This is a genomic window from Mesorhizobium sp. M0815 (genome assembly GCF_040319995.1).
In the GTDB taxonomy this organism is placed as follows: Bacteria; Pseudomonadota; Alphaproteobacteria; order Rhizobiales; family Rhizobiaceae; genus Mesorhizobium.
Genome location: NZ_JAMYOU010000031.1, coordinates 1 through 55,856 on the forward strand (window position 1 = coordinate 1; position 55,856 = coordinate 55,856).

Sequence of the window (55,856 nt, forward strand, 5' to 3'; positions counted from 1 at the left end):
TCCCTGCCCCCCCACCCAAAGGGCCGCCCGCCCCCCCCCACGGTTAGCGCAAAAACCCGCCCCGCCCCCACGGCGGGTTGCTTGGCGGGGGTGGCCCCCGCCGGCCACCACGAGCCGATCGTCATCGGCGCCGACACCAACGTGCAGGAGCATACCATCATGCACACCGACGCCGGCTTTCCGCTAACCGTCGGCCAAGGCTGCACGATCGGCCACCGTGCCTTGCTGCATGGCTGCACGATCGGCGACAACAGCCTGATCGGCATGGGCGCCATCGTGCTGAACGGCGCGAAGATCGGTAACAACTCGCTGGTCGGGGCTGGTGCACTGGTCACCGAAGGCAAGCAATTCCCCGACAATTCGCTGATCGTCGGCTCGCCCGCGCGCGTCGTCAGGACGCTCGACGAGACAGCAATCGCGAGGCTACGCGCCTCGGCCGCGCATTATGTCGCCAATGGGAGGCGGTTCAGGGCGGGGCTGAAGAAGGTCTAGCGCCAGGCAGTGAAGGCCGCCTATCGCAAGCCCAGAAATGGTGGAGCCGGCCCGGGGACGGGGCCGGCTCCTAAACCCGGTCGTTGGGGACGGGGAGGGTGGGGACTCGACCGGGTTTTCCGTCGCGTCCTCAGCGGACGCTGGCGACCGCGTCGGAGCGGCCGTCGTTGATCGTTACCCAGGCGCCGGAATTGCGGTCGGACTGGCGCTTCAGGTAGGTGTAACTGGTCATGGTCCAGGACAGCACCTTGGGCTGGAGATTGTCGAGGATGAACTCTCCAAGGCTGGTGCGCACGGTCAGCACCGCATGGCCGTCCCCGTTGCGCTGGCGCACCACCGTCATCAGCAGATCGCCGGCCGGCACGCCCATGCTCATCAGTTCGCGGCGCTTTTCCAGCGCATAGTCCTCGCAGTCGCCGAAGCCTTTGGGAAACGACCAGACTTCTTCCTTGCCCCACATTTCCATGTCGGTGCGCGGCGCGACCCTGCTGTTGACCGAATTGTTGATCTTGACGATCGTTGCCCACAGCTTGCGGGTGAGTTCGACCGGTGCCCGGTTCGGCGTCCTCTGATTGCATTCCTGCGGAATCTGCCGGCACAATTCGTAGTGACCGACCGGCTGCGTGGTGCGGCCGCCGGTATGCATGAACGCCGGCTCCGCCGCGCTTGCAATCCCCCAGCCGAAAAGCTGCATCGCTATTGCCGCCAGCAACAGCTTGCCCCTCGTCTTTTTCATTATTCAGTCTCCCCGTTTGAGGAGACAATGACACGGCTGGATTTATTTGACGCAAAAGCGCGAAGTAGACATTAAGTAAAACGCCCGTAGAATAAACATAAAATTTGATGCAATTGAGTATAGAATTATTTAAGGATTCTAGCCGGGTGCATTCCCATGCTTCGTAGCACCGTTCGAACAGCTAGGATGGCGATCTTCGCGATGGTGCTAAAGCTTCCGCGTCAGCCGCGCGGCGAGCTGAATTCGGTGTCGAGCGTTTCCGGCCGCTGGACGACGGCGAACTCGATGGCGACGCCATCTTCGAAATGGCGCACCACCTGGCCGCGCATGGTGCCCACCGTCACCTGGACGCCGATGGCCGGCTTGACGTCGATCTCGATCGCGGCGCCCGACAGCGACAGATCGATGATGCGGCACTGGTACTGCCGTCCGTCAGCAAGTTGCAGCACGCTCGTCGGGTTGCGCGGTGCCACGCGTTCATGGCGGCGGTCTTCCGGCAGGTCGAGCTCGTGCTTGTTGGCAAGCCAGGTCAGTTGCGCGGCGAGCTTGTCCCGCTTGCGGTCCGACGCGATGACGGTCATCGCAAAGCCATCCTGCAAAGTGCGGGTGATGACGCCTTCGATGCGGCCGATGTGATCGATGTAGGCAATGACCTTTTCACCCGGCAGGCCGGCGCGCTCGGTGCGCAGTGCGACGTTGCCGGGCGACATGTCGACCACCTGGCAGGGATGTTCGGTGCGGTCTTCCAGCATGAAACGTCCGTAAATCTTCACGCGGACGCGCTGAAAGTTACGCCTTTCAGCTTGGGACGGCGCATGGTCGACCGCCGCTGACCTCATGACTGCCATACCCCGTTCGGCATTCCGCGCATGGATGCGGGGAATTTCAGCGGAAAACTACAACAAAGCAGGTTAACAAAGGGGAAAGCCCGGCACTGTTGCTTTAAGCTTTGGCATCATTCTTCGCGTCCGCCGTCGAAGACGACCAGGTGACGGATGCGACGGGCCTGGCCGAGCGCCGAAATCGTCTCGGGCGGGTCGAATTCCGATGGGGCGAGCGAGGGAACTTCGATCGCCGGGCGGTTCTTCAGGAACATCGGCTCCTTGTCGGGATCGACGACACGGATCGAATCGATCAACGCGTCGAGAACCGGGTCGGCGCCCAGCCAGAAGGGCTTTTCAACGGCGCTTATCACGCCGAGGCAACGCGGACTCTCGACACCGCCGTCGAGCGGCAGTGCGAGCAGCTCGAACCTGTTGGAACGGCCGTTGCGGCTGAAACCCTCATAGGTGATGAGCACCACCGATTTCAGGTCGAAGACGCCATCGGTCAGCTTCGAGATCAGCCGCTGGTCCTTCTCGCGCCACAGCGAAGGGAATGAAAACCCCTTGAGTTCACGGCCATAGACTGCGCAAAGCCTGGTGCCGGCCAGCCGGAACACCGCTTCGCCGCGCGTGTCCTTTTCCAGGATGAACGTGTCGGCCAGCAGCGACTTGATGTCGGCCGGTTCGACTTCCGAGCGCTTCGGGGCAGGGCGTCCGTCACGCAATCGGTTCCAATAATGGAACAGCGTGATCGATCCGGTCTGGTTCATGCTAATGCTGCTCCGCGCATTCTGTCTTCTGATGTCCCATCGGTGAACAGAAGGGCGCCCTCCGAAGACCTACATGCGTTGCGGAGCAGGATGCGTGCCAGCATCGTTAATACTTGTTCACGGGTCGGGGCGGTTAAGGTTAACAACTGGTTTACGTTGCGCGCCGGCCAGGCCTGTGGCACACCAAAACCACTCCAGAAGCGGTCGTTTTGCGACGATCGGCAGCACTTCAGTCAAGAGTTCAGGGGGAGCAAGGGGGCTCGACCAGCCGTTCAAGGGAAACCTTGGACGGCTTCTTTTTTGATTCGGAGCTGCTGATTCGCCGTTTGTGATTCGGTTGGCCGTGATCTACATGCTCGCGAAGTCCAATCCAGCGACTGAGTGCAAGCCATATGAGCGACCCAGAAAGCCCACCGGAGATCGAGCAGGGCGAGAGTGGGCCTGCCGCCCGCGAACCGGAGCAACGCCGTGAACCGGTGTTCAACCTGCCGCCCGTGGTGCTGGCGGTGATCGGCATCTGCGTCGCCGTCCATCTGATCCGGGTCTATTGGCTGACCGACGACCAGGACTTCGAACTGCTTGTCCGGGCAGCCTTTGTGCCGATCCGCTATTCCGGCCGCTTCGACCTGGATTTCTTCGCGTTTTCAAGCCCTTTTACCTATGCCTTTCTGCATGGCGGTTTTGCCCATCTTGCCATCAACATGGTGTGGCTCGCGGCCTTCGGCTCACCGCTGGCCAACCGCTTCGGCGCGTTGCGCTTCAGCCTGTTCTTCGCCGCGACCGGACTGGCGGCGGTGGCGCTGTTCTGGGCCATGCATCCGCTTGGCGAAGCGCCGCTGGTCGGCGCCTCCGGCGCGATTTCCGGCATGATGGGTGCGGCGGCGCGCTATGGCTTCCGCATCGACCGCTCGTCGGGCAAGGCCGCCTTCGCCGGCCAGCCTTTGCCGATGGCGGCGGTGCTGCGCTCGCGCGGCGTCGTCACCTTTCTCGCCATGTGGATGGTGATCAACCTGGCGACCGGCCTCTTCGGCCTGGCGCCCGGCATTGACGGCCAGATCGCCTGGGAAGCCCATATTGGCGGCTTTCTTGCCGGCTTCTTCGGCCTGCGGTTCTTCGATCGGCGAGAGCAGGCGCTCCAACAGGCGGACGAGCCGGACACCTGAGACCTCCGCACTTGAAATGAAACCGATCGCGGCGCACCATGTTCATACTAGGGAAAGCCGGCCAAGGCAGGAGCCGGCAGGAAATGCAGAGGAGGACGTCATGACTGTTAAGGCAATTCTCGAGGCAAAAGGCCACGACGTGGTGACGCTCGGGCCGAACGAAAAGCTCAGCGAAGCCATCCGCATGCTTTCCGAACACAGGATCGGCGCGCTGGTCATCACCAACGGCGATCACAAGATCGTCGGCATTCTTTCCGAGCGCGATGTGGTGCGGGTTCTCGCCAAGGAGGGGGCGGCGGCGCTCGACCTTGCCATCCGCTCGGCGATGACGCCCAAGGTGAAGATCTGCAATGAGAACCACACCGTCAACGAGGTCATGGAGATCATGACCAAGGGCCGCTTCCGCCATCTGCCGGTGGAAAAGAACGGGCTGCTCGACGGCATCGTGTCGATCGGCGACGTGGTCAAGCGGCGCATCGAGGATGTCGAGCGCGAGGCCGAGGAAATCAGGGCCTATATCGCCACGGCATAGGTGAGGGCGGCCGGGTTGCCGGCCATTGAATTTTTTCAAGCTGCTATAGCAGTCCATCGCGGCAGGTGCGGGCCTGTGCCGCGTCGGCGCCCGCGGCTTTGCGCTTGTCTCTCTTGGCGGTTTGCACTAGCGAAGTTGCACATCAAAATATGCGTTCTCGCATATCCGCAATTCCACTATGCAGGCCACTATGACCCTCATCGATACCCGCACGCCCGACGCCAAGCGCCTGGTTCCCGGCGCCACCGGCGACTGGGAGATCATCATCGGCCTCGAGGTCCATGCGCAGGTGACCTCGCAGGCAAAGCTGTTTTCCGGCGCCTCGACCATTTTCGGCGCCGCGCCCAATGCCAATGTCAGCCTGGTCGACGCGGCGATGCCCGGCATGCTGCCGGTCATCAACGAGGAATGCGTCAAGCAGGCGATCCGTACCGGGTTGGGCCTGAAGGCTGAGATCAACCACAAATCGGTCTTCGACAGGAAAAACTATTTCTATCCCGATCTGCCGCAGGGCTACCAGATCTCGCAGTTCAAGCAGCCGATCGTCGGCGAGGGCAAGGTGATCGTCTCGGTCGGCCCGCACCGGCAGGGCGAATTCGAGGACATCGAGGTCGGCATCGAGCGTCTGCACCTGGAGCAGGATGCGGGCAAGTCGATGCACGACCAGCATGCGACAATGTCCTATGTCGATCTCAACCGCTCCGGCGTGGCGCTGATGGAGATCGTCTCCAAGCCGGATATGCGCTCCGCCGATGAAGCCAAAGCGTATGTCACCAAGCTGCGCACCATCGTGCGCTATCTCGGCACCTGCGACGGCAATATGGACGAAGGCTCGTTGCGAGCCGACGTCAACGTCTCGGTGCGCCGGCCCGGCGGCGAATTCGGCACGCGCTGCGAGATCAAGAACGTCAACTCGATCCGCTTCATCGGCCAGGCCATCGACTATGAGGCGCGCCGCCAGATTGCCATCCTCGAGGACGGCGGCAGGATCGAGCAGGAAACGCGGCTGTTCGACCCCAACAAGGGTGAGACGCGCTCGATGCGCTCCAAGGAAGAAGCGCATGACTACCGCTATTTCCCGGATCCCGATCTTCTGCCGCTGGAATTCGACCAGGCCTATGTCGACGAGTTGGCAAAGGACCTGCCGGAACTTCCCGACGCCAAGAAGGCTCGGCTGATCGCTTCGCTTGGCCTGTCGACCTACGATGCCTCGATCCTGGTATCGGAAAAGGCGGTCGCCGATTATTTCGAGAAGGTGGCGGCCGGGCGCGACGGCAAGCTCGCCGCCAACTGGGTCATCAACGACCTCCTGGGGGCCTTGAACAAGGCCGGCAAGGATATTGAAAACGCTCCTGTTTCGCCCGACCAGCTTGGTGCCGTCATCGACCTGATCAAGGAAGGCACCATCTCCGGCAAGATCGCCAAGGATCTGTTCGAGATCGTCTGGAACGAGGGCGGCGATCCGCGTCAGCTGGTCGAAAGCCGTGGCATGAAGCAGGTCACCGACACCGGCGCCATCGAAAGGGCGGTCGACGAGGTGATCGCGGCCAACCCGGACAAGGTCGAGCAGGCGCGTGCCAAGCCGACCATGGCCGGCTGGTTCGTCGGCCAGGTGATGAAGGCGACCGGCGGCAAGGCCAATCCGCAGGCGGTCAACGAGCTGGTCAAGGCCAAGCTCGGGATCGAGTAGGATGTTCGTCCGCACCGCCGGCGAGCGCGATCTGGCGGCGGTGCGCGCATTGCTGATCGAGACATGGCATGCCACCTATGACGCCATCTACGGCGCGGCGCGGGTTACCGAAATCACCGATGAATGGCATTCGATCGCCGCGCTCAAAGCACGGCTGACGCGGCCGAACTCGGAGTTCCTGGTCGCCGACGACGGCAAAAGCATCGGCGGCATGGCTTTCGCCGCCGCCACCACGGATGCCAGGATCGTCATGCTGAACCAGCTTTACGTGCATCCGGCCTGGCACAGGCAAGGCATCGGCCAGGCGCTGCTGGACGAGATTGAGGCCAGCTTTCCGGAGGCCCGAACGCTACGCGTCGAGGTCGAGGAAGCAAATGCCCCGGCCATCGCCTTCTACCGCTCGAGAGGGTTCTTGCCCGCCGGCAACACGGCCGATTGCGGCGGCGCCACAGGGTTGCCGGCGCTGGTTTTGGAGAAGGCGATCGGCTAGCTCGTTCGCCTGACGCTCAGTTGCGTTTCACAGGCAGGTTGGAGCAGCCGGCAGCGAGAAACTCGCACGGCAGGCTGCCGCCGCCGCCCGACGTGTGCGGGGGCGTAGCGGCTTCGATTTTTTCGACCTCGTAATATTTCGAGGTGACACCCCATTTTTTGACGCCCTGGCACGTCGAGCGCACGCCAACCTCCGTCGCCTTTGCCGCCGTCTTGTAATAGGTGGTGATCCGGCAGGATTGGCTGACCGGCAGCGCGTTCGCCGGGCTCGTGACCGGCGGCAGGAAGGTCGGGAAGGCAAGCAGCGAGATTGCCGCAATGATCCGGACAGCGGGCATGGTGTGGGGAAGGTGCAGCATCGTTTGTCTCCATCGATGGCGCCGCTCGCTCGTGGCGCAGCGGCGCGTTTGTTCCCGCAGGATCAGGCCATGAAGCAGGCGCTGCCGCATCTGCCGCGCGGGGGATGGCGGCGGCGGTCCGAACCGCCGCCGTCATCCGCGAGTGGCCGCGTCAGGGCGTTTTCGGCTTGATGAGCTTCTTTATCGGAACAGCGACTTTTGGTGGCCGGACCGTACTGGCTCCACCGTCGACGGCCAGCCCGCCGCTGTTGAGATAGCGCACCGTATAGTGCAGCTCGTAGCCCGGAACTCTGATCCATGTAGGCTTGTGATTGAACTGGTCAGGAGGCCTCGAATACCACTTCGGGATCTGCATGATCTTGGAACCGGCACCGAATCCCGCACTCTTGGCCGCTACCGCGAAGGCGCTGTCTCTGGGATCGTTCGGCGGCTGGTCGACATTGCCGATGACGACCAGCGAATCGTATTTTCGCGCGTCGAGCCTGAGTGCGGGAAGGTTCAGCGCAGCCACGTCGCCTTCGCGCATCGTCAGCGCCTTCTGAAGGCCGTCCTCATTGGCGTAGACATTGAGGTTAATGGCCTCGGATTCCGCATAGACCACATTGTTGTGGAAGTCGCGGGCCGCCAGACGCGTGAGGCTGTCGAAGGTCACTTCAACCGTCGGCTTGGCTATGGCGTCCGTCACAATCAGGTTGCGTCGCGGCACCGTCCAGAAGATGAGATCGTCGCCGGTGGCTTGCGTGCCGGCATCGGACCCGTCGATTGCCGAGCATTTCGAATTCGGAACCGGCGTCGTCACCGGCAGGGGTGCCGAAAACGAGCTGCGTACCTGGGCATCGATGTAGTTGCCGATGTTGAAAACATCTTCGAGGATGTTGCCGCCTTCGAAGCTCGCCGGGCCGGGTTGCGAGCGGATGATGACCTGGCTGGAATCGGTCTGCCAGCGGCTGCAGAAGACGTTGACGTCTATGGGAATGCCGATGTGACGGTCGGACGTCAGCGGGATCGAGACCTTGATGGTGAGGATATAGGGAACTTTGACAAACCAGCTGTTCGGCTGGTTCAGCATCTGCGTCGCAAAGCGCGACGGCCGCCATTGCTTCAGCGATTCGATCGATGCGCGCGATGATCGTCCCTGGGCGGCTAGCTGTGCGTTGGTGGCGTCGACCTTGGCCTGCGCCAGGTTGCGGACGGTGTTGGTGATCAGGAACACGCCGAGTTCGGCTTTGCAGGGCCTGTTCGATTGTGTGGGGTTGCATGGGGCAAGTGCCGCACTGGCAACCGGCGGCCCCGAAGGCGGCGGCTGGGCGGCCGCGGTGGCCGCCATCAGACCGAAGAACAGCATCGTGCAGGTTTTCAACATGGTATCCTCGCTCTGTCGTTGGAAACCACCCTCCGGCTAGACAGCAGCATTTGTCCGATGGCGGTTCATCGCCCGCACGGGGGATGAACCGCGAAAACATCGGGCGGGCCTAGCGACGTCGGGCCGCCGTCCTTTCGGATTGGATGGCTACTGCTTCACGACGCCCTTGGTCGTCGCCTTCGGCGCGACGACCTTGGGCTTGGGGGTTTTCGGACCTGGGTCGACTACCAATGCGGCCGTGCAGGAGCATTTGCCCGAACCGCAGTTCAGGTCGCCCTTGCACATTTTGGAATGCCGCATGTCGGTGCAGTCGGCGGTCCCGGAGCAGGAGCAACTGCCTTGCCCGATCGTACCCGACTGACATTTGAAGCTCCATGCCGGATCGGCAGCAAGGCCGGCCACAGCGAGCGATAAGACAAAAAGCGTTGTCGAGATGAGCTTGCGCATGAATACCTCCCGGTTCTATCGAGCGATGGAACCACGGAGCAGCAACGCCTTCATCTCCCGCGCGGGAGATGAATTCGCGTACCGGTGACGACCGTCAATGCTGTCCCTTCAGCACGACGAGATAACCGCGTTCGACGCGAAGCCGGAACGCGATTTGCCCTGCGGTGCCGGGATCCTTGGAAACCTTGTCGATGACATAGCCGCTGGGATGCGAGCCAAGCCATTCTTCCGGTTTGTCGGTGGTTTCGAATGGCTTTTGCAACCGGGCCAGGAAGCCGACTTCGCCTTGATAGTCGAAAGCCACGGCCCAGTCCGCATCCTTTCGCTCGTCGACGAAGTTGGCGAGCGGCGTCAGGTCATAGCGTTTGAACGCGGTTGCCGATGCCACCGCATGGCCGATGCCGAAAATGACAAGCATGACGACGGCCGAGCTTTTCAGCCTGGCGAGCGGGATCTCCGCCATGAAATACCCGAACAGGATGGTCACGAACGGCAACATCGGCACGACATAGTGGGGCTGCTTGCCGGATATCGCGCTGAACGCCAGCAACACGGCAACGAACGAGAACGACAGTAAGCGCAAGGCGCGCAGATCGGGCGACTTCGTCTCGATCAGGCTGCGTATCCGCGTGCGCAGCTTCAATCGCCATACCTCGGGTATAAAAATCCACGGCATGAACATGACCGGCAGCAGCAGCAGATAGAAGTAGAACGGCCGGCCGTGCGAATTGCGCAAATTGCCGGTGACGCGCCCCGCCGATTGGTTCCAGACCAGATCATAGACGAAACTGCCCTTTGTCAGAATGGTCGCCGGCACCAGCCAGATCGCCACCGGAATTAGCGCGGCGAGCACTGCCAGGCCCACTCCAGCGAGGAAGTTCGGTGTCGCCAGTCCCGCCCGCCGGTCGCGCCAGAACGGGTAGAACAGGATGGGCGCGCCGATATGGATGAGCACCACCGGGCCTTTCGTCAGCACGCCCATGCCGATGAACAGCCCGGCCAGAACGGCGTGCCAGCGGTCGCCGCTCCGGGCAAAGGCAATCAACGACAACAGCGCGGCGAGCACAAAGACCGTCAGCAACAGGTCGAACAGGATCAGCGTCGAATAGATGACGAACACGCTGCTTCCGGCGACCAGCCAGGGGACGCGCCGTGCGATGTCGTCGCGGCCGGGAAACAGGGTCCTTGCCAAAGCCGTCGTCAGCCAGATGACGAGTGAGGAGGCGGCGAAGATGACCAGCATCGCCGCCGGCCGGCTGGCGCCGAAAACGGTCCAGACAAGGTCGATAAGCCAAAACAGCAGCGGCGGCTTCTGCAGATAGGGCGCGAAATTCATCGTCGGGACGAAGATCTGTCCGCTCAGATACATTTCCCAGGTGACGCTGAGATATCGCGTTTCGTCGACGGGCAGCAGTGGCCGGAAAGCGACCGCGATGACGATCAGCCCAAGCAGGAAAAGGTAGGGGAGCAGCCGCTCGGTAGATGTCGGTATCAAAGATCGAGATCCGCGCCAGAAACCATTTTCTTTCCAGCCGAGCATAGTGCCGCGTTTCTGGACCGCGAACGACCGCACCATGATTTTGGCCGAATTGCAACGATGCCGGTTTCGTTTTGCAGATTTTGCGGATGATGTTCTTAAAGGCTTGGAAAACTTACCGGCCGAGCCTTTTGGACCACGGCCGGTCCGGGGGATCTGCGCAAATCAACTGGAGCGCAACGGCGGCGACAATTCGCGCATCAAGAGTTCGAGCTCGCGCTGATCGCCGGTACCGGTCTTGTCGAAGATCGTCGCCAGCTGCGACTTGACGGTGCCGTCCGAGACGCCGCCGGCCGCGGCGATTTCCTTTCGCGTCAGGCCGGCGGCAACATGACCGGCGACGCGCCTTTCTGCCGCGGTCAGTCCGAACAGCGCCGCAATGGCGTCCAGCGCCGGGATTGGTGCCGAACCGGCCGCGGCGATGAAGATCGCCGCGGCGGCGCGCTGCGAGATACGCGCCGAGATTTCACGCCGCGCCAGCGGCATCACATGGGCCACCGCCGGAACGGCCGTCTTGGCCAGCGGAATGTTGATGCCGCAAGGTCCGAGCGCGAATTCGTCGCGCGTGCCGAGCTGGACGGCACGGCCGATCGCGGCATTGGCGTTGGAATAGGTGAAGGAAAGCTGTCCGCGCACGCAAGCGACCGAGATGTTTTCGGCGAGCAGCGCTTCGGCTGTCGGGTTGGCGAAGATGATGGTCATGTCTTCGGCGACGATCAGCACGGGATGGTCAAGGCTTTCGATGATGGAACGGAAGATTTCGGCCTTGCGCCGCTCCGCCTCGAACAGGTCGCCGATGGTCACCGCGCGCCGCACATGCGGCGCCAGCAGGCAGACAAGCTCGAGGTCCTCGCTGGAAATCTGGCGCCTGTCCTTGTCGGTAACCACCATCAGCGTGCCGATCCGGGTCGGCCGCTTCATCAACGCCACCCAGAAGAAATCGTCCAGCCGGTTGGGTTGCACCCATTCGCGCACGATGCGGCTTTCGAGCCATCTCTGTCGCGTATCCGGACCTTGCAGGGCGTAGATCGAATCGACAGTGAACGGCACGTCGATCTCCATCTTGGGAACCGCCGCATAGAACGGCACTTGCGAGCCGTAGTCATGCTTCAACGGCTCAAGAACTGCGGGATCGCCGCAAGACACCGAAAACCGCGCGGAACTGCTGATCGTGTCGATGACGGCGAGCATGGCAAGCTGGCCTTCCGCCAGGCTGCAGATGGCCTCGAGTGTCGCTTGCCAGCGGCCGACGTCGGCAATCGAATCGTAGATCGCCTCAACGACCTGCGGCAATGCGCGACCGGCCGTGCCCGCCAGCGATGACATGAGCCCCTCTCATTTGCCGCCCTTGAGGCGACGAAGCATCAATTCCTAGAATAACGCTGCGTAAGGTTGCCAACAACCCATTTCATCTGCTTCGCGCGGACGCGAGGATCGCATGAACGTATAGTTTGCCCGCCAGCCATTTGCTCGTCGGTTGCGGCAAGACCCTTGCCTTCGCAATGCCGTGACGCCATAAGCAGGAACAGGCGCCGCGAGGACTTGCTACAAGGACTTGCCACGAGGATTTGGATGAAAACTTTCCTTCTGCAGTTTTTCACCTGGTGGAACAGCCAGACGCTGGGAACGCGCTTCCACACCTGGCGGCACGGCAAGATGGTCGGGCAGGACGAGGTCGGCAACGTCTACTACGAGGGCGGCGTCGATTCGGAAGGCCGCACCCGCCGCTGGGTCATCTACCGCGACTATTCGGAAGCCTCGGCGATTCCGCCCGGCTGGCATGGCTGGATCCATCACCGTGTCGACGTTGCGCCGCCAACGGAAGACTACAAGCCCCGCGACTGGCAAAAGCCGCATGTGCCGAACCTCACCGGCAGCCCCGCAGCCTATCGCCCGAAGGGCTCGGTGCTGACCAACCAGCATCGTCCGCAGGTGACGGGCGACTACGACGCCTGGACGCCCGGTTCGTGATCGATCGCCGCGACACGCGCGCGGTTCCCACAGGCACCGTCCCCACGGGCGCGGTCCTTTGTCGCCACAATTGCTGTTTAGCTGTTTGCTGATCCGACAGCAGCAACTAGCCTTGGCGTTAAGAGAATCACCCGGGCGCAAACCACCGGACCTTGCATGAGCATGTTCAGCCGAATTTTGACGGGCGGATCAACCGCGGTCGTTCTCGCTTCTATGGTGGCGCTTGCTGCTGCGCAGGAGTTGGCGCCGCCTGCGCCGGACGCGTCGGTGGCACCCGCAGCACCCGCAGCACCCGCAGTATCCGAGCGCATCACCAATCCCGTCGCTGAATTCGCCGGCATCGACAAGATCACCGGCCGGATCATCACCTTCGACGTCTATATCGACGAGACGGTGCAATTCGGCGCTTTGCAGGTGACGCCGCGCATCTGCTATTCGCGGCCGGAAAACGAAGAGCCGAAGACGGATTCGTTCGTCGAGGTCGACGAGATCACGCTCGACCGGAAAATCCGCCGTATCTTCACCGGCTGGATGTTTGCCGAAAGCCCCGGGATCAACGCCGTCGAGCACGCCGTCTATGATATCTGGCTGAAGGGCTGCAAGCAGAAGTCCGACGTGCCGGCACCCGCTGCCCCCAAAACCAACTAGAACCTGTCAGCGCGGCGGATACGGCGTCTTGCGGAACCGCCTTGTTGTCCGAGCGTTGGGGCTTCTCTAGGGAGGAGGTTGCCATGATGATGGCCAACAAAAGCGAGCTTCTCGACATCGAAAAGGGATTCTGGACCGGCGACGCCGACTATTTCAAGGCCAACGCCGACACCGAATGCCTGGTGGCTTTCCTGCAGATGGCGCGGGTGATGAGCAACGCCGATCTGGCCAAAACCGCGACGGAGCCGAAGCGCTGGCGCGAGCTCGACATCGACCTCAAGGGCATCATCGAGCCCGGCAGCGACATCGTCATGCTGACCTACGAGGCGCGTGCGACCCGGCAAAATGGCGAAGCCTATGCAGCACTGGTCAGTACCGGCTATGTCCACCGCGTCAATGGCTGGAAGATGATGTTCCATGCACAGACACCGCTGGTGACGGCGACCAAGGGCTGACCGGCCGGTAGAGCAATTCCAGGAAAAGTGTGAACGGTTTTCCGTGCGGAATTGCGTCAAAACACAAAATAGACCGGTTCGGCGTTTCCGTGAAACGATGAACCGTTCTAGATCACGGAAAAAACACAGCCTCGCCCTTTAGCGCCTCGGCCAGCATCTTCTCGTACTTGCCACGTGGCACGTCGATTGCGCCGAAACGTTTGAGATGCTCGGTCGTGAACTGCGTATCGAGCAGCGCAAAGCCGCGCGCCTTCAGGCGCTCGACCAGATGAACCAGACAGGCCTTCGAGGCGTCGGTCTCCCTGGCAAACATGCTCTCGCCGAAGAACACCCGGCCGAGCGACACCCCGTAGAGCCCGCCGACCAGCCGGTCGTCGTGCCAGGCCTCGACCGAATGGCAATGGCCCATCCGATGCAGCTCGACATAGGCTTCGCGGATTGGTGCGTTGATCCAGGTCGACCGCCGTTCCTCGCGTCTTTCGGCGCAGGCGTCGATCGTCGCCTCGAAATCGAAATCGATGCGGAATTCGAACAGATCCTTGCGGATCGTCTTCCTCAGGCTCTTCGGGATGTGGAAACCGTCGAGCGGAATGATGCCGCGCGTCTCCGGCCGCACCCAGAACACCTCGGGGTCATTGGCATTTTCGGCCATCGGGAAGACGCCGGAGGCATAGGCTTTGAGCAACAGGTCGGTCGGGATGCGATAGCCGGGTGCGTAGGGGCGGGTCATCGCGTCGCCCCTGTGTCACTCGCCTTTGGCCAGATATTTTTCCAGCCAGTGGATGTCGTAGTCGCCATTGGCGATGTCGGCGTTGCCGACGAGGTCGCGAAACAGCGGCAGCGTGGTCTTGATGCCGTCGACCACGAATTCATCGAGCGCGCGTCGCAGCCGCATCATGCACTCGACGCGGTTGCGGCCGTGCACGATCAGCTTGCCGATCAGGCTGTCGTAGTAGGGCGGGATCTTGTAGCCGGAATAGACGCCGGAATCGACGCGGATGCCGAGGCCGCCTGGCGTGTGGAAGTGGGTGATGGTGCCCGGCGAGGGGGTGAAGGTGCGCGGATCCTCGGCATTGATGCGGCATTCGATAGCATGGCCGTGGAAGCGGATATCTTCCTGGCGCACCGAAAGCCCGCCGCCCGAGGCGACGCGGATCTGCTCGTGCACAAGGTCGATGCCGGTAATCGCCTCGGTCACCGGATGTTCGACCTGCAGGCGCGTGTTCATCTCGATGAAATAGAACTCGCCGTTCTCATAAAGGAATTCGATGGTGCCGGCGCCGGAATAGCCGAGATCGGCGATCGCCTTGGCGCAGACGCCGCCAATATGTGCGCGCTCCTCGGCATTGAGCGCCGGCGAGGGCGCTTCTTCCCAGACCTTCTGGTGGCGGCGCTGCAGCGAGCAGTCGCGCTCGCCGAAATGCACGCCGCGCCCGGCGCCGTCGCCGAACACCTGCACTTCGATATGGCGCGGCTTCTGCAGATACTTCTCGATATAGACGGCGTCGTCGCCGAAGGCGGCGCCCGCCTCCGAGCGTGCCGTCTGCAGCGCCACCTCGAGGTCGGCCTCGCTATGCGCCACTTTCATGCCGCGCCCGCCGCCGCCGGCCGACGCCTTGATGATCACGGGGTAGCCGATCCCGGCGGCAATGCGCTTGGCCTCCTTTTCCTCGGTGACCGCGCCGTCGGAGCCGGGTACCACGGGAATGCCGAGGCGCTTTGCGGTGCGCTTGGCCTCGATCTTGTCGCCCATGATGCGGATATGGTCGCCGGTCGGACCGATGAAGGTGATGTTGTGCGCGGCGAGGATGTCGGCGAACTTGGCGTTCTCCGACAAAAAACCGTAGCCGGGATGCACCGCGTCGGCGCCGGTGATCTCGCAGGCGGCGACGATCTGGTGGATGTTGAGATAGCTGTCGCGCGACGGCGGCGGGCCGATGCAGACGCTCTCGTCGGCGAGACGCACATGCATGGCGTCGGCGTCGGCGGTCGAATGCACCACCACCGTCTGGATGCCAAGCTCCTTGCAAGCGCGCAGCACCCTGAGGGCAATTTCGCCGCGATTGGCGATGAGGATTTTCTGGAACATCTTTCGCCTGTTCCCGGCTCTACTCGATCACGACGAGCGGCATGCCGTATTCGACCGGCTGCGCATCTTCGAACAGGATCGCCGTCACCATGCCGGCGCGCGGCGAGGGGATCTGGTTCATCGTCTTCATCGCCTCGATGATCAGCAGCGTCTGGCCTTCCTTGACCTTCTGGCCGATTTCGATGAACGGCTTGGCGTCGGGCGACGGTGCCAGATAGGCGGTGCCGACCATTGGCGAGGCGACGGCGTTCTTCGACACGTCGGGCGTCGCCGGCGCGGCCGCTGCCGCAGGCTGCGTTGCTGCCGGGGCATAGGCCGGCGGCGCTGCGGCGATCGCATGGACGGCCGGCGCCTGCCGTGAGACGCGCACCTTCAGATCGCCCAGCTCGACCTCGATCTCGGTCAGGTTGGTGTCGTTCAGTATGCCCGCCAGATCGCGGATCAGCTGCTGGTCAACACCGTTCTTCTTTATCGACATTTTCGAGCCTTCTGTTTGTTGGCCGGTCATAGGCGTGCAGCCAGCGCCTGCAGCGCCAGCGTGTAGCCGAGCGGCCCGAACCCGCAGATCATGCCGACAGCGACCGGCGCGACCATGGAGACGTGGCGGAATGGTTCCCGCGCGTGGATGTTGGAGAGATGCACCTCAGCGACCGGCAGCGGCGCGACGGCGCGGATGGCATCGTGAATGGCGACCGAGGTGTGGCCGTAGGCGCCTGGATTGATGACGATTGCGGCGGCCTTCTCGGCGGCCTCGTGGATCCAGTCGACGAGGTCGCCCTCATGGTTCGACTGGCGGAAATCGATCTCCAGCCCAAGTGCGGCACCCGCCTGCTTGCAGTCGTCGGCGATCGCCGCAAGCGTCTTGCCGCCATAGATGCCCGGCTCGCGCTTGCCGAGCGCGTTGAGATTGGGGCCGTTCAGGACGAAAACCGTTTTCAAAAAATGCCGACCTTTCCCGGCGCGGCTAAGCCGGCGCGCCGGACCCTCTATAATGGGCATAGACGCTGGCGAAAAGAGCGCAAGTGCGTTCTTTCGCCGTCCACAACAGCCGGAAAACGGCCCGCGCCGGAAACCCGCAGCCTGATCGAAACCCGAACGCTAATCAGAGTGCGGCCTTCGCCGCCTCGATCTTTTCGGCCAGCACTTCCTGGCCGAGCGCGCCGAACACAACCTCGTTGCCGACGACATAGGACGGCGTTCCGGTGATGGCGAGCTTGGTGGCAAGATCATAGGTCTTGGAGAAGGCCTCAGTGATGCTCGGGTCCTTCATCTTTTCGCGCAGCGCAGCCTCGTCGGCGCCGAGCGACAGCGCCACCTTGATTGCCGCCGCCTCGGTGGCGCGCCCCTGGCCGCCGAGCAGCGCGTTGTGGAATTCGCCGTATTTCTCCGGCTTCATCAAGTGGAAGGCCATCGAGACGACGCTCGCCTTCTGCGAATCAGGGCCGAGGATCGGGAATTCCTTGAGCACGAAACGCAGGTCCGGATCGACCTTGGTCAGCGCGCGCATGTCATCGATTGCGCGTTTGCAGTAACCGCAATTGTAATCGTAGAACTCGACGATGGTGACCTTGCCGTTCGGATTGCCGACAACGCCGTCGAAGGCGGAGTTGAAAATCTGGTCCTTGGCGTCTTTGATGACGCCGAGACTGGCGACGCGCTGTTCTTCCTTCTGCTTGGCCTCGAGCGCCTGCTGGGCTTCCAGAAGCACTTCCGGGTTCTTCAGCAGATAGTCGCGGACGATGCCTTCGACTTCGGTGCGGTCGAGCTTGGTTTCCGAGGACGCCGTCTGGACAAGCTGCGCCGTGCCGGCCGTCGCCGTCTGCGGATTTCCGGCGACGAAGCCGAACGCCAGCATGGCGAGGGCGGCTGCCACTCCGGTAGTGCCCAGCAGAATTGCCTTGGTCATGATCCTCGATCCTCTAGCCTGTGTTCGGGTCCGCTCGGTTCGGCTGTGTCGCAGCGTGCGTCCGAAAGGTTCACTTCTTCTTACCTGATGTTGCGTAGTTTATAATGTCCTGCGCGCGAAGCCAGCCCGGCTCGCCCCGCTTCATGCTCTGCTGCGCCCGCATGGCGAAGATCTTCGCATTCTTGTAGTCGCCGGAATAGAAATGCCCTTCGGCGGTCGCAAGCTCGGCCGCCGGGATGTTGCCGAGTTCGCCATAGGCCTGTGCCAGATAGCGGTATCCGGCGGCGTTTTCGCGATCCCGCCCGAGGCCCGTGTTGATCTGCGCCACCGCCTTCTTCAGCGAATCCGGCGTGCCGATAGCCATCAGCGCCTGGCCGTACGAGACCGGCAGCAGCCCGGATCGCGCCGGATCGAGGCTGACCGACCTGGCATAGGCGTCCGCCGCATCCTTCGGCCTGTTCGCCTTCATCAGGATGTCGCCGCGCAATTCCTGGAAATAGGGATTTTTCGGCTGTTCCTTGATCAGTGCGTTGGTCTTGGTGAGCGCCGAGGCCAGATTGCCGAAGAGATAGGTCATCTGCGCGTCGCCATAGCGCGAGGCGAGACTGCCGGGGTTCTTGCGTATCAATCGCGACGCCGCGGCCTGTCCTTGCATATAGGCGGCGATCTTGATGCGCATCATGTCGTGGCGCTGCTGCAGTGTCGGTGGGTCGACCTTGTCGAGGTAAGGGCTCTGCTTCACCAGCACTTCGAGATTGGCGATACGCTCCTGCGGCATCGGATGGCTGATCTTGTAGGGATCGACTTGGGCGCCCGAGAGCGACAATGCATTCTGGAAACGGCTGAACGTCTTCAGCATGCCCATGCCGGACTGGCCGGTAGCATTGAGATAAGCGATTGCCGAGCGGTCGGCGGTCATCTCTTCGGTGCGCTGATAGGCGAGGATACTGCGTTGCGCCATCTCGCCGCCGCCGGCCATCACGCCCATGCCGGCCCCAGCGAGGCCGCGGCTATTGCTGGTGGCGCCGGCCACCATGGCGCCGGCGCCAAGCAGCGTCGCCAGGATTGCCATCGTCTTGGCGCGCTCGAGCTGTTCGCGCAACTTTTGCTGGTGTCCGCCGGCGATATGGCCGGCCTCGTGGGCGATGACCCCGATGATCTCGTTGGGCGTTTCGGCTGTCATCAGCGCGCCGGTGTTGATGAACATGCGGCGGCCAGCAACAAAGGCGTTGAAGCTCTGGTCGTTGACCAGCACGATGTTGATGGCGTCGCCCGATAAGCCGGCCGCTTTGAAGATCGGCCGTGCGTAATCCCGCACCAGCGCCTCGATCTCGGCATCGCGCACCACCGGCACATTCTGCGCAAACGCGTTGACCGAGCCAGCCATGGCTAGCACCGCGGCAAGCGAAAGCGTCGCGAAGGCGCGCGCTGTCCTGGCGATCGTCGATCTGGGTCGGCTTAACATGGCAGGTCCACTGGTAGACGAGCGGGCGAAGGATGAAAAGTCGGCACCTTAAAACTTACCGAACTTGTGATCCCCACATCAATCGGGCATTTGTGCGGCGCGGCCTGCATGGCCGGCACGTGCGGACAAGTGTGGTGGATTGAAAAATGGTTGTTTCGCTTTCGCGCCGCGGCGCCGTCGAGCCGTTCCACGCCATGGACATCCTGGCCGAGGCGAATCGGCTGAAGGCCAAGGGCGTGCCGGTCGTTTCCATGGCAGTCGGCCAGCCGTCCGACCCGGCACCGGCCGGGGTTCGCGAAGCGGCGGCGAGCGCCTTGAAAGCAGGCCGCATCGGCTATACCGACGCGCTGGGCCTCGCCGGCCTGCGCAAGGCAATCGCGGCCCATTATGGCGAGCATTACGGGCTTGACGTGCCGCCCGAGCGGGTAGCCGTTACCACCGGATCGTCGGCTGCCTTCAACCTTGCCTTCCTGGCGATGTTCGATCCGGGCGACCGCGTCGCCATCGCCGCGCCGGGCTATCCGGCCTATCGCAACATCATGGCTGCGCTCGGCATCGACATCGCCGAGATCGAGCTCGGCGGCGCCGCCTATCTTCATGCCGAGCACCTGAAAGCCGCGCACCGCGAAAAACCGCTGAAAGGCGTGCTGTTCGCCAGCCCGGCCAATCCGACCGGCGCGGTCATTCCCGCCGGCGATCTCGAGGCGCTGGTCGAGACGGCGCGCGAGCTTGGCATCGCCGTGATCTCAGACGAGATCTACCACCGGCTGGCCTATGCGGCGCCCGACACGACTGCGCTGTCTTTCGGCGCGGACGTGACGGTGATCAATTCCTTCTCGAAATATTATTGCATGACCGGCTGGCGCATCGGCTGGATGGTGCTGCCGCAGGATTTGGTGCGGCCGATCGAGCGCATCGCCCAGAGCCTCTACATCTCGCCGCCCGAACTGTCCCAGATTGCCGCGATCGAAGCGTTCAAGGCGACAGAAGAGCTGGAGGCGGTGAAGGCGCGTTACGCCTGGAACCGCGAGCTCTTGATGCAACGCCTGCCGGACCTCGGCTTTGCGCTTGCTGCGCCCATGGACGGCGCCTTCTACGCCTTCTGCGACGTCACCCGGCACACCAACGACAGCATGGCGTTTGCGCGCAGGATGCTTGCCGAGGCGCATGTGGCGGCGACGCCCGGCCGCGATTTCGATCCGCTGCAGGGCCATCGCACGATGCGCTTTTCCTACGCCGGCAGCCACGACGACATGGTCGAGGCGATGGCGCGTATCGAACGCTGGCTGAAGTAGCGGGGACGACGATGCCGGAGCTTGAACAGGCGCCGCAACGCGGACAGGCGCCCCAACTTGGACAGGCGCCCCAGCTTGAACAGGCACTGCGCGAGGTTGCCGCCGAAATGGCGGAGCGTGCCGATCGCGGCGACGTTGCCAGCTATATTCCGCAGCTGAGCAAGATCGACCCGAAAAAATTCGGCATTGCCGCGGTGACCAATGACGGCCGCGTGCTGACCGCGGGCGACGCCGACGAGGCATTTTCGATCCAGAGCATCTCAAAGGTATTCACGCTGACGCTGGCGCTCGGCAATGTCGGCGACGCGCTATGGCAACGGGTCGGACGCGAACCGTCGGGCAATCCGTTCAACTCGATCGTCCAGCTCGAGCACGAGAACGGCATTCCGCGCAATCCGTTCATCAATGCCGGCGCCATCGTCGTTTCAGACATCCTGCTTGCCGGCCATCAGCCGCGCGAGGCGATCGGCGAGATCCTGCGCTTCATCCAGTTCCTGGCCGATGACGACACGATCATCATCGATCGCGAGGTCGCGGCGTCCGAACGTGCCACCGGCTTTCGCAATTTTGCGCTTGCCAATTACATGAAATCGTTCGGTAATCTCAATCACGCGCCGGAACTGGCGCTGGGCGTTTATTTCCACCATTGCGCGATCGCCATGAGCTGCCGGCAACTCGCCCTGGCCGGGCGCTTTCTCGCCAATGGCGGCAACAATCCGGCGACCGGGCATTCCGTCGTCTCGGCCGAGCGCGCCCGCCGCATCGGCGCGATGATGCTGACCTGCGGCCATTATGACGGCTCCGGCGACTTCGCTTTCCGTGTCGGCATTCCCGGCAAGAGCGGCGTTGGCGGCGGCATATTGGGGATCGTGCCGGGCGTCGCCTCGCTTGCGGTGTGGTCGCCTGGCCTCAATGCCAATGGCAATTCCAGGCTGGGCTCGATCGCGCTGGAGAAACTGGCGAAGATGATGAACTGGTCGATCTTCGCGCCATAGTGCCTGTCGCCTGGAATTGGCACGAAGAAATCCCGCGCAGCCAGTCGGCAGCGCGGGATTCTTTTAATCAGAAAGTCTGGCTAATACACGGAAAAGCTTAGAAAAAGCCCTTCCGCTGCCACCAGCCGGCACGCTTCGGCTTGTCCTCGGCCTTTGCTTCCTCGGTCTTTGCCTCGTCGGGGACGATCGAGGAGACGACCGGCACGACCGGAGCATCCACCGGTGCGGGTTTGCGCCGCGACGGCCGGGCTTTCGGCGTTTCCTTGCCAGCCGCCACTTCGGTCTCCTGCCGAACCGGCGCAGCGGTCTCGCCGGAAGCCACCGCCGCGGCTTCGGCGGCCGATGTCTCGGCGCCCGCAACCTCGGCAACTGCTTCCGCCGCGGCCTTCTTCGGCTTGGCGGCGCGGCGCGGCTTCTTCGGCTTTTCGGCGCTCGGCGTGTCGTCGTTCGCCGGAGCACGCACCGCAAGCTCTTCGGCCGGCGGCGCGCCTTCCGGCTCGGCGGTCACGGGCTCTGCTTCCGATACGGCACCTTCTGTCATGCCGGCCGGCTCGCCGGCGCTGGCTTCGACGCCGTCCTCACCGTCTTCACGGCGATTGCGCTTGCCGCCGCGCTTGCCGCGCCGGCGCTTCTTGCCGTGACCGTCGTCCGCCGCTTCCGCAGTTTCGGCAACACCGGCCGGCGCTTCACGTTCCGCTTCCGCGCCTTGCTCGGCGGCGGCTACGAGGGCATCGTCGGTCGGCGCCGAAACGGAAGCACCTTCCCCGGCAGCGGCCTGTTCACGATCCCCGTGTTCACGATCCCCGTGTTCGCGATCCCCGTGTTCGCGATCCTTGCCGCCGCGCCGTCTGCGGCGCTTGCGGCGCTTGCGATCGCGGCCTTCGCCGTCCTCGCCGGACCTTGGCTGCTGCGGCTGCTGGGCAGGGCGTGGCTGCTCAGCCTGCACCGGTGCCTCCTCTTCCTCCTCGATGACGATCTCGTCCTCGGGTTCTTCCGGCTCGACATAGGCCGGGAACGTGCGGGCCTCGACAAAGCCTTCCGGCTTTTCGGCCAGCGCGCCGCGGAAGATGGCATAGTGTTGTGCACCGACCGTGTCATCGGCTTCGATGGTGATGGTCACGCCGAAGCGGTGCTCGAATTCCACCAGCGTGCCACGCTTGTGATTGAGCACATAGAGCGCGGTCGCTGCCGGCGTCCGCACCGTGATGTGGCTGCGCGAATCCTTGAGCAGGAATTCCTCGATCGCACGCACCACCATCAGCGCAACCGACGAATCGGAGCGCACATGGCCGGTGCCGCCGCAATGCGGGCAAGGCTTCATCGTCGATTCCAGAACGCTGGCACGGATGCGCTGGCGCGACATCTCCATCAGCCCGAAATGCGAGATGCGGCCGACCTGGATGCGGGCGCGGTCGTTCTTGAGGTGATCCTTCAGCCGCTTCTCGACGGAGCGGTTGTTGCGGTTCTCCTCCATGTCGATGAAGTCGATGACGATCAGGCCGGCGAGATCGCGTAGCCTCAATTGCCGGGCGACTTCCTCGGCGGCTTCCAGATTGGTGTGAAGCGCGGTGTCCTCGATCGAGTGCTCCTTGGTGGAACGGCCCGAATTGACGTCGATGGCGACCAGCGCTTCCGTCTGGTTGATGATGATGTAGCCGCCGCTCTTCAGCGTCACCTGCGGCTGCAGCATGCGGTCGAGCTGTGCTTCGATGCCGTTGCGCACAAAGATCGGCGTCGTGTCGCGGAACGGCTGTACCACCTTGGCGTGGCTCGGCATCAGCATGCGCATGAAATCCTTGGCCTCGCGGTAGCCTTCTTCGCCGGAAACCAGGATCTCGTCGATATCCTTGTTGTAGAGGTCGCGCACCGACCGCTTGATCAGGCTGCCTTCCTCATAAACCAGGGCAGGGGCCGTGGATTGAAGCGTCAGATTGCGGACATTTTCCCAAAGCCGCATCAAATATTCGTAGTCGCGCTTGATCTCTGCCTTGGTGCGGCTTTCGCCGGCCGTACGCAGGATGACGCCCATGCCTTGCGGCACTTCGAGATCGGCGACCACTTCCTTCAGCCGCTTGCGGTCTTGCGCATTGGTGATCTTGCGCGAAATGCCGCCGCCGCGCGCCGTGTTCGGCATCAGCACCGAATAGCGGCCGGCCAGCGACAGGTAGGTGGTCAGCGCCGCACCCTTGTTGCCGCGCTCTTCCTTGACGACCTGCACCAGCAGGATCTGCCGACGCTTGATCACTTCCTGGATCTTGTACTGGCGGCGCACCGGCTTGCGGCGGTTGCGCACTTCTTCAAGCGCGTCTTCGGCGCCGACCGATTCGACCTCGTGATCGTCCGAATGCGAGGATTGCACCTCCTCCAGCATGCCGCGATCATTGTCTTCGGACGTCGCTTCGCCGCTCGTCTCGGCCCCGCCTGTCTCGACCTCCCTTGTCTCTACTTGCGGGACGGCTTCCGAGATTACGTCGGCGTCGACGCTGGCAGCGATGGAACTGGATCCGCCTTCGGACGGCTCGGTCTCGCCGCTATCGGCGACTTCATCACTCTGTCCGGCGGCATCCTCGCTCTGTCCGACAGTATCGGACATGGTGTCGCCGCCGTCGGCAGCGGCATCCAGGTTCTCTGCGACGGCATCTTCGCCGCTCTCGCCATTCTCACCGTCGGACGCGCCTGCCTCGCGCCTGTGCTCGCCGCGGTCGCGGCTCTTGCCGCCACGCCGGCGTCCGCGCTTGCCGCGGTCGCGGCTCTGGCGGTCGTCGCCCTCGGCGGCTTCCTCGTCCTCTTCGTCCTGGGCTTCCTGTGCTTCCGCACGCAGCAGCGCCTGACGGTCGGCGACCGGAATCTGGTAATAGTCGGGGTGTATTTCACTGAAGGCGAGGAAACCGTGACGGTTGCCGCCATATTCGACGAAGGCTGCCTGGAGGGAAGGTTCGACGCGCGTTACGCGGGCGAGATAGATGTTTCCTTTGAGCTGCTTCTTGTCCTGGGATTCAAAGTCGAATTCTTCAATACGGTTACCGCGAACGACGACAACGCGTGTTTCCTCCGGGTGGGAGGCGTCTATCAGCATTTTGTTGGGCATTATTTCGTTTCCCCCCGGCAGCCGTCGGCCGCAGCTTGCGGGGCAATGCCCGCTGCCGTGGACCTGGAACATGGGTGCCGGACAATTGAACGTCCGCCGGCCGCTGCCTGAGCGCCATGGCGGTGCCGCCCGCAGCCGTAGTGGCGCGGTTTGTTGCGGACCTTTCCATGATTGCGCTTGAAGCCATCGTAACCAGCAGAACCTTTTGAACCAAAGCCCGGGAAAAACCGGACCAGCTTGTTTGCTCATACAGAGCCGGCGCGGGACAATCCCGGCCGTTTTGCTCACGCAGGCGATTCCCCCGCCACGGGAGCACGCCTGCGAAAATCGTCGCGATCACCGATGCCTTCTTCGCCTGAAGCGAAAGGAGCCGTCTTGCGTCTGACCTGTAGCAGGAAGCTGCGGAGGAGGACGGTTCCAGGATTGCAGTGATCCACCATCGCTTTTATGATTTGGCGGGTTGGAAGGCAACCCCGATTCCCGACGCCGGCAAAAAGCCGTTCCGCAACGGAAGCCCAGGTTCCAAGCCTTCCATGAAAAGGCTTGGTTAACCTTCTCTGGATACCAATCGTTAATCGAGTTCGCGGCCTGCCGGAACTTTGACAAGCAATAGGGCACTTTGACGAACGATCGGGCATGACGCCAAACAGGAGCGACTGGTAGAAAGATGGGACTGGCAGGCTTCGCAGACAAGGGCCGTCATCATGGAGGCTGGTTGTTCCGCACCGCCTGCCTGCTGCCGCTGATCCTGGCTTGCCTAGTCTTTCCGCCACTTTCGCGTGCTGCCGACGTACCGATCGGCGCCACAAGCTACAAGATGGCCGGCGATGCCACCAAGATGCGCATCGTCATCAATTTCGACCGCGATCCCGACATCAAATGGTTCCTGCTGCGCGGCCCCAATCGTCTGGTCATCGATCTGCCGGCCACGAGATTCGCCCTAAATGCCAAGGATGTGAAGCCGCGCGGCCTTGTCCGCGCCGTGCGTTACGGCGGACTCGGCGAGGGAAAATCGCGGCTGATTCTCACCGGCAAGGGACCGTTTGCCGTCGACAATCTCGACGTGCTGAAGAACGATGATGGCAGTGGCTACCGCATCGCCATCGACATGTCGGCGGCGTCGCAGCGGGAATTCGATGCAGCGCTCGCCAATCAGGCGCTGACCACCGGCTCGACAGTCTCTGCCGACAAGGCCGGCAGGGTCGGTACCGGGCCGGTCTCCAATCCGGGCCATCGTTTCACCGTCGTCGTCGATCCCGGCCACGGCGGCATCGACGGTGGTGCCGAGGGCCTGAACGGCACTGTCGAGAAGAACGTGACGCTCGCCTTTGCCATGGAACTGCGCGACAAGCTCACCGCCAGCGGCAAATATGACGTGTTCCTGACGCGCGAAACGGACGAGTTCCTGCGGCTCGACGATCGCGTGCGCATTGCTCGCCAGCATGAGGCCGACCTGCTCATCTCGATCCATGCCGACACGATCAGCCTCAAGGGCATTCGCGGCGCAACCGTCTACACCGTGTCCGACAAGGCTTCCGATCCCGAGGCACAGGCGCTTGCCGACCGTGAAAATCTTTCCGACCAGTTCGCTGGCATGGAGATCAAGGACGACAGCAAGGAAGTGACCGATATCCTGATCGACCTGATCCGCCGCGAGACGCATAATTTTTCGATGAGCTTCGCGCACACTCTTGTCGGCCAGCTTTCCACCAGCGTCGGCCTGATCAACAACCCGCAGCGTTCTGCCGGCTTCAAGGTGCTGAAGGCGCCGGACGTTCCGTCCGTGCTGGTCGAACTCGGCTATCTGTCGAACGCCAAGGACGAAGCGCAGTTGCTCAGCGCCGATTGGCGCAACAAGGCGACCCAAAGCATAACCAACGCCGTTGCACTGTTTGCTTCGGCCAAGAGCGGAACGGGGGCCGGAGGCTGAAATGCCCGCCGGCGCCCACAACCTGAGGCAGCGTTGCACGGCGACAACACCCTGTGCTTTTATTTCCGGCATTCGAAACCGAAATTCCACGCTGCCGTATTTTGCCCACATGGTCGCGACATGGCTTTTGCGATTACGGGTTGGGATCGTCCCGAAAGCTTGCGCGAAGGGCGGCTTCGTTTAGGAAATTCCCGAACCAAGGACTGGAGCGGGTATGATTCGTCTCATTGGCTATTTCTTCGGCATCGGCACGACGCTGGCCCTTTTGGTCGCGGCGGGCGTGGCGATCTATATCGGCCATTTGTCGAAGGACCTGCCCGATTACGAGGTGCTGGCCAAATACGAGCCGCCGGTGACGACCCGCATCCACGCGTCGGATGGCGCGCTGATGGCCGAATATGCGCGTGAGCGGCGGCTTTATCTGCCGATTCAGGCGATCCCGGATCGAGTCAAGGCGGCCTTCCTGTCGGCCGAGGACAAGAACTTTTACAATCATCCCGGCATCGACGTGACCGGCCTTGGCCGCGCCATTGTCGTCAACCTGCAGAATCTTGGCTCGGGAAAGCGCCAGGTCGGCGCCTCGACCATCACCCAGCAGGTGGCGAAGAACTTCCTGTTGTCTTCAGACCAGACCTACGAGCGCAAGATCAAGGAGATGATCCTCGCCTTCCGCATCGAGCAGGCCTATTCGAAGGATCGCATTCTCGAGCTCTATCTCAACGAGATTTTCTTCGGTTTCGGTGCCTATGGCGTCGCCGGTGCTGCGCTCACCTATTTCGACAAATCGGTGAACGAGCTCACCGTGGCCGAGGCTGCCTATCTTGCCTCTCTGCCGAAGGGGCCGAACAACTATCATCCCTTCAAGCATGCCGATCGCGCCTTGGAGCGCCGCAACTGGGTCATCGACCAGATGGTCGAGAACGGTTACGTCACCCATGAAGAAGGCGAGAAGGCCAAGGCCGAGCCGCTCGGCGTCACGCCGCGCCGCACCGGCAACTATCTCTTCGCCGGGGAATATTTCACCGAGGAAGTGCGTCGCCAGATCATCGCGCGCTACGGCGAGAATGCGCTCTACGAGGGCGGCCTTTCCGTCCGTACCACGCTCGATCCGAAGATGCAGTTGATTGCCCGCAAGGCCATGCAGAACGGTCTCATGAAGTTCGATACGCTGCGCGGCTACCGCGGGCCGGTCACGAGCATCGATGTTTCCGGCGACTGGGGCGTGCCGCTGGGCAGCGTCAAGCGACTGGAGGACGTGCCGGAATGGTCGCTTGCCGTCGTGCTCGATAGCTCGGCCACCGGCCTGTCCATCGGCCTGCAGCCGACGCGCCAGATCTCCGGCGAAATCGTCAAGGACCGCCTCGAAGGCACCGTCAGCAAGGAAGACATGAGCTTCGCCATGCGCCACGTGGTCGACGGCAAAACCGTCAAGGCGAAGTCGCCGGCCGACGTGCTGAAGCCGGGCGACGTGATTTTCGTGCAGAGGAACGACGGCTCGGACAACAGCTACAGCTTGCGCCAGGTTCCCGAAGTGGAAGGCGGCCTGATCGCCATGGATCCGCATACCGGACGCGTCCTGGCCATGGTCGGCGGTTTCTCCTATGCGCAGTCGGAGTTCAACCGGGCGACGCAGGCCATGCGCCAGCCGGGGTCGTCGTTCAAGCCGATCGTCTATTCGGCCGCCCTCGACAATGGCTATACGCCCGCCTCTGTGATCATGGACGGGCCGATCACCATCCAGAGCGGCAACACGACCTGGACGCCCAAGAATTACGACGGAACGGTGGCCGGTCCGGCGACCTTGCGCTCCGGCATCGAGAAATCGCGCAATCTGATGACGGTGCGGCTTGCCAACGACATGGGCATGAAACTGGTCGTGGAGTATGCCGAGCGTTTCGGCGTCTACGACCATCTCGCGCCGTATCTGCCGATGGCGCTGGGTTCCGGCGAGACGACGGTGATGCGCATGGTATCGGCCTATTCGATCATGGCCAATGGCGGCAAGTCGATCAAGCCGTCGCTGATCGACCGCATCCAGGACCGCTACGGCAAGACCGTCTTTAGGCAGGACGAACGCGGCTGCTCAAACTGCAACGCCGCAGAATGGCAGAACCAGCCAGAGCCGGAGTTGGTCGACAATTCCGAGCAGGTGCTCGATCCGATGACCGCCTACCAGATCACATCGATGATGGAGGGCGTCGTTCAACGCGGTACCGGCGCCACCATCAACGAACTCGGCCGTCACATCGCCGGCAAGACCGGAACGACCAATGACGAAAAGGACGCCTGGTTCATCGGCTATACGCCGAACCTCGTTGTCGGCCTTTATATGGGCTACGATCAGCCGAAAGGTCTTGGCAAGGGCGCGACCGGCGGCGGCCTTGCTGCGCCGATCTTCAAGGATTTCATGCGCGTAGCGCTGGACGGCACGCCCAATGTCGACTTCAAGGTTCCCGAAGGCATGAAGCTGATTGCGATCAATCGCAAGACCGGCATGCGGGCCAACGAGGGTGACGCCGGAACCATCATCGAAGCCTTCAAGCCGGGTACCGGTCCCGCCGACAGCTATTGGGTGATCGGCATGGGTGCGGACGGCTCCAACGCCACCGGCGGGGCGCTGTCGCCGCAGGCCAACCAGGCTATCCAGTCGGGCGGCGGCGGGCTCTACTGACAATCGTTACATCCGGTCGGGCCGGCTTGACGATCATGGTCGAGCCGGCCCATCCCGCTTTACAGGGGCCGGTGCTTTACAGGGGACATTGCCGTCCCTATGTATCGCGCCACCAAACCGCCATTCAGCAACAGGACAGAACAGCCAGCCATGCGCGCGGAAACGCAAAATATTGTCGACGAGATCAGGCAGGCGATCACCCTGCTGAGGAGGCATCTTTGACTGGGACCAGGCCATAAAGCGGCTTGAGTACCTGAATGTCCGCGCCGAGGATCCGAGCCTCTGGAACGAGCCGTTGGAAGCGCAAAAGCTGATGCGCGAGCGTCAGGGCCTCGAGGAAGGCATTGCCGCGGTCAAAGGCCTCACCCAGGCTCTGGAAGACAATATCGGCCTGATCGAGCTTGGCGAGGAAGAGGGCGACGAGGGCGTCGTCGCGGAGGCCGAGGCGGCGATCCGCTCGATGCGCGGCGAGGCCAAGGCGCGCCAGATCGAAACGCTGCTGTCGGGCGAGGCGGACGCCAACGATAGCTATCTGGAAGTCCATGCCGGCGCCGGCGGCACCGAAAGCCAGGACTGGGCCTCGATGCTTCTGCGCATGTATACGCGCTGGGCCGAGCGCCGCCGCTTCAAGGTCGAGGTGCTGGAAGTGCATGACGGCGAAGAGGCCGGCATCAAGTCAGCCACGCTGCTGATCAAGGGCCACAACGCCTATGGCTGGCTGAAGACGGAATCCGGCGTGCATCGTCTCGTGCGTATTTCGCCCTATGACAGCAATGCGCGCCGCCACACCTCCTTCGCCAGCGTCTGGGTCTATCCCGTCATCGACGATACGATCGACATCGACGTTTCCGAATCTGACGTCCGTATCGACACGTATCGTTCTTCGGGATCGGGCGGCCAGCATGTCAACACCACCGATTCGGCGGTCCGCATCACCCATCTCGCCACCGGCATCGCGGTTGCCTGCCAGGCGGAGCGCTCCCAGCACAAGAACAAGGCCAAGGCCTGGGAAATGCTGCGCTCGCGGCTTTACGAGGAAGAGCTGAAGAAACGCGAAGCGGTGGCGAACGCCACCGAAGCGTCGAAGAGCGATATTGGCTGGGGCCACCAGATACGGTCCTACGTGCTGCAGCCCTATCAGCTGGTGAAAGATCTGCGCACCGGCGTCGAGAGCACCAGCCCGTCGAGCGTGCTCGACGGCGACCTCGACGATTTCATGGAGGCCTCGCTGTCGCAGCGCATCGAGGGTGGCGCCGGAGAAACGGTGGCCGACATCGACTGAAGGCGGGCACCAACCCGGCAATTTCAATCCATCACGCGAGAGTTACGGCCACGGCGCGAGAGTGACGAGTTCTCAGCTTGAACTTACCTGTCGTTCTACAACTTTGTTTTTCATCAGAATTTCCAAAATCGATTTCCGCTTTTGACGCGAATGCTTCGAGCCTGCCGGTGCCGAGCCCGGAACCACTGCGAGCCGAATTCCGTTATTGGCAACCCTCGCTGCCGGGGGTGATCGTACCAGTCTCGTCAACCCGGCCGGCAGGCTGGTTCCGGCCGCAGAGGTCGGCGTTCGGTTTGCGACAGCAATTCCTTGCGCCGACCAAGGAATCAGCCCAGCATCCAAGCGCTGGGGAGGAAAAAAGCATTTATGGCCGGGCGCGGCGTATCTGCGACCTGACGATCCGGCCACTGGGAAGACACGTTCCGGGAACGGGCAAGCGAGATGCTTGACAACCGTTGATAGGAACTGCGCCCATGCCTGCTCTTACAACCAGACCGGCCCATGCCGTTCACACGGCGCGCCGATTTCTGAATTCCCTTGTCGCGGCAGTGGTTTTGATAGCTGCCGCGATGCCATTCGCGGCGCCTGCTCTGGCGCATGATGCCAAGCCGACCGCGGCGATGCCGCAAGGCTGGAGCTATCCGTTCTCCTGCTGCTCGGGCTATGACTGCCGCGAGGTTGCGCCGATATCTATCGGCGAGCGCCCCGAAGGCTATGTCATCAAGGGGACAGGCGAAGTCGTGGCCTATAGCGACAAGCGCATCAAGAATTCGCCCGACGGCGCATATCACTGGTGCTCGGTCGCCGGCGCCAATGACGGAAAGACCATCTGTCTGTTCGTGCCGCCATCGTCCTATTGATGCATGTCGCCCCCAAAAGCTTGCCCTTGGGCTTGACCCGAGGGTGTGCAGGGTTTTTGGGATCGACACGCCCTCGATTGGGTTACAACACTTTTGAAACTGCGCATTGCAGACGACAGATCTGCTGACGGAGAGTTGTCAGGAGCGTTTCTTTATGGTGCCTTGCCGTAGGGGCGGCGGGCATTGTGAGGGACTAATCCATGACCATCAAGGCAAGCTGCCACTGCAAGGCGACGACGTTCGAGGTTTCGCAAGCGCCGCAGACGGTGACGCGATGCACCTGTTCCTTCTGTTCGAAACGCGGGTCGTTGTGGGCCTATTACACGCCATCGCAATTCAGACTTACCAGCCCGCCGGAGAATGTTTCGTTCTACCGATGGGGATCGAAAACCATAAAACACGGTTTTTGCGCCACCTGCGGCTGCGGCACCTTCACCGAAACGCCGGACTGGTCGACGGGCGAGCCGAATTTCGACAATCCGAAGATCAGCGTGAATTCGCGGCTGTTCGACCATTTCGATCTCGACAAGGTCGAAGTGGTGGTCATCGACGGCAAGAACCTCTGGTAGACGGTCGAATTGCGGTGGTCGCGCGAGCCGCTGGCAGCCGGGTGGAATGAGCCGGGGAAAGCCGCCGCAGCGGCTTTTGCTGGTCCGCTTTTCGCCGCATTTCATGTTACAAGTCGCTGGAAGGGCTGATGCGGTGCGCCATTGCGCGGCCGTGGTATGGAGAGGGACCACCATATGAAAAAGATTGTGCTCGCCGTCGTGGCGACGGCTGTGCTCGTGAGCGCATGCACCACCGATCCCTACACCGGGGAGCAGAAGGTTTCCAACACCGCTGCCGGCGCCGGTCTGGGAGCGTTGGCTGGTGCCGGGCTCGGCATGCTTGCCGGCGGCAACGACCGCCGCAACGCGCTGATCGGCGCCGGCATCGGTGCGCTTGCCGGCGGCGCCATCGGCGCCACCATGGACCAGAACGAGGCCGAACTGCGCCGGCAGCTTGAGGGCACCGGCGTCAGCGTCACCCGCACCGGCGACCAGATCATCCTCAACATGCCGTCCGACATCACTTTCAACGTCGACCAGGATGCGGTGAAGGCTGGGTTCTATCCGGTGCTGAATTCGGTTGCCCTTGTGCTGAAAAAGTTCCGGCAGACCACCGTCGACGTGTTCGGCCACACCGACTCGACCGGCGGCGACGAGCACAATTTCGACCTGTCGCAGCGCCGCGCCCTGGCGGTCGCCAACTATCTGTCCGGGCAGGGCGTCGATTCCCGCCGCTTCGCCGTCACCGGCTTCGGCAAGACGCGTCCGATCGCCTCCAACGCGACCGCTGCCGGCCGGGCTCAGAACCGCCGCGTCGAGATCCAGCTGTCGCCGCTCACCTGAGGCAAGCGCATGAACCGAGAGCGGCTCCGTACGGGGCCGCTCTAATGGTTATGCCGGACCGCCGGCCGCCGGCGCGCTGCGTTTGTGATATCAGGACCGGGCCGGCTGATCGACAATCGCGGCAACGATCCGGCGCACGATCGGAAGCACAATCAGCAGGCTGGGAAACGCAACAAGCCATGAAGCGCCCCATGCATAGCTCCAGGCCGCAATAAACCCGTCCGTCCAGCCTGCGCCGATTGCCGTCGAAACCGCCGAGACAATCGAGGACATCAGAATCGAAAGAACCAACGGCATCACCACCGCGCCGTAGGAGGGCGGCAGCTTTCTCAATTTGAAGGCTCGGTCCGGTGATGCTTGCATCGAAATCTCCTAATCAGAAAGTGTGCGTAAGCGTTATTGTGAGGACGATCAGGCGGCATGTGCCACCGGCAGCGCCAATTCCCGAATGAAGCTTCGCAGCGAACGCGGCTCGCGGCCAAGCGCGGCGCGCAACGCCAGGCTGTTCCCGCCGAGGCCGTATTTGGCGTAGTGGCTGTGTACTTTGGCCAGCATCTGCAACTGCCGGTCGGTATAGGGAAGGCGGGCTTTCGCCGCCCAGTCCTGAAATGTCGGCTCGCCTGCTGAAACCGGCCGGCCAAGCGCCTCGCTCATCATGGCAACGACCTCTTCGCGGCTGTGCATACCGTCGGCGCATAGCTCGAGGGTCGCATAGGACAAACGCGTTTCGGTCAGTGCGATCGCTGCCACTTCAGCCACGTCGCGATAGTCGACGCGGGCCAGCTTCGCCGTCTTTGGAAACGGCTCGGCGAAAACGCCATGCTCGACGATGGACGGCCAGGCCGCCGCGATATTTTGCATGAAATTGGCCGGGTGCAGAATGGTGTATTCCATGTTCGTCGAATAGAGGGCGGCTTCGACCGGTACCTTGCTTGCGTGGTTCTCCAGCCTCGTGTTGGTGGGCTGGATCACCGATGAGAAGACGAATTTCCGAACGCCTGCACGCGCCGCTGCCTCAACCATGGCAACCCCCATGGCGGCTTCGTCGGGAGCAAAGGCCGGTCCGATGTGGAAGACACCGTCGACACCTTCGACGGCCTGTTCAACGCTTTGATGGTTGCGCAGATCCCCGATCGCGATCTCGGTTGCGCCGGCTTTCCGGGCTTTTTCGGCAGCCGCGGCGTCACGAACAAGCGCTCTAACCCTGGCATTGCGGCGGGCGAGTTCAGGCACCACCAAACCGGCAACGCGGCCTGCGGCGCCTACGACCAGGACGGTTGGACTGGGTGTTCGCATGACGATCTCCTTCCCTCGAGTCTGCCTTTCGGCCTGTGCAGGGAAGATAAAATCTAGCGAACTGCGTTACAATTGATCGATGTGGCGATAGTTTATCCCGATTTTCGGGAGAAATACGCGATGAGCCGGATAGATGATTTCGAAGCCTTCATTGCCATTGTCGAGCATGGCAGCCTGACGGCTGCCGCACGCCGGCTGAACCGCTCACTGCAGTCGGTCAGTCGGTCTTTGGCGACATTGGAGGAATCCATCGGGGTCGAGCTTCTGCACAGGACGACGCGCCGCTCGACGCCGAGCGAAGCCGGTGCGGCCTTTTTCCAACGCATCAAGCCCGCCATCGGGGAAATAAACGAAGCCAGGCTTCAGGCGGCCAACCGACGATCCGAGCCGTCCGGCATCCTGCGTGTGAGTGCCCCGGTTCTGTTCGGCCCGGATTTCCTGATGCCGGTCATCGCCGACTATATGCGGACATATCCCCAGGTTGAGGTTGACCTCCAGCTTTCCGATGAATTTGTCGATCTGGATGCCGTGGGTCTCGATCTGGCGGTCCGGATCGGCGATTTGCCGGATTCCAGTCTACGGGCGAAGCGGCTGGGGGCGCTGCGGCGCGTCGTGTTCGGCGCACCTGCCTACTTTCGACAACACGGCCGACCGGCCCATCCGCTTGAATTGCGTGAGCATGAATGCATCGTACGAACCGTTGACGGCCGCCCGGGCGAATGGATGTTTCAGATTGAAGGCAAGCCCCGGCCGGTGAAGGTCGCGGGTACCTTCCGGTCGAATTTGATGATATCGATCTATGCAGCCGCGGTTCACGGCTTGGGTTTGGGCTACTCCCCGCTTTGGCAGGTAAAACACCTGGTGGACGATGGCCGCCTGGAGCTGGTTCTGACCGAATTCGAGCCGGTGCCGGTGCCGATACATGCCGTGTGGCCGGAAGGCAGGTCGTCCTCGGCCAAAGTACGCGCTTTTCTGGACCTGTTGGCATCTCGCCTGGAACTCAGGAACCTTTAGGGCCCAAACCAAACTGAGCGCCGATCTTACCTCATCGATATCAAGTTCGTGATCAGAACTGCCTTGACGGCGTCGGGTGCTGGTTGATGGACCTCCAAATGTCCGATGTCGTTCAGCTGATCGATCGTCAAATCTGCCAGTGCCCTGCGTCTTACGGCGGTCCGCCGCCATCTCGTGAAGACAGCGATCATCATTGCTGCGCTTTTCAAGCCAGACCCAAGCAAGCGTTTGGACATGCCGCGGGCGGCGCGAGTTTCCGTGTGAGCCATTGTTTTGGTCTCCCATTTCGAGTTTGCGGATGGGAGCGTGCCACGCAGGCGTTTTCGGGCTGTTCGGCTGTGTGTGAACAATTGGGAGGAGTCCGACGATCCGCCGTTAAATCGGTGTTAAATCGATCCACCGAGATGCTATTCTGTCGCCGCGGTCAAAGTCTGGAGACGATTTGTGCGCATCCGGTTGCTTGGTGGCCTGGAGGTTACTTCCCCGGAGCGCCGGCCCGTCCGGTTCGCCACACGCAAGACTTCGCTTCTTTTTGCTGCTCTGGTTCTCGCAGGCCGCCGCGGCCATCGTCGCGAGCAGCTTTCCGAAGCCTTTTGGCCGGGGCGAAGCAATGGGCAGGCCCGCAATAGTTTGCGTCAGGCGCTGGTCGACATCAGGCGCACGTTCCCCGCCAGCTCGGATGCCACCGTCTACATCGATGGGGATCAGGAAACCATCGCGCTTATTGCCGGTCCGGATGAGGCGGACATCTCGATCTTCGACCGGAAGCTGGAGGAGGGCCGGACCACTGATCTCGCCTTCGCCGCCGATCTGTACCGCGGTGAGCTGCTTGCCGGGCAAGCCATTCCTGACGAACTGGACGAGTGGTTTAGACCTTATCTGAGCAAGTATCAGCGCAAAGCGCTGCAGTTGGTCGATCGGCTGAGCCTGGCGCTGCCCGCACCCGGCTCAGCGGAAGAGACGGCCTGCGAAGGGCTCGCGGAGAGATTGCTCGCCCCGGATCCGACGGCGGAGGCGGCCCATCGGGCGCTGATCCGCATCCACGCTCATCGAGGTCACGAAAACGCCGCCTTACGCCAGTTCGAGCTGTGTCGGGCAGCTTTGAAAAAACATCTGGATGCAGAGCCTGAGGAGCAGACAAGCTCGCTGGCGGCTTCTCTGCAGTCCCGTGAACGACCTGAACGTCCGCGGCCGGAGCCAAGCTCCGGCGTCGCATCACTGGCGCAGGTTCTGGCGGCCCCGACGAGGCGCGACGACCACCCATCGATAGCGGTGCTGCCGTTTCAGAATCTAAGCGGTGATATGGAGCAGGAATATTTTGCCGACGGTATGGTGGAAGACATTGTCACGGCCTTGGCTCACTTTCGTCACCTGTTCGTAGTCGCACGGAATTCGAGCTTCACCTACAGGGGACGGTCCGTAGACATAGAGCAGGTCGGGCGTGAGCTGGGCGTGCGCTATGTGGTCGAGGGAAGTGTTCGCCGGGCTGGCGACCGCCTGCGCATCGCCGGGCAGCTCATCGACACCTCGACAGGGGCCTATCTCTGGGCCGACCGTTTTGACGGAGCGCTCGCCGAAGTCTTCGATCTGCAGGACCAGGTCGCCTCGAGCATTGTCGGCGCAATCACACCGAAAATGGAGGAGGCTGAGATCGAGCGTGCCAAACGCAAACCGACTGAAAGCCTCGACGCCTATGACTACTATCTCCGCGGGCTGGCGGCCTTTGACCGGACGATCACTAGTAGGTCGGCCATTGACGATGCCTTGCGCCTCTTCATGAAGGCGATCGACGGTGACCCGGAGTTTGCCGCAGCCTATGCGCGGGCGGCGCGGTGCTATGCTACCCGAAAAAGCAACGGCTGGATGGTCGACCGCGCGAAAGAGAATGCCGAGGCTACTCGACTGGCCAGGAGAGCGGTCGAACTCGGAAGGGACGATGCGATTGCGCTTTCCTTCGGTGGATACGTGCTCGGCTACGTAGGTGGCGACCTTGACGACAGTGCGGCTTGCATCGATCGCGCGCTCGTTCTCAACCCGAATCTAGCGGCCGCGTGGGGCCTAAGCAGCTGGGTCAGGGCTTGCTTTGGCGAGCCAGGCAAGGCCGTCGAGCACGCCGCGCTTGCCATGCGCCTAAGCCCATTGGATCCACGCCTGTTCGCTTGGCAATTCAACACCGGGCTCGCTCATTTTTGTGCCGGCCACTACGATGACGCCGCCACTTGGGCGGGAAAGTCGCTGCGGTACCAACCGAACTACGTGAGCGCGATGCGTGTAGTGGCGGCGAGTCATGCCCTTGCGGGCGCCTGTCGGAAGCGCAGCAGATGATGGCCCGGGTCTGCGAGCTCGATCCCTCGCTGCGGCTTTCGAATCTTGCCGAGGTGCTGCCGCCGTTTTATCGACCGGACGATCGCAGCAGGTACATCGAAGGCCTTCGCAAGGCGGGCCTGCCGGACTAACGCCATCTCAGCGTGAGGCGAGGCCGTCTTATGCCGGCTTCGTGCTTCGCGCGTCGGCGGGACGCGCGAGCGCTGTGGTATCAGACCTTGGCGACGATCCGCATGAAGGCCGGCATGTCGTCGCCGAAGCCCACGGTCGCGTCATTGTCTTCCTGGCGCTGACGGGCAGGGCGCTCGCGCTGTGGCCTGGTATCGCCGCGTTCCGGCGCGCGCCGTTCGTTGCGATCGGGCGAAGCGTTCCGTTCAGGTGAAGCTTGGCGCTCGCTGTTTTCCGAGCGGATCGCCTCTTTGCGGGTACGCCGCTCGCCGATGTCGGCGACCGCGGCTTCGGCCACGACCGGCTGTTCCTCGCCCACCGCTTCCGGCGTAGCTTCCTCGCCACGTTTGGCGTGGCGCTCGCGCGGCCTGCGCTCCTTGGTGTCGTCCTTGCGCCCGGCGCGGCGTGGCGCACCACGGCCACGGCGGGGGGCCTCATCCTCGCCGCCTTCGCTGACGACGACCGTCGACAGGTCGCCGTCATGCCACTCGATCTTGGTGCCGATCAGCCGTTCGATGGCGTCGATGTATTTGGTGTCCGATTTGGTCGCGATGGTGAAGGATTTGCCGGAGCGTCCGGCGCGGCCGGTACGGCCGATGCGGTGGACATAATCCTCGGCGTGGATCGGCACGTCGTAGTTGAAGACATGGCTGACGTCGGGAATGTCGAGGCCGCGCGCCGCGACGTCCGAAGCAACGAGATAGCGCAGCTTGCCGTCACGGAAATTGGCCAGCATCTGCATGCGCGCGCGCTGGTCCATGTCGCCGTGCAGGGCGCCGGCGTCGAAATCATATTTCAGCAGCGAGCGGAACAGCTCCGACACCTCGACCTTGCGGTTGCAGAAGATGATGGCGTTCTTCAGCTCGGCATCCTCGGCCTTCATCAGATTGCGCAGCGTCTCGCGCTTGTCCCAAGGCTTTGGCCCGGATTTCACCAGCCGCTGGATGATGTTGGTGGCGGCCGATGCAGCCTTCGACACTTCGACGCGCACCGGCGCGTGCAGGAACTTCTCGGTGAGCTTGGTGATCTCCGGCGGCATCGTCGCTGAGAAGAACAGCGTCTGCCTGGTGAACGGGATCATCTCGCAGATGCGCTCGATGTCGGGGATGAAGCCCATGTCGAGCATGCGGTCGGCCTCGTCGATGACGAGGATCTCGACGCCATTGAGCAGGAGCTTGCCGCGCTCGCGATGGTCGAGCAGGCGGCCGGGAGTCGCGATCAGCACGTCGGCGCCGCGCTCGAGCTTCTTGTCCTGCTCGTCGAAGGACACGCCGCCGATCAGCAGCGCGATGTTGAGCTTGTGGTTCTTGCCGTATTTGACGAAGTTTTCCTCGACCTGCGCGGCTAGCTCGCGCGTCGGCTCGAGGATCAGCGTACGCGGCATGCGGGCGCGGGCGCGGCCCTTTTCCAGCCGGGTGAGCATCGGCAGGACGAAGGACGCCGTCTTGCCGGTGCCGGTCTGGGCAATGCCCAGCACGTCCTTGCCGAGCAAGGCGTGCGGGATAGCACCAGCCTGGATCGGCGTCGGCTCGGTGTAGCCGGCATCGGTAACTGCGGAAAGGACCTTCGGCGACAGGCCGAGGTCTGCGAAGGTCAACGCTTCTTGAGCGATCTGGGTGTCTGAGGACAAGTTTGGCTGTCTTTGGCTGGTTCGGGGGCGCAACATAGGCAGTCGCGGCAAGCGCCGCGCGCCTGCAAGATTGGTATTGCAGGTAGGCGCAAGCCTACGATTTGTCAACACAAACGGGCGGCATTGGCGCGATTGTGAAGTCGTAACCTTAATCGCGATGCTTAATTTGCGCAGTGGCTGCTGCGCCGGCTCAGTAGCGGAACTGTTCGGCGAGAATGCGCTCGTTCCACGAATGGTTGGGATCGAACAGCAGCGTCGCCGTCGCCGTCGGCGATTCCCTCACCGTGACCGTCGTCACCGCCTTGACCTCGGTGTGGTCGGCGGCGGCATTCACCGGCCGCTTTTCCGGCTCCAGAATGTCGAAACGCACGATCGCCTTGTTGGACAGCAGCGCGCCGCGCCAGCGGCGCGGACGAAACGGGCTGACCGGGGTCAGTGCCAGCAGCGGAGCGTCGAGCGGCAGGATCGGCCCGTGCGCCGACAGATTATACGCGGTCGAGCCGGCCGGCGTCGCAATCATCACGCCGTCGCAGTGCAATTCCTCCAGCCGCTCTTGCCCATCCACGGTGATGCGGATCTTGGCCGTCTGGTAGGATTGGCGCCAAAGCGCGACCTCGTTGATCGCCAGCGCCGAAATCGTCTCACCCTCCGCCGTCACCGCCTGCATCTCCAGCGGACGGATCGTTTCGGCGACCGCAGCCGCGATGCGCCCGGTCAAGCCGCTGGCGCGGTATTCGTTCATCAGGAAACCGATGGTGCCACGGTTCATGCCGTAGACCCTCTTTCCCGTGCTCATCGTCTCGCGCAGGGTCTGTAGCAGAAAGCCGTCGCCACCGAGCGCCACGACGATTCCGGCATCCTCGACGGATGCCTGGCCGTAGCGTGCCGAAAGGCTTTCCAGCGCTGCATTGGCGTCGGCTGTACCGGATGAGACGAAGGCGAAACGGCTGGCGGTTTTGCTCATGGCTCTCAACGACAACCGATTGGCAACGACCGATTGGTGGCGACCGGTTGCGGGGTCGCGCCAGCGCCGGGTTAGCATGGGCGGGCATTTCTGCAAAGGGAGGGAGGTGTCTTGAGATGGCGGCCAAACAGGCGCGCTCGCGCATCATGTCGGGGGACAAAATGATGTGATGGTTAAGACCTGCCTTAAACTCTCGTAAAGCCGTATCGATCATGTTAGCCGGCAGTGGATGGGCGGCGTGGGGCTAACCAGTCGAGGCCGATCTATTGCCGCTGGCACGCTTGATTATCGTCTTCCTGATGCTGGCAAGTTTTGCCCTGGCTTTCGCGGAACTGGTGCGTCAGTCGGAGGAAAAGAGTTTTAGACCCGAGCCCACGGCCTCACGCTGCGGCGACGCGGCGGGCACACCCTGCCCGCAAAGGGCGCTTTGACGCTACAACGCTAGTCCCTATCGGGCGAGCAGATGGCAGCCGGCCTGGCGCTTCTGCGCGAGATACTCGTCGACAAGCTGGCGATAGCGGATTTTGCCGAAGCTCGGGAAATGGCCGCCATGCACGACCGAGACATCGAGATCGCGCATGCGCAGCAGCGTTTCGACATAGTCGTCGATATCGGAGTGATAGACATCGTCGATCAGCGGGCCGTCATAGATGATGTCGCCGGAAAACAGGATGCCCGTCCTGTTTTCGTAGAGCGCAATGCCGCCGGGTGAATGGCCGGGCGTATGGATGACCTCGAAGGTACGGTCGCCAAGATCGACGATGTCGCCTTGTTCGAGCAACCGGCCGGCTGGTGCGGGTAGGATCCGGTAGCGATTCGTGTCCCAGCCTTGCGGCATGCCGTCGAACATCTCCTCGGTGGCATAGCGGTCGGCAACCGTCCATTCGTTGCGCGGGTCGGCGAGGATCTCGGCCTCGGCCGGGTGCACGCAGCGGTCGGGAAATTCGTGATGGCAGCCGATATGGTCGAAATGCGTGTGGCTAGCCACGCAGGTGAGCTTGCGTTCCGTGACCAGCGGTACGTGGCGGCGCAGGCTGAAATGGCCGAGGCCCGTGTCAAACAGCAGGTCGCGGTCGCGGCCCCGCACATGCCAGATGTTGCAGCGGAAGAACGGCTTGATCCACGGCTCGTGGATCAGCGTCACGCCATCGCCCATGCGGATGCTTTCGTACCAGTGGCCGGCGTCGATGATTGGAAGCGTGCTCATGTTCAGTCCGCAAGCAGGATGACGTCGCCAGCATCGCACGATACGGCGACAACGTCGCCCGGCTGGACGGCCGATGCGGAGGGGACCTTGGCGATGAAGTGCAACGCCGGGTCGGTCGTGGAGGTTCCCAGCACGCGCTTGAAGCTACCCTGGAAGACGACGTCGCTGACCTTGGCCATGCCAAGCGCTACAGGGCCGCTGGCAGCGCCGAGGACAAGATGCTCAGGCCGGACGGCCAGCGCAACCGTCGAGCCGGCCGGCAATGTGCCAGCCAGCGAGAGCGACCCAAGCTTCGTGGTGACGGTGATTTTGCCGCTCTTCGCCTCGGTCACTGTTCCGGAAATCAGCGTGCTTTCGCCCATGAAGGTCGCGGAAAAGCGCGTCGCCGGCCGTGCATAGACGCGCTCTGGTGGCCCTTCATCCTCGATGCGCCCGTCATTCATCACCACGCAATGGTCGGCCAGCGCCATCGCCTCTTCCTGGTCGTGGGTGACGTGGATGAAGGCGGTGCCGACACGCTTCTGGATCGCCTTCAACTCGTCCTGCATCTGCCGGCGCAATTTGAGGTCGAGCGCACCGAGCGGCTCGTCGAGCAGGAGCACCGCCGGCTCGACCACCAGGGCGCGCGCCAGTGCCACGCGCTGCCGCTGCCCGCCGGAAAGCTGGTGCGGCTTCTTGTCGAAGGCGGTGGCGAGGCCAACCAGCGCCAGCGCCTCGCGCGCCCTTGCTGCCCGGGTTGCGCCATTGACACCCTGCATGCGCAGGCCGAAGCCGACATTGCTGCCGACGCTCATATGTGGGAACAGCGCATAGTCCTGGAACACGGTCGTCGTCGGCCGCTTCGCCGGTGGTACTGCGGTGCAGTCCTCGCCGCGGATCAGCACCTTGCCTTCGCTCGGCATGACGAAGCCGCCGAGAATGGACAAAAGCGTCGTCTTGCCGGAGCCGGACGGCCCAAGCAGGATCGTGTAGCTGCCCGGCTCGATCGTCAGCGAGACGTTCTTCAGCACCGTGTGCTGGCCGAAGCGATGCGAGACAGAGCTTATATCGACCAGTGGCGCCGTCATGCCGGCTTCCTCCGCAACAGCATCAGTTCGAACAATACCACCAACACGATGGAGACGGCGAAGACCAGCGAGCCGACGGCGTTGGTCTTGGGATTGAGACCGGAGCGCAGCAGGTTCCAGATCTCGACAGGCAGCGTCGTGTCGAAGCGCGTCAACAGGAACGAGATGACGAATTCGTCCCAGGAGAAGGTCATCGACAGGAAGAAACCGGCGAAGATCGCCGGCGCCATCACAGGCACGGTGATCAGCAGCAGCACCTTCCATTCGGGCGCGCCGAGGTCGCGCGCGGCGCGCTCGATATTGATCTGGTGGTCGCCCATCTGACTGTAGACGATGGCAAAGCACAGCGGCAGGTTGATCACGACATGGCCGATGCCGGCGGCAAGAAGCGACTTCGGCACGCCGGCCCAGTTGAACAGCACCAGCAGCCCCATGCCGATGATGAGATAGCTGACGGTCAGTGGCAGCGTGATCAGTCCACGCATCAGGCCCGAGCCCGGCAAGGCGAAGCGTGCAAAACCCCAGGCCGAGAGAAAGCCGAGCGTGACGGCGACAGCCGAAGAGAGGACGGCAACCAGCAGCGAGTTGACCAGCGCCGAGGTGAGCCGCGTATCGGCGAGCACGGCCTCGTACCAGCGCAGCGACGGCCCGGTGAAGGGCGGGATCGGAAACGACGTCGCCTGCAGCGAAAACAGTATCAGCACAACCACCGGCAGGAAGATGAAGCCGTAGATGGCGATGGCGTAAAGGCCGGAGACGAGGCGGATGAGAGCGCGCATGGTCAAGCCCGCTCGATCTTCAGCCAGCGGGCGCAGGCGAGATAGGCGATGGTGACGACCGCCATCAGGATGATCGACAGCGCCGAGGCGAGCGGAAAGTCGCCGCGCCGGCCGATCTGCATCATGACGAGCTGCGGCATCAACAGCTCATTGTTGCCGCCGAGGATCTGCGGTGTGATGTAGTCGCCGATGCACAGCACAAAGGTGAGGAAGGCGCCGACCATGATGCCAGGCAGCGTCAGCGGCAGAACGACATGCAGGAATGTCCGGATCGGCCCGGCGCCAAGGTCGGCTGCGGCCTTGCGGTAGCTGGGGCTGAGCTGCTTCAGATTGGCGAAGATCGTCAGCGTCAACAGCATGACGAAGAAATGCACGAAGCCGGTGACGGTCGCTAGCCGCGTATTGGCAAGCTGCAGCGGTTCGCTGAACAGCCCGGAGCCGGTCAACGCGCGGTTGACGACGCCGTTCTGCGCCAGCACCAGCAGCCACGAATAGGAACGCACGACATAGGAGGTCCAGAACGGCAGCACCGCCAGCATCAGCGCCAGCCGCTGCCAGCGCTCCGGCACCTGCTCGGCCAGGATCCAGGCGAAGGGATAGGCAAGCAGCACCGAGATCACGGTGACGATGGCCGTGACCTGCAGCGAATTCACCATCGCCTGCCAGTAGGATGGATTGGCAAAAAACTGGCTGTAGTTGGATAGCGTGAAGCCGCCGCCTTCATGCGCCGTCAGGCTGGATACCGCCATGGCGACGAAGGGCAGCACGAAGAACAGCAGCGTCCAGCCGAGCGCCGGCGTGACCAGCGCCCAGGGTAGGGCACGCCCGCTGCTGGCGGAGTTCACGACCGGCAGCCGGTCATTGCGCCTGCAGCATTTCGGTCCAGACGTCCTGCATCTTCTTGTCGAGATCGGCATTCGGCGCCGGATAGGATTGCGCGCGGGCGAGGAATTCCTCCTGCTCGTCGAAGCGCAGGATCTTCTTCTGCTCGTCGCTCAGCGCCGCCTTGGTGTTGGCCGGCATGCCCCAATAGCAGGACGAGGTGGCGAGCCGCGCCTGGCCTTCGGGGCTCATAATGTACTGGATGAATTTAAGTGCCAGGTTCTTGTTCTTGGAATCCTTGAACATTGCCAGCGACTGCGACCACAGCACGGCGCCTTCCTTCGGGATCGAGAAGTCGAGCGCCGGGTTTTCCTTGGCCAGCCCCGCCGTCACCCATTCGCCACCTCCGACCAGTATGTCGACCTCGCCGGTCGCCAGCGCTGTCTGGCTGGCGGTCACTTCGCCGACCAGCTTGGCATTGGCCTTCATTTTGAGCAGCTGTTCCTTGATGGCGGGAAGGTCGGCTTCGGTCAGTTCCGCCGTCTTCTTGCCGATCGCCAGGGCGGCCATGCCGATGACCGGCAGGTAATAGTCGTAGATGGCGATCTTGCCTTTGTATTTATCGCCGGTCAGCGCCGCCATCGACTGCATGTCGGCCGGGTCGACTTTGGTCTTGTTGTAGCCGATCGTGTTGTACCCGAACTTTTCGGTGATGCCGTAGCGCTTGCCGTCGACCACGGTGGAGCTATCCATCTTCACCTGCGGAAACAGGTCGGCCAGCGGCAGCTTGTCTTCCGGCAGTGGCTCGAACAGGCCTTTTTCGACGCCGCGCGGTATGTCGATGCTGTCGATCACCATCACGTCCCAATCGCCGGGCTGCGATTGTTCGACGATCGCCAGGCCAGCGCCGGTGCCTTCGAACTCCTTGACATTGACCCTGACGCCGTTGGCCTCCTCGAAAGGCTGCAACAGCGCCGGATCGGCGTGATCGCACCAGATCAGCGCGTTGAGGTCCTGCGCCTGAGCGAGGCTGCCCGTCGCCAGCAGCAGTGCCGCCGCGGCACATGCGCTGTGGAGATGGCTCTTCAGAACCGAAATCGTATTCCTGGTAGTTGGATTGGGGGTCTTTGGATTGATGGACATCGAGTGTTCTCCCTTGCCTTTTTTGGCTTGTGGCAAAAAATTGAACCAATTCTAAAATTGAGTCAATTCTGTTTTTGTGGCAAACAGCCGCTATGAGCGGATTGCGGGCAAGGCAGAAGGCGGATCGGCACCGCCGCATCATCGAGGCGGCGGCGGCGCTTTTCCGCGATGCCGGTTATGAAGGCGCCAAGATCGAGACGATTGCCGCGCAGGCTGAAGTCTCGGTCGGCACGATCTACAATTATTACCAGAACAAGGGCGACATCCTCGGCGCCATCGTTTCGATGGAGGTCAACGAAGTGCTCAATGCCGGGCGCGGCGTGGTGGCCAACCCGCCGGCCAATGTCGGCGACGCGCTGGACACACTGCTCGGCATCTATATCGAGCATTCGCTGCATTATCTCAGCAAGGAGATGTGGCGACAGGCGATGGCGATCTCGACGCAACTGCCGGACAGCCCGTTCGGCCAGGCCTATACCGCGCTCGACCGGGCACTGACCGAGCAGATCCGTGCGCTGATCGCCCGCCTGCAGGCGCTCGGCCTGGTGCGCCGCGACATCGATGGACACGCCTTGGGCGAACTGGTGTTCAACAACATGAACATGATGTTCATCGAGTTCGTGAAGCGCGACGGGGCGAGGATGGCCGAACTGCGCACTGCGATACGGCGGCAGAATAGGATATTGGTGGCGGCGATTGGGGTTTGACTGCAGTCACCCAGCCGAAAGACCTGCCCGAGCGAGGGCTTCGGGCGCCGGCGTGACGTGCCCGTGCGGCTTGCAATAGCCGGGGTCGATCGCGCGATAGCCGAGCAGATGGCCGAGTGGCGCCAGGATCCCCAGCGCCACTCGCTGAATCGCAGGTGGCGGGTGCGTGAAGACGATAACGTCGGCAAATTCCCTGGCGATGACCGCCGCCTGAAGCGGCGAAGGCCTGCCTTTTTTGTCCACCTTGCCGGCATTGGCCAGGCCGAAGAGCATGCCAATCAGCAGCTCGAAACGGTTCGGGTCGATATCGTCCGCACCCGGCGCCCGGTCGACTTCGACCAGGACATGCGCTTCTTCGGTTTTGCTGCTGTTCCACCAATCATGTGCGACGCCTGCTTCGATCGCGGCGGATTGGCCAGGCCCCAGAGACAAAGTCTTCCCGGCGATGCAAGCATCGAGCCGGCCGCCGAGGACGGTAAACCGTTCCGTCAGGTTCGGGTGGAAGTGCTCGCCCACCACTGCGGCTCCCGGCCGAGCGGTCAGATGGGCGATGCCTGGCCCATCTCCGCGGTCTTCCGTGCCACGCAGGATGACAGCATATTCGCCGGTCACCTTGTTCTCGTAGACATCTCCACAGCGTGACATGGATCAGCTCGTGGGTTCATAGCATCAGCGCCGCCAACTATACGGTTGAAGGCATGGTGCTTCAACGCCTACAGGCGCCGACGTTCTGTTAACACAGGCGCGACGCCCTACCGAACATGCTTTGGAGGCCGCGCTCGCGGAAACGGCACGACCGTCAGCGGCGCCTTGCGGAATTCTGCGATGGCTATTTCTTCAATCAGCGCGTCGAGGGCCTCGTTGACGCGCCGGCTCGTTTCATCCGCGCCGCAGAGGCGGTTTTGTGCGCACTCCAAAAGCTCGCGCGCCGCGGCGAAATCGCTTCGCATGACAACACCCTTTGGTTTTTGGCCCGCCGCACCGACATTGTCGGCGCGCTTAATTGAGCGAGTGCTAATATACACAGGAGCAATTTAATCGAATGGTACGAGATGGCCGAGGCCGGGAGAGCGGGCCGAAATGACGGCTCTGCAACGGCGAAGACACGCCCGGGCTCAGCGTTTCCAGATATGAGATGCTAGCTCGTTGTCTGGCGACAGATTTTGCCAGCAATTTCACGGAAGTTTCTGGTGACCCGACGAGGACGGTCCCGACACGTACGCCCCTAGTACGATCTTGGGCGGCTTAGATATTCTCTGGCGGCGGCAATCTGGCGTCGATGCTCGCGGAGGAAAGCCGCGCCGAAACAAATCGCAAAGGCCAGTACGGAAAGGCTTGTCGTTGCTCTTGATGCTGGATCGGGATCGGGACTTATCAGGAAACGGAAACCAAGCGCGAAGGCGAAGACGATAAGGCCGCCAAACATACCGTTGATGAAGGGGGCGGTCGTGCGTTTCTGCTCCAACGAAGACTCCTAGGTTTTCCGCTAGGGAACTATGGTTTCCGCTAGGGAATATATGCGTTGAAGCTGATGTGCTACCGATCTGACGGCCCCGGCCTGTGGATATCGGGGACGAGCAGATATCAAGCGCCCCCGAGGTCTCAAGAAGCCCGCACTGGTGCCCCCGGACGGAATCGAACCGCCGACCTTCGGTTTACAAAACCGCTGCTCTACCAGCTGAGCTACAAGGGCACGGCGCTCGGGTTAGCATATTTGCTGCGCCAGTAAAGACAAAACTCCGTTTTCGGCTGCCGCGACCGCGCCGGTTCTGCCGCCAGGGCGTCCTGAAAACGGCCAATTCGCTTCCTATATTGACCGAAGGTGCAATCGCATCAGCGAGGCTGTCGCATGATCAGGTTTGTCATCATTCTCCCGCTCGTCGTCGTGGCCTGGGTTCTCCTGGTGAAGCTCGTCAGGGATCTGAAGCGCGCCAATATCGACTGGACCGGCGTCACCACCATCATCGGCTTCATCGCGCTCGCCTTCTGGCTTCGCCATATCACCGGCATGGGCTGAGGTCTGCCGATTGTTCCGGTGAACTGTCGACCGGCGACTGTTCGTGGTCGCGGCCGACGCATCAGGCCGGGCGATTTCTCCCTTCGAGAAAAAATCCAAAAAGATCTTCGAACCTTTTTCCTTGTTGCGACGACTGACGGTCAAGAGGCGGTGGGTCGCCTCTCACAACAAGGAGATCGTCATGTTCAAACGCACCATCGTTTCCGGCCTCGTCGCCACCACCGTCGCCGCCGCCATGCTGGTTGGTACGGTTCAGCCTTCGGCCGCCCATCACAAGCACTACAACAAGCACCTCGGCATCGGCATTGCTGCAGGTGTCGGCGGCTTCCTGCTCGGCAGCGCGCTCGCCCAGCCGCGCACCGTCTATATCGAGGAAGACGGCGGCTCCTGGCATGTCCGGCGCTGCCTCAATCGCTACCAGAGCTACGACCCGTACTCGGACACCTATGTCGGGTACGACGGTTATCGCCATCGCTGCCACCTTTGAGAGCCACTACCGCCCGTTTTGAGAGGAGGTGACCGTTTCAGGCAACCGGAAGAAGGGGCATCCCACCGCCCCTTTTTCTGTATGTCTGAGTTCCTATTCGAATGGTCGACTGCCAATGTCGGCATAGCTCATCATTTTTGAATTGGGCGCCGTCGACGAAACTGCCAATCTCCCCCCTTGCGGGGGAGATGCCCGGCAGGGCAGAGGGGGGTGCTGCCCCGCACTACTTGCCAGGCAATCGGAGCCTCCCCCTCAAGACGTTCGGAATGGGCTAAATCGAAAATTTGCGATCCTTCGCACCCCCCTCTGTCCTGCCGGACATCTCCCCCGCAAGGGGGGAGATTGGATTGCCGCACGGCTTTCGCCAATCGCCAACACTGAAAACTGCCTTATCCCGCCGTTCGGCTCTTGCCGATGTACAGGGGTTTCCCAGCAGCCTAATCTACAAGCCGAACAGCAATCTACTGCCGAGCCGAAACAGGGAGAGGGCGCTTGGGCGAGCACGATCCGAACGAAGAGCCGATCGAGACGATTTTCCGCAACGGCACAATCACCACCGTCGGCATCCTGCTGGCGTTCTCGCTGGGCTTCATCACGCATTGGGCCGCCAACCCGATACCATGGGAAATCTATCACCTGGCCGCCGTCGTGCCGATTTTGATCGGCATTGCCCTGCAGATACGAGCGCTGCGGTTGCTGCTCGACATAACGTGTCTACAACGGCGCGTTTATGAACGCGCCAATCGCATCTTCATTGCCGGCCTCATCTTCACCGCCTGCGGAGTTGGGCTGGCGATGCTGCTTGATTTCTACGACCTATCGACCAAGAGCGCGGTGCCCGGGGCCTAGCTCTGGCCATCCTGGCAGATGTCGCACCATTCGGCGCTGGTCAGCGCTGCCATGCGCTCGGTTCGCTGCCAAAGCCGGGAGGTGTCGGCAGGCCGCCGATCATCCTCGTCACCTCCGCAGCTGCATCGCGCACCAACGGGCCGATCTCGGCCAGCCGTTCCGGCGTGACCCGCACCGTCGGCCCGGAGACTGAAACGCCGCCAATCGGCTCGCCGAACTCGTTGAAGATGGCGGCGGCAACGCAGCGCATGCCCGGATGCCGCTCCTCGTCGTCTACTGACCAGCCGCGCAGCTTGATCGTCACCAGGTCGCGGGCGAGAGCCGAGATGTCGGACAGCGTGTTTTCAGTGAAGCGCTCCAGCCCGGCCCGGCGCAGGATAGTGGCGACGCGCTCCGGCTCGAGATGCGCCAGCACCGCCTTGCCGATGCCCGAGGCGTGGAAAGAACTGCGCGTGCCCGGCCGGAAGAAGGCGCGGATCGCCTGGTGCGTCTCGACCTGGCTGACGAAGACGACGCAATCGTCCTCGGCGACACCGAGATTGGCGGTCTCGCCGGTCTTCTCCATCAATTCCTGCATGACGATGCGGGCGCGATCGACCAGCTTGCGGCGGCGCAGGAACGCCGCGCCCATGCGATAGGTCTCGACGCCGATCGACCACAGCTGGTCGGTGCCGTCGAACTCGACCATGCCATGGTTCTCCAGCGTCGTCAGCATGCGGTAGGCGGTGGATGCCGGCAGACTGGAGCTGGCGGCGATCTCGCTCAGCGACAGGCCACTGCCGTCGGCCACGATTGCCAGGATGCGAAGCGCCCGGTCCAGCGACTGCACCGAAGCGGCCTCGGACGGTCCGTTGAAGGCGCGCGGCCGGCCGCGCTGGCGTTTTTCGGTGGTTTCCATGGATCCATTCTTCCCCTGTTCGCCCAAGCAAGCAATGAAAAAGTTTTTCATCGATTTGCGAAGCGAATTCATGGAAAACAGAAAGGCCAATCAATTCAATTCACAAGAGCCGCTCTCTAGAAATGAAAAAATATTCTGAAAAAATTGAAAAATAGTCGGCGCACTGGCATCATCGGCCATCAACAATTCCGTGGAGGCTGACATGGCCAAGATGCGCGCAGTCGACGCAGCGGTTCTCGTCCTCGAAAAAGAAGGCATTTCCTGTGCCTTCGGCGTGCCGGGTGCTGCGATCAACCCGCTTTATTCGGCGCTGAAGGCGAGGGGCAGTATCCGCCACATCCTTGCGCGGCACGTCGAGGCGGCTTCGCATATGGCCGAAGGATTTACCCGCGCCAGATCGGGCAATATCGGTCTGTGCATCGGCACTTCGGGTCCCGCCGGCACCGACATGATCACCGGCCTCTATTCGGCCGCTGCCGATTCCATCCCGATCCTCTGCATCACCGGGCAGGCGCCGCGGGCTCGCCTCAACAAAGAGGATTTCCAGGCTGTCGACATCGCCGCCATCGCCGCGCCCGTCGCCAAATGGGCTGTTACCGTCATGGAACCCTATTTGGTGCCGATGGCGTTGCAGAAGGCGTTCCATCTGATGCGCTCGTCGCGGCCGGGGCCGGTTCTCGTTGATCTGCCGGTCGATGTGCAACTGGCTGAGATCGAGTTCGACATCGATGCTTATGAGCCGCTGGTGCCGTTCAAGCCGGCAATGTCGCGCGCTCAGGCGGAGAAGGCCCTGAAAATGCTCAATGCGGCCGACAAGCCGCTGATCGTCGCCGGTGGCGGCATCATCAACGCCGATGCGTCGGACCTGTTGATCGAATTCGCCGAAGTCACCGGCGTGCCTGTCATTCCGACGCTGATGGGCTGGGGCGCGATCCCCGACGACCACCGCCTGATGGCTGGCATGTGCGGGCTGCAGACCTCGCACCGCTACGGCAATGCGACGATGCTCGAAGCCGATTTCGTATTAGGCATCGGCAACCGCTGGGCCAACCGCCACACCGGTTCGGTCGACGTCTACACCAAGGGCAAGAAATTCATCCACGTCGATATCGAACCGACGCAGATCGGCCGCGTCTTCGCGCCGGACCTTGGCGTCGTCTCGGACGCCGGTGCGGCGCTTAAAATGCTGCTCGACGTCGCCACCGAATGGAGGACGGCCGGGAAATTGCGCGACTGGTCGGGCTGGGCCGGCGAATGCCGGCAGCGCAAGAAGACGATGAAGCGCAAGACGCATTTCGACCAGGTGCCGCTGAAGCCGCAGCGCATCTACGAGGAGATGAACAAGGCGTTCGGCCGCGACACCACCTACGTCACCACGATCGGCCTGTCGCAGATCGCCGGGGCGCAGTTCCTGCATGTCTACAAGCCGCGCAACTGGATCAATTGCGGCCAGGCCGGGCCGCTCGGCTGGACATTGCCGGCGGCGCTCGGCGTTCGCGCCGCCGATCCGGACCGTACCATTGTCGCACTTTCCGGCGATTATGATTTCCAGTTCATGATCGAGGAACTGGCAGCCGGCGCGCAGCACAGACTGCCCTACATCCATGTCGTCGTGAACAATGCCTATCTCGGCCTGATCCGCCAGGCGCAGCGCGGGTTTTCGATGGATTTCGAAGTCAGCCTGGCCTTCGAGAACGTCAATCGACAGGGCGATGCCGAAGCTGGCTACGGCGTCGACCACGTCGCTGTCGCCGAGGCGATGGGCTGCAAGGCCGTCAGGGTGCGCAAGCCGGAGGAATTCGCCGGTGCCTTCGATGAGGCGCAGCGCCTGATGAACGAGCACCAGGTTCCGGTTGTGCTCGAATTCATCCTCGAGCGCGTCACCAACGTTTCGATGGGCACCGAAATCGACAAGATCACCGAGTTCGAGGAGCTTGCCGAGCATCACGAAGACGCGCCGACGGCGATCGTCATGCTCGACTAGCTGTTTTATGAGGAATTACTGCCATGCCACGGTTTTCAGCCAATCTTTCGATGCTCTTTGGCGAGCACGACTTCCTCGACCGCTTCGATGCCGCCGCCCGAGCGGGCTTTAGGGGTGTCGAGTATATCGGTCCCTATGACCATGCGCCGGATGTCGTTGCGGCAAGGTTGAAGCAGAACGGGTTGACGCAGGTCCTGTTCAACCTGCCTGCCGGTGACTGGGCCAAGGGCGAGCGCGGCATCGCGATCCTGCCGGACCGCATCCCGGAGTTCCGGCAAGGCATTGCCAAGGTCGTCACCTACGCGCACGCGCTGGGTTGCGAGCAGGTCAATTGCCTCGCCGGCATCGCGCCGCAGGGCGTCGATCGCTCCGTGCTGGAAGACGTCTTCGCCGAAAATCTGGCTTTCGCGGCGGAAAAGCTGGAGCAGGCCGGCATCCGGCTGCTGATCGAGCCGATCAACACCCGCGATATCCCGGGCTTCTTCCTGAATTACTCGGACCAGGCGCTGGCGCTGATCGACCGCGTCGGCTCGAAGAACCTGTTCCTGCAATACGACATCTATCACATGCAGATGATGGAGGGGGATCTCGCCCGTACCATCGAGGCAAACCTCAACCGCATCGCGCATATCCAGCTTGCGGACAATCCTGGCCGTCATGAGCCGGGGACGGGCGAGATCAATTTTCCTTTTTTATACAAGCACATCGACAGGATCGGGTACCCCGGCTGGGTCGGGGCGGAGTACAAGCCGAAGGGCGGAACGGAAGCCGGGCTCGGGTGGTTTCGGGACGGGGCCGGGCAGGGGAGTGCGGCGGCATAGACGCTACGTATCGCACGTCGCGTTCCTGCGCGCCCCCTCTGGCCTGCCGGCCATCTCCCCCACAAGGAGGGAGATTGGATGTCACCGCCGCTTTCGCCAATTTTCGAGGTCGGGAAAGTTTAACGGCCGGAGCGCGAACTGCCGATCTCCCCACTCGTGGGGAGATGGCCGGCAGGCCAGAGGGGGGCGCGCAGGAACGCCGCCTTAACAAGAAACGGAGAAAGACATGGAAACCATCGGCTTCATCGGACTCGGCATTATGGGCGCGCCGATGGCGGGGCATCTGCTCAATGCTGGCTATCACCTCGTCGCCAGCGACCACCGCTCGAAACCGCCGGCGGATCTGGTCACCAGGGGATTAAAGACCATCACCGGCCATGACGCTGTCGCCCGTGCCGCCGACATTGTCATCACCATGGTTCCCGACACACCGCAGGTCGCCGACGTGCTGTTCGGCCAAAACGGCGTCGCATCCGGCCTGAAAAGAGGCAAGCTGGTCATCGACATGAGCTCGATCTCGCCGATCGAGACCAAGGCCTTTGCAAGAAAGGTCAACGATCTCGGCTGCGACTATCTCGATGCGCCGGTGTCGGGCGGCGAGGTCGGCGCCAAAGCGGCATCGCTGACCATCATGGTCGGCGGCGAGGAAACAGCCTTCGAACGCGCCAGGCCCATCTTCGAGAGGATGGGCAAGAACATCACTTTGGTCGGGCCCAACGGCGTCGGCCAGACCACCAAGGTCGCCAATCAGATCGTCGTCGCGCTGACCATCGAGGCCGTCGCCGAAGCGCTTGTCTTTGCTTCAAAAGCCGGCGCCGACCCGGCCAAGGTCAGGCAAGCGCTGATGGGCGGGCTGGCCGCCTCGCGCATCCTGGAAGTGCACGGCGAGCGCATGATCAAGCGCACCTTCGCACCCGGCTTCCGCATCGAACTCCACCAGAAGGATCTCAATCTCGCGCTGGAAGGCGCGAAAGCCCTCGGCGTGGCGCTGCCCAACACCTCAACGACGCAGCAATTGTTCAATTCCTGCGCCGCTAATGGCGGGGCCAAGGAGGATCACTCGGCGCTTGTTCGAGCGCTGGAGCGGATGGCGGGATGTGAAGTAGGGAAGTAGGGAATAGGAGAGAATAAGGGAGTAGAGACGTGCAGTTAGCGAATACCGTGAATATGCTTTCCCCTACTCCCTTATTCCCCTATTCCCTAACCTAGAAACTTCCTCGCCGCATAAAGCGCCACCGCCGCCGCATTCGACACGTTGAGCGAGCGGATGGCGCCGGGCATGTCGAGCCGGGCCAGCGTCGTCACCGTCTCGCGCGTCTTCTGGCGCAGGCCCTTGCCTTCGGCGCCGAGCACCAGCGCTATTCTGTCGCCGGAAAAACTCTTTTCAAGCTCCGCCGGTCCATCCGAATCGAGACCGATGGTCTGGAATCCGGCATCGTGCAGCTGGCCGAGCGCATCGGCGAGGTTCTTTACCTCGATTTGGTCGATATGCTCGAGCGCGCCGGAGGCCGACTTCGCCAGCACGCCGGATTCCTGCGGGCTGTGGCGCGCCGTGGTGATCAGTGCGCCGGCACCGAAGGCCACCGCCGAGCGCAGGATCGCGCCGACATTGTGCGGATCGGTGATCTGGTCGAGCACCAGCACCAACCTGGTGTCGCCGAGCGCATCGAGGCGTTTCGGTTTCAGCGGCTCGGCCTCGATCAGCACGCCCTGGTGCACGGCATCCGAGCCGGTGACCTTGTCGATGTCCCTGGGTTCGACCAACTCCGCCTTGAAGGGCAAAGCGCCGAGATCGGCGATTGCCAGCCGCTCGGCAGCGTTGCGCGTCACCAGCATTTTCTTGATCTTGCGGCGCGGATTGTCGAGTGCGGCCCGCACCGTGTGCAGCCCGTAAAGCCGCACCAGCCCGTCCGCCGCGTTCTCCCCGGGCGGCACCGGCTGGCGTGGCCTGAACGCCGGCGCGCCGCCGCTCTTCTCGTCGCGATGCGCGCGGCGCAGCTTGGCGTAGTGGGTATCTTTCGGGGTCTTCGATTTGTTATCGTTGCTCATGGCGGCCTCTATAGCCGTGTCGTCCGGCGATGGATACAGCTGCACAAGGTGCTTGTCAGGCGAGGTGCGAAATTCAGCGCTTTTTGCCGGGCTGTTGTGGTTGACAGTTTTGGGCGCTGCCGCCATAAGGCGCTTCGCGGAAGGGCTGCTTTGGCGGCCGCGACGCGTCGATGCCTCGTTGCATGGCTCCGGCGGCAGACTGGAGAGGTGCCCGAGTGGTTAAAGGGGACGGACTGTAAATCCGTTGGCTATGCCTACGTTGGTTCAAATCCAACCCTCTCCACCACTGCCGGCCCGGAAGCCCTGAAACGCAGAGCGAGCGTCGGAGCGTATCCGATGCTTGACTGAAAGGCGCGGGTATAGCTCAGTGGTAGAGCAGCAGCCTTCCAAGCTGAATATGCGGGTTCGATTCCCGCTACCCGCTCCAGATTTCCCGCAGCCGCGGCGTCCCTCGCGCACGATCCCGAAGCAGGCACCGCCAAGTGAAGCGCTTTGCCGATAATTCAAAGTGTTGGTTGCGCGTCCAGACGGACGCGCAACGACCTCAATCCGTTGTTTTATGCATGTCGTTGTACCAAACCGCAGGGGGTGTTGGGCGACATGCCTTAACTCGCGAATTTGCTGAATATGGACGCGAGCTGGTTCTGCTGCGGCACTTGCCCGTTCGGCGTCAGCTGGTCGACAAGCCCTGGCAAGGCTGCGGACAGTTGCTTGAGCAGGTCCTGCTGGTTCAGCCCCGTCCTTTGCGCGATCTCCTGAATGATTTGTGGCCCGAGAGCGCTGCCCAGATCGCTGGGGTTGATCGGCTGGTTCTGACCGGTACCGACCCACGAATTGGCGACGTTGCCGTGGCCGGCGTCCTTCAGTTTGTCGAGCAGGCCGCCCAGACCGCCGAGCAGGCCGCCATCGGCAGATGCTGTTGTATCAGGCGGGACGGGGGCAGGGCTTTGCGTTGCCTCCGGCTGGGCGGAACTTCCACCGCTCAGCATTTTTCCCACCAAAAGTGCGCCGAGCGCGATCATCAGCGGCTTGGCGACGTTGCCGCCGGGAACGGCATTGTCAAACAGTCCCATTGTGGATCTCCATGTCAAATTGCCCGTCCGTCTCCGACAATGACGCATCCATGGCGAATTTCAAGCCGGTTTGAGCTTTCCGTAATCATGATTTTCAAGTTGGCTTGA

Annotated in this window: 54 protein-coding genes, 3 tRNA genes and 1 pseudogene; 27 read left to right on the forward strand and 31 right to left on the reverse strand. The window is 62.5% G+C overall.

The features are described from left to right. The coding region (locus NKI01_RS25605; protein ID WP_502899470.1) for a gamma carbonic anhydrase family protein at positions 1 to 492 on the forward strand (492 nt) is incomplete at its 5' end. Between the two features lie 130 nt (positions 493 to 622). On the opposite strand, the gene NKI01_RS25610 is transcribed toward NKI01_RS25605, so the two are convergent. The 3 genes from NKI01_RS25610 to NKI01_RS25620 form a co-directional block, all read right to left on the reverse strand. Further along, positions 623 to 1,228 carry a transglutaminase-like cysteine peptidase gene (locus NKI01_RS25610; RefSeq protein WP_352965123.1) on the reverse strand — a complete coding sequence of 202 codons (606 nt, stop codon included), beginning with the start codon at positions 1,226 to 1,228 and terminating at the stop codon, positions 623 to 625. Positions 1,229 to 1,449: 221 nt separating this feature from the next. Beyond that, complete coding sequence (locus NKI01_RS25615; protein WP_352965124.1) at positions 1,450 to 2,067, reverse strand: PilZ domain-containing protein; 618 nt, start codon at positions 2,065 to 2,067, stop codon at positions 1,450 to 1,452. 116 nt (positions 2,068 to 2,183) lie between these two features. Further along, positions 2,184 to 2,822, reverse strand: coding sequence for a PAS domain-containing protein (locus tag NKI01_RS25620; protein WP_023717462.1), 639 nt, complete (start codon positions 2,820 to 2,822; stop codon positions 2,184 to 2,186). Positions 2,823 to 3,214: 392 nt separating this feature from the next. On the opposite strand from NKI01_RS25620, the gene NKI01_RS25625 reads away from it, so the two are divergent. The 4 genes from NKI01_RS25625 (at position 3,215) to NKI01_RS25640 (ending at position 6,697) form a co-directional block, all read left to right on the forward strand. Next, positions 3,215 to 3,985 (forward strand): rhomboid family intramembrane serine protease, encoded by a 771-nt coding sequence (locus NKI01_RS25625; protein WP_023717463.1) that lies wholly within the window; start codon positions 3,215 to 3,217, stop codon positions 3,983 to 3,985. Between the two features lie 100 nt (positions 3,986 to 4,085). Continuing rightward, positions 4,086 to 4,517, forward strand: coding sequence for a CBS domain-containing protein (locus tag NKI01_RS25630; RefSeq protein WP_023717464.1), 432 nt, complete (start codon positions 4,086 to 4,088; stop codon positions 4,515 to 4,517). Positions 4,518 to 4,707: 190 nt separating this feature from the next. Further along, entirely contained in the window at positions 4,708 to 6,207 is a 1,500-nt protein-coding gene (gatB, locus tag NKI01_RS25635) for an Asp-tRNA(Asn)/Glu-tRNA(Gln) amidotransferase subunit GatB (protein WP_352894813.1), read from the forward strand. A gap of 1 nt (position 6,208) precedes the next feature. Next, positions 6,209 to 6,697 (forward strand): GNAT family N-acetyltransferase, encoded by a 489-nt coding sequence (locus tag NKI01_RS25640; protein ID WP_023717466.1) that lies wholly within the window; start codon positions 6,209 to 6,211, stop codon positions 6,695 to 6,697. A gap of 16 nt (positions 6,698 to 6,713) precedes the next feature. On the opposite strand, the gene NKI01_RS25645 is transcribed toward NKI01_RS25640, so the two are convergent. From NKI01_RS25645 to NKI01_RS25665, 5 genes are all read right to left on the reverse strand, one after another. Continuing rightward, positions 6,714 to 7,055: a hypothetical protein gene (locus NKI01_RS25645; protein ID WP_352894815.1), complete on the reverse strand. Its 342-nt coding sequence runs from the start codon at positions 7,053 to 7,055 to the stop codon at positions 6,714 to 6,716. A gap of 151 nt (positions 7,056 to 7,206) precedes the next feature. Continuing rightward, the gene (locus NKI01_RS25650; RefSeq protein WP_352894817.1) at positions 7,207 to 8,418 is read right to left on the reverse strand and encodes a hypothetical protein; all 1,212 of its coding nucleotides are present in this window, start codon (positions 8,416 to 8,418) and stop codon (positions 7,207 to 7,209) included. A gap of 147 nt (positions 8,419 to 8,565) precedes the next feature. Then, the gene (locus tag NKI01_RS25655) at positions 8,566 to 8,865 is read right to left on the reverse strand and encodes a hypothetical protein (RefSeq protein ID WP_352484548.1); all 300 of its coding nucleotides are present in this window, start codon (positions 8,863 to 8,865) and stop codon (positions 8,566 to 8,568) included. Positions 8,866 to 8,959: 94 nt separating this feature from the next. Next, positions 8,960 to 10,360, reverse strand: a complete 1,401-nt coding sequence (locus tag NKI01_RS25660; protein ID WP_352484549.1) for an ArnT family glycosyltransferase — start codon at positions 10,358 to 10,360, stop codon at positions 8,960 to 8,962. A gap of 207 nt (positions 10,361 to 10,567) precedes the next feature. Further along, on the reverse strand, positions 10,568 to 11,728 hold the full coding sequence (locus NKI01_RS25665; protein WP_352818020.1) for a helix-turn-helix transcriptional regulator: 1,161 nt from the start codon (positions 11,726 to 11,728) through the stop codon (positions 10,568 to 10,570). Between the two features lie 246 nt (positions 11,729 to 11,974). Between NKI01_RS25665 and NKI01_RS25670 the strand changes: the two genes are divergently transcribed. The 3 genes from NKI01_RS25670 to NKI01_RS25680 all read left to right on the forward strand — a co-directional run bounded on the left by NKI01_RS25670 (position 11,975) and on the right by NKI01_RS25680 (position 13,476). Then, positions 11,975 to 12,373: an NADH:ubiquinone oxidoreductase subunit NDUFA12 gene (locus NKI01_RS25670; protein WP_352484551.1), complete on the forward strand. Its 399-nt coding sequence runs from the start codon at positions 11,975 to 11,977 to the stop codon at positions 12,371 to 12,373. 156 nt (positions 12,374 to 12,529) lie between these two features. Next, the gene (locus NKI01_RS25675; protein WP_352484552.1) at positions 12,530 to 13,021 is read left to right on the forward strand and encodes a DUF2155 domain-containing protein; all 492 of its coding nucleotides are present in this window, start codon (positions 12,530 to 12,532) and stop codon (positions 13,019 to 13,021) included. An 86-nt stretch (positions 13,022 to 13,107) separates the two neighbouring features. Continuing rightward, on the forward strand, positions 13,108 to 13,476 hold the full coding sequence (locus NKI01_RS25680; protein WP_352965145.1) for a hypothetical protein: 369 nt from the start codon (positions 13,108 to 13,110) through the stop codon (positions 13,474 to 13,476). A gap of 112 nt (positions 13,477 to 13,588) precedes the next feature. On the opposite strand, the gene aat is transcribed toward NKI01_RS25680, so the two are convergent. From aat to NKI01_RS25710, 6 genes are all read right to left on the reverse strand, one after another. Further along, entirely contained in the window at positions 13,589 to 14,206 is a 618-nt protein-coding gene (aat, locus tag NKI01_RS25685) for a leucyl/phenylalanyl-tRNA--protein transferase (protein ID WP_023717475.1), read from the reverse strand. 15 nt (positions 14,207 to 14,221) lie between these two features. Further along, positions 14,222 to 15,565 carry an acetyl-CoA carboxylase biotin carboxylase subunit gene (gene accC / locus NKI01_RS25690; protein WP_352859693.1) on the reverse strand — a complete coding sequence of 448 codons (1,344 nt, stop codon included), beginning with the start codon at positions 15,563 to 15,565 and terminating at the stop codon, positions 14,222 to 14,224. A gap of 19 nt (positions 15,566 to 15,584) precedes the next feature. Continuing rightward, positions 15,585 to 16,043 carry an acetyl-CoA carboxylase biotin carboxyl carrier protein gene (gene accB / locus NKI01_RS25695; protein WP_352894820.1) on the reverse strand — a complete coding sequence of 153 codons (459 nt, stop codon included), beginning with the start codon at positions 16,041 to 16,043 and terminating at the stop codon, positions 15,585 to 15,587. Positions 16,044 to 16,069: 26 nt separating this feature from the next. After that, positions 16,070 to 16,504 carry a type II 3-dehydroquinate dehydratase gene (gene aroQ, locus NKI01_RS25700; protein WP_352894822.1) on the reverse strand — a complete coding sequence of 145 codons (435 nt, stop codon included), beginning with the start codon at positions 16,502 to 16,504 and terminating at the stop codon, positions 16,070 to 16,072. A 163-nt stretch (positions 16,505 to 16,667) separates the two neighbouring features. Next, positions 16,668 to 17,471 carry a DsbA family protein gene (locus tag NKI01_RS25705; RefSeq protein ID WP_352894823.1) on the reverse strand — a complete coding sequence of 268 codons (804 nt, stop codon included), beginning with the start codon at positions 17,469 to 17,471 and terminating at the stop codon, positions 16,668 to 16,670. Positions 17,472 to 17,541: 70 nt separating this feature from the next. Beyond that, entirely contained in the window at positions 17,542 to 18,936 is a 1,395-nt protein-coding gene (locus NKI01_RS25710) for a M48 family metalloprotease (RefSeq protein WP_352965127.1), read from the reverse strand. A gap of 146 nt (positions 18,937 to 19,082) precedes the next feature. Between NKI01_RS25710 and NKI01_RS25715 the strand changes: the two genes are divergently transcribed. Together NKI01_RS25715 and NKI01_RS25720 are read left to right on the forward strand one after the other, a co-directional pair. After that, complete coding sequence (locus tag NKI01_RS25715) at positions 19,083 to 20,231, forward strand: pyridoxal phosphate-dependent aminotransferase (RefSeq protein ID WP_352587620.1); 1,149 nt, start codon at positions 19,083 to 19,085, stop codon at positions 20,229 to 20,231. An 11-nt stretch (positions 20,232 to 20,242) separates the two neighbouring features. Then, positions 20,243 to 21,226, forward strand: coding sequence for a glutaminase (locus tag NKI01_RS25720; RefSeq protein ID WP_352484558.1), 984 nt, complete (start codon positions 20,243 to 20,245; stop codon positions 21,224 to 21,226). Between the two features lie 97 nt (positions 21,227 to 21,323). Here the strand turns inward: NKI01_RS25720 and NKI01_RS25725 are convergent, their stop codons facing one another. After that, a complete protein-coding gene (locus NKI01_RS25725; RefSeq protein ID WP_352965130.1) occupies positions 21,324 to 24,314 on the reverse strand; it encodes an Rne/Rng family ribonuclease in 2,991 nt (996 codons plus the stop codon). A gap of 667 nt (positions 24,315 to 24,981) precedes the next feature. On the opposite strand from NKI01_RS25725, the gene NKI01_RS25730 reads away from it, so the two are divergent. The 6 genes from NKI01_RS25730 to NKI01_RS25755 all read left to right on the forward strand — a co-directional run bounded on the left by NKI01_RS25730 (position 24,982) and on the right by NKI01_RS25755 (position 32,448). Next, positions 24,982 to 26,244 carry an N-acetylmuramoyl-L-alanine amidase gene (locus tag NKI01_RS25730; RefSeq protein WP_023717484.1) on the forward strand — a complete coding sequence of 421 codons (1,263 nt, stop codon included), beginning with the start codon at positions 24,982 to 24,984 and terminating at the stop codon, positions 26,242 to 26,244. 214 nt (positions 26,245 to 26,458) lie between these two features. Then, positions 26,459 to 28,915 (forward strand): penicillin-binding protein 1A, encoded by a 2,457-nt coding sequence (locus NKI01_RS25735; RefSeq protein ID WP_352844915.1) that lies wholly within the window; start codon positions 26,459 to 26,461, stop codon positions 28,913 to 28,915. A gap of 150 nt (positions 28,916 to 29,065) precedes the next feature. Next, positions 29,066 to 30,197, forward strand: a protein-coding gene (gene prfB, locus NKI01_RS25740) for a peptide chain release factor 2 (protein ID WP_352496193.1) whose coding sequence is annotated in 2 segments (ribosomal slippage) — positions 29,066 to 29,131 and positions 29,133 to 30,197 — 1,131 coding nt in all. Because the reading frame shifts where the segments join, the coding sequence is not laid out codon by codon here. A 473-nt stretch (positions 30,198 to 30,670) separates the two neighbouring features. Then, positions 30,671 to 31,057: a hypothetical protein gene (locus NKI01_RS25745; protein ID WP_023717488.1), complete on the forward strand. Its 387-nt coding sequence runs from the start codon at positions 30,671 to 30,673 to the stop codon at positions 31,055 to 31,057. Positions 31,058 to 31,257: 200 nt separating this feature from the next. After that, entirely contained in the window at positions 31,258 to 31,626 is a 369-nt protein-coding gene (locus tag NKI01_RS25750; protein WP_352496192.1) for a GFA family protein, read from the forward strand. A gap of 174 nt (positions 31,627 to 31,800) precedes the next feature. Continuing rightward, the gene (locus tag NKI01_RS25755) at positions 31,801 to 32,448 is read left to right on the forward strand and encodes a YiaD family glycine zipper/OmpA-like lipoprotein (protein WP_023717490.1); all 648 of its coding nucleotides are present in this window, start codon (positions 31,801 to 31,803) and stop codon (positions 32,446 to 32,448) included. Positions 32,449 to 32,538: 90 nt separating this feature from the next. Here NKI01_RS25755 and NKI01_RS25760 read toward each other — a convergent pair whose 3' ends face one another. Together NKI01_RS25760 and NKI01_RS25765 are read right to left on the reverse strand one after the other, a co-directional pair. After that, entirely contained in the window at positions 32,539 to 32,811 is a 273-nt protein-coding gene (locus NKI01_RS25760; RefSeq protein WP_023717491.1) for a DUF2798 domain-containing protein, read from the reverse strand. A 48-nt stretch (positions 32,812 to 32,859) separates the two neighbouring features. Continuing rightward, on the reverse strand, positions 32,860 to 33,744 hold the full coding sequence (locus NKI01_RS25765; RefSeq protein ID WP_023717492.1) for an NmrA family NAD(P)-binding protein: 885 nt from the start codon (positions 33,742 to 33,744) through the stop codon (positions 32,860 to 32,862). An 81-nt stretch (positions 33,745 to 33,825) separates the two neighbouring features. Here NKI01_RS25765 and NKI01_RS25770 point away from each other — a divergent pair, with 81 nt between their 5' ends. Both NKI01_RS25770 and NKI01_RS25775 read left to right on the forward strand, forming a co-directional pair. After that, positions 33,826 to 34,758, forward strand: a complete 933-nt coding sequence (locus NKI01_RS25770; RefSeq protein ID WP_245278529.1) for a LysR family transcriptional regulator — start codon at positions 33,826 to 33,828, stop codon at positions 34,756 to 34,758. 444 nt (positions 34,759 to 35,202) lie between these two features. Then, a pseudogene (locus NKI01_RS25775) lies at positions 35,203 to 37,214 on the forward strand (BTAD domain-containing putative transcriptional regulator). 80 nt (positions 37,215 to 37,294) lie between these two features. Here the strand turns inward: NKI01_RS25775 and NKI01_RS25780 are convergent. The 7 genes from NKI01_RS25780 to NKI01_RS25810 all read right to left on the reverse strand — a co-directional run bounded on the left by NKI01_RS25780 (position 37,295) and on the right by NKI01_RS25810 (position 44,863). Then, entirely contained in the window at positions 37,295 to 38,881 is a 1,587-nt protein-coding gene (locus NKI01_RS25780; RefSeq protein WP_352965133.1) for a DEAD/DEAH box helicase, read from the reverse strand. 190 nt (positions 38,882 to 39,071) lie between these two features. Further along, a complete protein-coding gene (locus NKI01_RS25785; protein WP_352496188.1) occupies positions 39,072 to 39,845 on the reverse strand; it encodes an NAD kinase in 774 nt (257 codons plus the stop codon). Positions 39,846 to 40,293: 448 nt separating this feature from the next. After that, positions 40,294 to 41,052, reverse strand: coding sequence for an MBL fold metallo-hydrolase (locus NKI01_RS25790; protein WP_023717497.1), 759 nt, complete (start codon positions 41,050 to 41,052; stop codon positions 40,294 to 40,296). A gap of 2 nt (positions 41,053 to 41,054) precedes the next feature. Then, positions 41,055 to 42,119, reverse strand: a complete 1,065-nt coding sequence (locus tag NKI01_RS25795) for an ABC transporter ATP-binding protein (protein WP_023717498.1) — start codon at positions 42,117 to 42,119, stop codon at positions 41,055 to 41,057. Beyond that, positions 42,116 to 42,898: an ABC transporter permease gene (locus NKI01_RS25800; RefSeq protein ID WP_023717499.1), complete on the reverse strand. Its 783-nt coding sequence runs from the start codon at positions 42,896 to 42,898 to the stop codon at positions 42,116 to 42,118. The genes NKI01_RS25795 and NKI01_RS25800 overlap by 4 nt, the downstream gene beginning before the upstream one ends. Positions 42,899 to 42,900: 2 nt before the next feature. Then, the gene (locus tag NKI01_RS25805; protein WP_023717500.1) at positions 42,901 to 43,743 is read right to left on the reverse strand and encodes an ABC transporter permease; all 843 of its coding nucleotides are present in this window, start codon (positions 43,741 to 43,743) and stop codon (positions 42,901 to 42,903) included. A gap of 13 nt (positions 43,744 to 43,756) precedes the next feature. After that, a complete protein-coding gene (locus NKI01_RS25810) occupies positions 43,757 to 44,863 on the reverse strand; it encodes a polyamine ABC transporter substrate-binding protein (RefSeq protein ID WP_031193537.1) in 1,107 nt (368 codons plus the stop codon). Positions 44,864 to 44,955: 92 nt separating this feature from the next. On the opposite strand from NKI01_RS25810, the gene NKI01_RS25815 reads away from it, so the two are divergent. Beyond that, entirely contained in the window at positions 44,956 to 45,570 is a 615-nt protein-coding gene (locus NKI01_RS25815) for a TetR/AcrR family transcriptional regulator (protein ID WP_023717502.1), read from the forward strand. A gap of 6 nt (positions 45,571 to 45,576) precedes the next feature. Here NKI01_RS25815 and NKI01_RS25820 read toward each other — a convergent pair whose 3' ends face one another. The 4 genes from NKI01_RS25820 to NKI01_RS25835 all read right to left on the reverse strand — a co-directional run bounded on the left by NKI01_RS25820 (position 45,577) and on the right by NKI01_RS25835 (position 47,263). Next, complete coding sequence (locus NKI01_RS25820) at positions 45,577 to 46,215, reverse strand: cupin domain-containing protein (protein ID WP_023717503.1); 639 nt, start codon at positions 46,213 to 46,215, stop codon at positions 45,577 to 45,579. A gap of 107 nt (positions 46,216 to 46,322) precedes the next feature. After that, positions 46,323 to 46,520 carry a hypothetical protein gene (locus NKI01_RS25825; RefSeq protein WP_084641813.1) on the reverse strand — a complete coding sequence of 66 codons (198 nt, stop codon included), beginning with the start codon at positions 46,518 to 46,520 and terminating at the stop codon, positions 46,323 to 46,325. Positions 46,521 to 46,795: 275 nt separating this feature from the next. Further along, positions 46,796 to 47,035 carry a hypothetical protein gene (locus tag NKI01_RS25830; protein WP_031193539.1) on the reverse strand — a complete coding sequence of 80 codons (240 nt, stop codon included), beginning with the start codon at positions 47,033 to 47,035 and terminating at the stop codon, positions 46,796 to 46,798. Positions 47,036 to 47,187: 152 nt separating this feature from the next. Beyond that, positions 47,188 to 47,263, reverse strand: a tRNA-Thr gene (locus tag NKI01_RS25835). 156 nt (positions 47,264 to 47,419) lie between these two features. Here NKI01_RS25835 and NKI01_RS25840 point away from each other — a divergent pair. From NKI01_RS25840 to NKI01_RS25850, 3 genes are all read left to right on the forward strand, one after another. Next, positions 47,420 to 47,587, forward strand: coding sequence for a hypothetical protein (locus NKI01_RS25840; protein ID WP_023717505.1), 168 nt, complete (start codon positions 47,420 to 47,422; stop codon positions 47,585 to 47,587). Between the two features lie 43 nt (positions 47,588 to 47,630). Next, the gene (locus NKI01_RS25845; protein ID WP_245278519.1) at positions 47,631 to 48,074 is read left to right on the forward strand and encodes a BA14K family protein; all 444 of its coding nucleotides are present in this window, start codon (positions 47,631 to 47,633) and stop codon (positions 48,072 to 48,074) included. 492 nt (positions 48,075 to 48,566) lie between these two features. Next, positions 48,567 to 48,923 (forward strand): hypothetical protein, encoded by a 357-nt coding sequence (locus NKI01_RS25850; protein WP_023717507.1) that lies wholly within the window; start codon positions 48,567 to 48,569, stop codon positions 48,921 to 48,923. 40 nt (positions 48,924 to 48,963) lie between these two features. On the opposite strand, the gene bhcR is transcribed toward NKI01_RS25850, so the two are convergent. Continuing rightward, positions 48,964 to 49,821 (reverse strand): HTH-type transcriptional regulator BhcR, encoded by an 858-nt coding sequence (gene bhcR / locus NKI01_RS25855; RefSeq protein WP_352549494.1) that lies wholly within the window; start codon positions 49,819 to 49,821, stop codon positions 48,964 to 48,966. Positions 49,822 to 50,023: 202 nt separating this feature from the next. Here bhcR and gcl point away from each other — a divergent pair, with 202 nt between their 5' ends. From gcl to NKI01_RS25870, 3 genes are all read left to right on the forward strand, one after another. After that, the gene (gene gcl / locus NKI01_RS25860) at positions 50,024 to 51,805 is read left to right on the forward strand and encodes a glyoxylate carboligase (RefSeq protein WP_023717509.1); all 1,782 of its coding nucleotides are present in this window, start codon (positions 50,024 to 50,026) and stop codon (positions 51,803 to 51,805) included. Positions 51,806 to 51,828: 23 nt separating this feature from the next. Then, entirely contained in the window at positions 51,829 to 52,626 is a 798-nt protein-coding gene (gene hyi / locus NKI01_RS25865; protein ID WP_023717510.1) for a hydroxypyruvate isomerase, read from the forward strand. A 226-nt stretch (positions 52,627 to 52,852) separates the two neighbouring features. Next, a complete protein-coding gene (locus tag NKI01_RS25870) occupies positions 52,853 to 53,740 on the forward strand; it encodes a 2-hydroxy-3-oxopropionate reductase (protein ID WP_352484573.1) in 888 nt (295 codons plus the stop codon). Positions 53,741 to 53,826: 86 nt separating this feature from the next. Here NKI01_RS25870 and NKI01_RS25875 read toward each other — a convergent pair whose 3' ends face one another. Next, entirely contained in the window at positions 53,827 to 54,675 is an 849-nt protein-coding gene (locus NKI01_RS25875; RefSeq protein ID WP_023717511.1) for a TrmH family RNA methyltransferase, read from the reverse strand. Between the two features lie 201 nt (positions 54,676 to 54,876). Here NKI01_RS25875 and NKI01_RS25880 point away from each other — a divergent pair. After that, positions 54,877 to 54,961, forward strand: a tRNA-Tyr gene (locus tag NKI01_RS25880). Positions 54,962 to 55,028: 67 nt separating this feature from the next. After that, positions 55,029 to 55,102: transfer RNA gene (locus NKI01_RS25885), tRNA-Gly, on the forward strand. A gap of 178 nt (positions 55,103 to 55,280) precedes the next feature. Here the strand turns inward: NKI01_RS25885 and NKI01_RS25890 are convergent. Next, on the reverse strand, positions 55,281 to 55,748 hold the full coding sequence (locus tag NKI01_RS25890; RefSeq protein ID WP_023717512.1) for a YidB family protein: 468 nt from the start codon (positions 55,746 to 55,748) through the stop codon (positions 55,281 to 55,283). Positions 55,749 to 55,856: the final 108 nt, after the last annotated feature.

Coding starts and splice junctions, on each gene's coding strand:
- NKI01_RS25610 (WP_352965123.1), bottom strand. CDS start 1,228: ATGAAAAAGACGAGGGGCAAGCTGTTGCTGGCGGCAATAGCGATGCAG.
- NKI01_RS25615 (WP_352965124.1), bottom strand. CDS start 2,067: ATGAGGTCAGCGGCGGTCGACCATGCGCCGTCCCAAGCTGAAAGGCGT.
- NKI01_RS25620 (WP_023717462.1), bottom strand. CDS start 2,822: ATGAACCAGACCGGATCGATCACGCTGTTCCATTATTGGAACCGATTG.
- NKI01_RS25625 (WP_023717463.1), top strand. CDS start 3,215: ATGAGCGACCCAGAAAGCCCACCGGAGATCGAGCAGGGCGAGAGTGGG.
- NKI01_RS25630 (WP_023717464.1), top strand. CDS start 4,086: ATGACTGTTAAGGCAATTCTCGAGGCAAAAGGCCACGACGTGGTGACG.
- gatB (WP_352894813.1), top strand. CDS start 4,708: ATGACCCTCATCGATACCCGCACGCCCGACGCCAAGCGCCTGGTTCCC.
- NKI01_RS25640 (WP_023717466.1), top strand. CDS start 6,209: ATGTTCGTCCGCACCGCCGGCGAGCGCGATCTGGCGGCGGTGCGCGCA.
- NKI01_RS25645 (WP_352894815.1), bottom strand. CDS start 7,055: ATGCTGCACCTTCCCCACACCATGCCCGCTGTCCGGATCATTGCGGCA.
- NKI01_RS25650 (WP_352894817.1), bottom strand. CDS start 8,418: ATGTTGAAAACCTGCACGATGCTGTTCTTCGGTCTGATGGCGGCCACC.
- NKI01_RS25655 (WP_352484548.1), bottom strand. CDS start 8,865: ATGCGCAAGCTCATCTCGACAACGCTTTTTGTCTTATCGCTCGCTGTG.
- NKI01_RS25665 (WP_352818020.1), bottom strand. CDS start 11,728: ATGTCATCGCTGGCGGGCACGGCCGGTCGCGCATTGCCGCAGGTCGTT.
- NKI01_RS25670 (WP_352484551.1), top strand. CDS start 11,975: ATGAAAACTTTCCTTCTGCAGTTTTTCACCTGGTGGAACAGCCAGACG.
- NKI01_RS25675 (WP_352484552.1), top strand. CDS start 12,530: ATGAGCATGTTCAGCCGAATTTTGACGGGCGGATCAACCGCGGTCGTT.
- NKI01_RS25680 (WP_352965145.1), top strand. CDS start 13,108: ATGATGGCCAACAAAAGCGAGCTTCTCGACATCGAAAAGGGATTCTGG.
- aat (WP_023717475.1), bottom strand. CDS start 14,206: ATGACCCGCCCCTACGCACCCGGCTATCGCATCCCGACCGACCTGTTG.
- accC (WP_352859693.1), bottom strand. CDS start 15,565: ATGTTCCAGAAAATCCTCATCGCCAATCGCGGCGAAATTGCCCTCAGG.
- accB (WP_352894820.1), bottom strand. CDS start 16,043: ATGTCGATAAAGAAGAACGGTGTTGACCAGCAGCTGATCCGCGATCTG.
- NKI01_RS25705 (WP_352894823.1), bottom strand. CDS start 17,471: ATGACCAAGGCAATTCTGCTGGGCACTACCGGAGTGGCAGCCGCCCTC.
- NKI01_RS25710 (WP_352965127.1), bottom strand. CDS start 18,936: ATGTTAAGCCGACCCAGATCGACGATCGCCAGGACAGCGCGCGCCTTC.
- NKI01_RS25715 (WP_352587620.1), top strand. CDS start 19,083: ATGGTTGTTTCGCTTTCGCGCCGCGGCGCCGTCGAGCCGTTCCACGCC.
- NKI01_RS25720 (WP_352484558.1), top strand. CDS start 20,243: ATGCCGGAGCTTGAACAGGCGCCGCAACGCGGACAGGCGCCCCAACTT.
- NKI01_RS25725 (WP_352965130.1), bottom strand. CDS start 24,314: ATGCCCAACAAAATGCTGATAGACGCCTCCCACCCGGAGGAAACACGC.
- NKI01_RS25730 (WP_023717484.1), top strand. CDS start 24,982: ATGGGACTGGCAGGCTTCGCAGACAAGGGCCGTCATCATGGAGGCTGG.
- NKI01_RS25735 (WP_352844915.1), top strand. CDS start 26,459: ATGATTCGTCTCATTGGCTATTTCTTCGGCATCGGCACGACGCTGGCC.
- NKI01_RS25745 (WP_023717488.1), top strand. CDS start 30,671: ATGCCTGCTCTTACAACCAGACCGGCCCATGCCGTTCACACGGCGCGC.
- NKI01_RS25750 (WP_352496192.1), top strand. CDS start 31,258: ATGACCATCAAGGCAAGCTGCCACTGCAAGGCGACGACGTTCGAGGTT.
- NKI01_RS25755 (WP_023717490.1), top strand. CDS start 31,801: ATGAAAAAGATTGTGCTCGCCGTCGTGGCGACGGCTGTGCTCGTGAGC.
- NKI01_RS25760 (WP_023717491.1), bottom strand. CDS start 32,811: ATGCAAGCATCACCGGACCGAGCCTTCAAATTGAGAAAGCTGCCGCCC.
- NKI01_RS25765 (WP_023717492.1), bottom strand. CDS start 33,744: ATGCGAACACCCAGTCCAACCGTCCTGGTCGTAGGCGCCGCAGGCCGC.
- NKI01_RS25785 (WP_352496188.1), bottom strand. CDS start 39,845: ATGAGCAAAACCGCCAGCCGTTTCGCCTTCGTCTCATCCGGTACAGCC.
- NKI01_RS25790 (WP_023717497.1), bottom strand. CDS start 41,052: ATGAGCACGCTTCCAATCATCGACGCCGGCCACTGGTACGAAAGCATC.
- NKI01_RS25795 (WP_023717498.1), bottom strand. CDS start 42,119: ATGACGGCGCCACTGGTCGATATAAGCTCTGTCTCGCATCGCTTCGGC.
- NKI01_RS25800 (WP_023717499.1), bottom strand. CDS start 42,898: ATGCGCGCTCTCATCCGCCTCGTCTCCGGCCTTTACGCCATCGCCATC.
- NKI01_RS25810 (WP_031193537.1), bottom strand. CDS start 44,863: ATGTCCATCAATCCAAAGACCCCCAATCCAACTACCAGGAATACGATT.
- NKI01_RS25815 (WP_023717502.1), top strand. CDS start 44,956: ATGAGCGGATTGCGGGCAAGGCAGAAGGCGGATCGGCACCGCCGCATC.
- NKI01_RS25820 (WP_023717503.1), bottom strand. CDS start 46,215: ATGTCACGCTGTGGAGATGTCTACGAGAACAAGGTGACCGGCGAATAT.
- NKI01_RS25825 (WP_084641813.1), bottom strand. CDS start 46,520: ATGCGAAGCGATTTCGCCGCGGCGCGCGAGCTTTTGGAGTGCGCACAA.
- NKI01_RS25840 (WP_023717505.1), top strand. CDS start 47,420: ATGATCAGGTTTGTCATCATTCTCCCGCTCGTCGTCGTGGCCTGGGTT.
- bhcR (WP_352549494.1), bottom strand. CDS start 49,821: ATGGAAACCACCGAAAAACGCCAGCGCGGCCGGCCGCGCGCCTTCAAC.
- gcl (WP_023717509.1), top strand. CDS start 50,024: ATGGCCAAGATGCGCGCAGTCGACGCAGCGGTTCTCGTCCTCGAAAAA.
- hyi (WP_023717510.1), top strand. CDS start 51,829: ATGCCACGGTTTTCAGCCAATCTTTCGATGCTCTTTGGCGAGCACGAC.
- NKI01_RS25870 (WP_352484573.1), top strand. CDS start 52,853: ATGGAAACCATCGGCTTCATCGGACTCGGCATTATGGGCGCGCCGATG.
- NKI01_RS25875 (WP_023717511.1), bottom strand. CDS start 54,675: ATGAGCAACGATAACAAATCGAAGACCCCGAAAGATACCCACTACGCC.
- NKI01_RS25890 (WP_023717512.1), bottom strand. CDS start 55,748: ATGGGACTGTTTGACAATGCCGTTCCCGGCGGCAACGTCGCCAAGCCG.